Here is a 56511-nt window from a genome sequence, read left to right on the forward strand (position 1 = left end):
CCGGCGGTGTCTTCCACATGGCCACCGATTGGCAACCTTATGCGGAACATATGTTAGAGGTTATGAACGGGGTCGCAGGCTACCGTAATCTTTCCAGCGATAATGATTACGTGCCGCGTCCGGATTCGCGCCCACTGACGAAATTTGAATTACGCGGCCAGCGCCTGGGACATGGCGTTTGGGACTTGATGTTTGAGAGGAAAGAATAATGGCTAAGAACCGCAGTCGTCGTTTACGTAAAAAGTTGCACATTGAAGAATTTCAGGAGCTGGGTTTCTCCGTAGCCTGGCGCTTCGCCGAAGGCACGTCGGTGGAAGACATCGACAGCACGCTGGATACCTTCATCGATGAAGTGATCGAGCCGAACGGCCTGGCGTTTGACGGCAGCGGCTACCTGCAGTGGGAAGGTCTGATCTGCCTGCAGAAGATCGGCCACTGCACCGACGAGCATCGCGAGCTGGTGAAAAACTGGCTGGAAGCGCGCAAACTGAGCGACGTTAAGGTTAGCGATCTGTTCGATATCTGGTGGGATTGATCGCGCTTGCCCGATGAGCGCGGCTTCGCGCCGCGCCGTTTTATTGATCTAAGGTGCCTTAACGGCGCCTTTGTTTTGCCCGGAGTGTGACCGAGGTGGTAACAACATTGGATAACGCGTTGCTGGAGGAGATCCTGCAACAGGTGCGCCCGCTGATTGGCCAGGGGAAAGTGGCCGACTACATCCCTGCGTTGGCGGAAGTGCCCGCCGATCGGCTGGCGATCGCCGTCTGCACGGTGGACGGCGAACTGTTCCAGGCCGGCGACGCCGCGGAGCGCTTCTCCATTCAGTCGATCTCCAAGGTGCTGAGCCTGACGCTGGCTCTGACGCGCTATCAGGAGCCTGAGATCTGGCGGCGCGTCGGCAAAGAGCCTTCCGGCCTGCCGTTCAACTCGCTGCTGCAGCTGGAGATGGAACAGGGCAAACCGCGCAATCCGTTTATCAACCCCGGCGCGCTGGTGGTGTGCGACATGCTGCAAACCCGGCTCAGCGCCCCCAAACAGCGGATGCTGGAGGTGGTGCGCCAGCTGGCCGGCGAAGACGACCTGGCCTATGACCTGCGGGTGGCGCGCTCCGAGTTCGAACACTCCGATCGCAATGCGGCCATCGCCTATCTGATGAAGTCGTTCGGCAACTTCGAAAACGACGTGATCACCGTCCTGCAAACCTATTTCCACTACTGTGCGCTGCGCATGAGCTGCGTGGAGCTGGCGCGCAGCTTCGTCTATCTGGCCAATCGCGGCCGCGATCTCAGCGGAGAGGCGGTGATCAGCCCGCTGCAGGCCCGGCAGATCAATGCTCTGATGATGACCAGCGGCATGTATGACGGCGCCGGCGAATTCGCCTATCGGGTGGGGATGCCGGGCAAGTCCGGCGTGGGCGGCGGCATCGTAGCCATCGTACCGGATGAGTTGTCGATCGTCGTCTGGTCGCCGGAGCTGGATGCTTCCGGCAACTCGCTGGCGGGAACTGCGGCGCTGGAACTGTTGTCTCAACGTATCGGTCGTTCGATTTTTTAATCCCAATCTGGATGGGAGTCAGGAGAAGCTATGTTGAAGAAAACCGGGTTAGCCTTACTGCTGCTGGCGGCGACTGCCGCGCAGGCCCACGCCGAGTACCAATGCAGCGTTAAACCCCAGGATGATGTGATCATCAGCCCGCAGAGCGTGCAGGTGAAAGGCGCCAGCGGCGACCTGCAAATTTCGCCGGATGGCGACGTGATCCGCAACGGCCAGGCGCTGAGCCTGAATGACAGCCAGCGGCAGAAAGCCTTCAGCTACCAGAGCGCGCTGCGCAAGCAGCTGCCGTGGATCGACGACGGCGCGCAGCAGCACCTGGAGAAAGCCCGTTCGGCGCTGGATAAGGTGATCGTCAAAGAGCTGGGCAGCAACAGCAACGTGCGCAACCGGCTGACCACCCTGAACGGCCAGCTGAAGCAGCAGATGAACCGCATCATCGAACACCGCAGCGACGGCCTGACCTTCCACCACAAGGCGATTGACCAGGTGGAACAGGACGGCCGCAACATCGTGCAGCAAAGCATGGGCGGGGTGCTGCAGGACAGCCTGAACGAGATGGGCGTCAAACAGGCCGCCAACAGCGGCGGCAACCCGCTACAGGCGATCATGGGCAACCTGGGCGGCTTGCAGAAGGCGATCCAGAACGAATGGAACAACCAGGAGCAGGACTTCCAGAACTTCGGCCGCGACGTTTGCAACCGCGTCACCGCACTGGAAACCCAGCGCAAGGATCTGCTGAAGGCGTTGAAGTAAGTTAAGAATTTCCTCGGGAGAACGTTTTTTGACCTTCTGAAGCTTATCTGACAGACTGGTCAAACTACGTACAGATTTAGGGATGTTTACGGAGGACGCTATGAGCCATACACGTTACGAAACCGATGTTGTCGCCTGGGCAAATGAACAGGCAGCTCTTTTGCGCTCCGGAAAATTGTCTGAGATCGATATTGAAAAGATCGCCGAGGAGATTGAGGACGTGGGGAAGAGCGAGCAAAGGGAACTTGCTAGCCGGATGACGGTGCTGATTGCACATTTGCTTAAATGGAAATATCAGCCGGCCAGGCGCGGAACCAGTTGGGAGAGAACGATTAAAGCGCAGCGCAAAGAGGTGCTTTACAGCTTGAAAGAGTCTCCCAGCCTAAAAGGCAAACTGGGCGATGCTGATTGGCTGGATGTCGTCTGGTCGAAGGCCGTTGCGCTCGCCACGGCCGAAACCGGGCTGGATGTGTATCCGGAAAACGGCATCTGGGAAACTCAGCAGATTCTGTCTCAGACGTTTTACCCGGATTAACGCCAATAAAAAAGCGCTGATTATTCAGCGCTTTTTTTTACTCGTCGTCCGCCAGGAACAGTTCCAGCAGCGAGTTGAGGAACAGTTTGCCCTTCTCGGTGATCTGCCAGTGCTCCGCGGTTTCTTCCAGATAGCCTTTGGCCAGCGCTTCGTCCAGCTGCGGGCGAATGACGCTTTCCGCCAGCCCGGTGTAGTTGGCGAAGTCGGCGCGCGGCGCGGCTTCCAGCAGGCGGAAGCGGTTCATGAAGAATTCGAACGGCCGATCCGCCGCCGCCACCTCATGCTGCTTGTCCATGTAATCGCCGCGCATAAAGCCGCGCGGGTGCTTGGTCTTGGCGGTGCGCAGGATGCGCCCGTCGCTGAAGGTCACCTTGCCGTGCGCGCCGCAGCCGATCCCCAGATAGTCGCCGAAGCGCCAGTAGTTGAGGTTGTGCTGGCATTGGTAGCCCGGCTTGGCGTAGGCCGAGGTTTCATACTGCTGATAGCCGGCGGCGCTCAGCAGCTGGTGGCCGCGTTCGAAGATGTCCCACAGCGCGTCGTCGTCCGGCAAAACCGGCGGGCGCGAGCTGAACAGGGTGTTCGGCTCGATGGTCAGCTGATACCACGACAGGTGAGGCGGATTGAGGGCGATAGCCTGGCGCAGATCGTCCAGCGCCTCTTCCAGCGACTGATCCGGCAGGCCGTGCATCAGATCGAGGTTGAAGCTGCGCAGGCCGAGGCCGGTCGCCAGCGTCGCCGCGCGCTTGGCCTCTTCCGGGCCGTGGATGCGCCCTAAGCGGGTCAGCTTCTCGGCGCTGAAGCTTTGCACCCCGATGGAGATGCGGTTGACGCCGGCGCACTGGTAGCCGCTGAAGCGATCGGCCTCCACGGTGCCGGGGTTGGCCTCCATGGTGATTTCGGCGCCGTCGGCGACGCGAATGCGCGCCCGCACGCCGTCCAGCAAGGCTTGCATCGCCTCGGCGCTCAGCAGGCTGGGGGTGCCGCCGCCGATGAAGATGGTGCTTATCTCCCGGCCGCCGGCCAGCGGCAGGTCGGCATCCAGATCCGCCAACAGATGATCGACATACTCCTGATGCGGCACGTCACCCTTCAGCGCATGGGAGTTGAAGTCGCAGTACGGGCATTTCTGCACGCACCACGGGATGTGGATGTAGAGACTCAGCGGGGGCAGCTTAAGCATTGCGCATGGCTTCCAACATCAGCTTCAGCGCCTTGCCACGGTGCGAAATCGCTCGCTTCTCGTCGCGGCTCAGCTCGGCGGCGGTGCGGCCCAGCTCCGGCACGTAGAAGACAGGATCGTAACCGAAACCGCCTTCGCCGGCGGCCTGCTCGGTGATTTCGCCGGCCCAGCTGCCGTGGAACACCAGCGGCGTCGGATCTTGCGCATGGCGCAGATAGACCAGCACGCAGTGGAATTGCGCGCCGCGCCGGCCTGGCGCCACGTCTTTCAGCGCCGCCAGCAGCTTGTCGAGGTTCTGCCGATCGTCGGCGTCTTCACCGGCGTAGCGCGCGGAGTAGATGCCCGGCGCGCCTCCCAGCGCGTCTACCGCCAGGCCGGAGTCGTCGGCGATCGCCGGCAGGCCGGTGACCTGTGCCGCATGGCGCGCTTTCAGGATGGCGTTTTCGATAAACGTCAGCCCGGTCTCTTCGGTGGATTCCACGCCCAGATCGGTTTGCGCGACCACGTCCAGGCCGAAATCGGCCAACAGGTCGGCGAGTTCGCGCACTTTGCCCGGGTTACCGGTGGCAAGAACGACTTTTTGCATAATGACTACCTTGAAAATTATTCGATGAGCGCCGCGACCACGGCGGGGATCTGTTGCGGATTCACGATGCGTAACTGTTTATGCCGCCCCAGTTCGCCTTTCTCGATGGTGACGCTGCTTTTCGCCACTTTGAACTGCTTGGCGATAAACTTGATCAAATGGGCGTTGGCTTGGCCGTCGACCGGCGGGGCGGTGATGGCGACTTTCAGTTCGTCGCCATGCAAGCCGATAATTTGGTCGCGGCTGGCTTTCGGCTGAATATATAGCCTGATCGCCAGCCCGTCCAGCACCGGAGTGACTGCACTCACAGCAGGAACCAGATCTCGCCGAACAGATCCATGCCCAGGTAATTGATCAGATAGAGGATCAGGATCACCACCATGGCGGAAAAGTCGATGCCGCCCATCGCCGGGATGATGCGACGGATCGGCGCCATCAAGGGTTCGGTGAGCTGGTACATTACATAGTCGATCGGGCTGCGGCCCTGACTGATCCAGCTCATCAGCGCACGAATGATCATCACCCAGAAGATCAGGTAGCCGGCAGACTTCACCAGCGAGATCAGGCCGAACAGCAGGTTATAGGGGCTGAGCGACATCGCGCCGCCCTGGATCAGCAGCAGCAGTGGGTACTTGATGGTCATCAGCAGGAACGCCAGCAGCAGCGAAGCGCTGTCGATGGGCCCCAGCGACGGGATGATGCGGCGCAGCGGGCCGACCACCGGCTGGGTGATCTTCACCACAAACTGCGAGAACGGGTTGTAAAAATCGGTGCGTGTCCATTGCATCCAAATGCGCAGCAACAGCACCATCACGTACAGATCAATAACGGTCTTGACCAGGAAAGTCAGCGTTAGCATGAAGTGGTCCTTCTCCTTAACTCATGGTTATTTAAAATAATTTTTCCATCTCTTGCGCGCGGGAAACGGCGGCCTGCATCGCTTGCGCCACGGTTTCCGGCAGCTGGCGTTCGTTGAACACCCGCAGCGCTTCGGCGGTGGTGCCACCTTTGGAGGTCACCTGCTCGCGCAGCGTGCCCAGCGGCGTATCCGGGTTGGCTTCCACCAGCGCGGCGGCGCCGGAAGCGGCCTGCTGCACCAGATCGCGCGCGGTCTGGCTGTCGAAGCCCATACGTTCGGCCTCTTGTTGCATCGCCTCCATAAACAGGAAGAAATAGGCCGGGGCGCTGCCCGCGGCGGCGATCACGCCGTTGATGCCATTTTCGTCATCGACCCAGCAAACTTTACCGACCGACGCCATTAAATCGCCGGTGTAGTCGCGATCCTGCTGGCTGACCTGCGCCGGCGCGTACAACCCGCTCATGCCCTTGCCGACCAACGACGGGGTGTTGGGCATGATGCGCACGATGTCCAGCTTGTCGCCGAGCAGCTGATAGAAACGGCTGACCTGAATACCGGCGGCGATCGACAGCACCAGTTTGCCGCTGAAATCGACCTGCTCGCGCAGCGGTTGGCAAACGTCGGCCATCATCTGCGGTTTGACCGCCAGCACCACTACTTCGGCCGCGCGCGCGCAGGCGACGTTGTCGCCGCTGCTGACGATGCCATAGTCCGCCGCCAGCGCATCGCGGTTTTTCGCCGAAGGGGCGCAGACGCTGATGGATTTGGCAGGATAGCCGCCCGCCACCAGGCCGGCGATGATTGCACGCGCCATGTTGCCGGCGCCGATAAAGGTAATCTTGCGATGTTGCATCAAATCCCTCGTCTGTTTGTCAGGCCTGCGAGTAGTCGCGGGCGCCAAAAATTGCGGTGCCGATGCGCACCAGGGTGCTGCCTGCGGCAATCGCTGCCGCCATATCGTCCGTCATGCCCATAGATAGCGTATCGGCCTGCGGATAACGTTGACGCAGGGCGAGAAAGGCATCGTTCATCCGGTTGAATACCGCCAGCTGCCGCTGATAATCCGCTTCCGGTGCCGGGATGGCCATCAGGCCGCGCAGCGTCAGGTTCGGCAGCGCGGCGATCGCTTCGGCCAGCGCTGGCAGTTCGCTTAACGCGATGCCGGATTTGCTCTGCTCGTCGCTGATGTTGATTTGAATCAGCACGTTGAGCGGCGGCAGGTCGGCCGGGCGCTGATCGCTCAGGCGCTGGGCGATGCGCAGCCGATCTACGGTATGGCACCAAGCGAAGTGTTCCGCCACCAGCCGACTCTTATTGGATTGCAGCGGGCCGATAAAGTGCCACACCAGCTCGCCGCCCTGCGGCGACTCGGCGAAATGCCGGATCTTGTCTACCCCTTCCTGCACGTAGTTCTCGCCGAAGGCGCGCTGGCCGGCGGCGATGGCTTCTTCGATCGCCGCCACAGGTTTGGTTTTGCTGACTGCAAGCAGGGCAACTTCTTCTGGCGCCCGCGCGCAGTTTTGCGCGGCGGCCGCGATGCGGTTTCTGACATCCTGCAGGTTCTGTTGGATAGTGCTCATTATTGACCCGGGAGAGTGATATGGATATCGATGAATTCGTGACCCTTAGTGTAAAGCATAATGCTTCCGATCTGCACCTTTGTGCCGGCCATCCGCCGATGTTGCGCATCGACGGTGAACTGCAGCCGCTGGCGGCGGCGCCAACGCTGACGGCGCAAGGCGTGCAGGCCCTCTGCGACGGATTGCTGAATGCGCAGCAGCGCGAGAGCCTGCGGCGGCTGGGGCAGGTCGATCTGGCGTTGCACCGGCCGGGCGGGGAGCGGCTGCGGGCCAACGTTTTTCAGCAATGCGCGGGGATGTCTCTCGCATTGCGGCGCATCGCCGGGCAGGCGCCCTCGCTTGCCGAGCTGGCGGCGCCGGCCATCGTCCCGGCGCTGCTGCGGCGCGACGACGGGCTTCTTCTGGTCACCGGTGCCACCGGCAGCGGCAAGTCCACCACGTTGGCGGCGATGATCGACGAGATCAACCGGCACCAGCCGCGGCACATTTTGACGCTGGAGGATCCGATCGAATTCCTGCACCGCAGCCGGCGTTCGCTGATCCAGCAGCGGGAGATCGGCCGCGACAGCCACAGCTTCGATGCGGCGTTGCGCGCCGCGCTGCGCGAAGATCCGGATGTGATCCTGCTGGGCGAACTGCGCGATATCGCCACCATCCGGCTGGCGCTCACTGCGGCGGAGACCGGCCATCTGGTGCTGGCGACGTTGCACACCCGCAGCGCGCCGCAGGCGGTGGAACGGCTGGTGGACGTGTTTCCGGCGGAAGAGAAACCCTATGTGCGCGCCCAGCTGGCCGGCAGCCTGCAGGCGGTGATCGCGCAAAAGCTGATGAGGCGGCCCGGCGGCGGGCGAGTGGCGATCTTTGAGGTGCTGACGGCGACGGCGGCGGTCAGCAACCTGATCCGCGAAGGGAAAACCCATCAGTTGGCGAGCGTGTTGCAAACCGGCGCGCAGTCCGGCATGCAAACCTTTGAGCAAGGTTTGCAGCAGCGGATCGACGCCGGCGTGTTGGGGGAGAGTGCGGGGGAGGGAACGGAGGGTTAACCCAGCTGCCGTTCGAACCAGCTTTCGAGGATCACCACCGCAGAGGCGGAATCCACGCTGCCTTTGTCGAGCGCGCGGAAGCCGCCGCGATCGAACAGGTTGGCGCGCGCTTCCACGGTGCTCAGGCGCTCGTCATGCAGATCGATCTGGATGCCGAAGCGGCCGTGCAGGCGGTTGGCGAACTTGCGCGCCTGGGCGGTCACGGGTTGTTCGGTGCCGTCCATGTTCAGCGGCAGGCCGACCACCACCAGATCCGGCTGCCACTCCTTCAGCAGCTTTTCGATTTTCAGCCAGTCCGGCGAGCCGTCCTGCGCTTTGAAGGCCGGCAGGGCGCGGGCGCTGCCGGTCAACTCCTGGCCGACGGCCGCGCCGATGCTTTTGGTGCCGAAATCGAAGGCGATAATGGTGCGGTTGCTCATCAGGCGTGTCCTGCGTGGTTGGCGATGCTGCGAATGTCGATACCCAGAAGGTTCCCCGCCTCGCGCCAACGGCTGGCGATCGGCGTGCGGAACAGAATGTCGGTGTTGGCCTCGATGGTCAGCCAGGCGTTCTCCAACACCTCCTGCTCCAGCTGGCCCTTTTCCCAACCTGCATAACCCAGCGCCACCAGCACGTCGTCCGGTTGTTCCGGGGTGCCGAGCGTTTCCAGCACGTCTTTCGAGGTGGTGATCATGGTGTTGGGGGAAATTTGAATGCTGGCACCGAAGCCGTGGCGCGGCGTATGCAGGATAAATCCGCGATCGTCCGCCAGCGGGCCGCCGGCGAACACCGGCTTGTCCAGGCTGATGGCCGGATCGCGCGCAGGCGGCATGATCTTCAGCTTGCTCAATACCGTGGCTACCGTGAACTGCTCCACCGGTTTATTGATCACCAAACCCATGGCGCCTTCTTCGTTGTGCTCGCAGACGTAAATCACCGAGCGCTTGAAGCGAGGATCCTGCAGGGTGGGCATGGCGATCAGAAAATGGTGCTGTAAATTCATGGCGTTAGTATAAGGTAATCAATGGGTGAGAAAATAAACAGCCGCCAGTATGCGGCTATACCCGCCGCCTTTCAAGCCGCGAAAAGGCGGCTTTGGCGGGCGCGATGCTGGATAGCGGGCGGCAGGCCGCCCGCATGCGCATTACTTCGCCGCCAGGCGCTTTTCAATCGCGTCCATCAGCATGCCGGTAATCGAGATCGGGAATGCCGCCTCAATTTCGCGCGCGCAGGTTGGGCTGGTCACGTTGATTTCGGTCAGGCGATCGCCGATCACGTCCAGGCCGACGAAGATCAGCCCTTTCTCTTTCAGCGTCGGGGCGACGGTGCGGGCGATTTTCCAGTCGCTCTCGCTCAGCGGGCGCGCTTCGCCACGGCCGCCGGCCGCTAGGTTGCCGCGGGTCTCGCCCTGCGCCGGAATGCGTGCCAGGCAGTAAGGCACCGGCTCGCCGTCGACGACCAGGATGCGTTTGTCGCCGTCCTTGATCGCCGGCAGGAAGTTCTGCGCCATGCAGAAACGGCTGCCGTGTTCGGTCAGGGTTTCGATGATCACCGACAGGTTGGGATCGTCCTGCTTCACGCGGAAGATAGACGCGCCGCCCATGCCGTCCAGCGGCTTCAGGATGATGTCGCCGTGCTGCTGGTGGAATTTGCGGATGTGCGCGGCGCTGCGGCTGACCAGCGTGTCCGGCGTCAGCTCAGGGAACCAGGCGGTGAACAGCTTCTCGTTGCAGTCGCGCAGGCTTTGCGGCTTGTTGACCACCAGCGTGCCTTTGACCTCGGCGCGCTCCAGAATGTAGGTCGCGTAGATGTATTCGGTATCGAACGGCGGATCCTTGCGCATCAGGATCACGTCCAGATCGTGCAGCGCCAGATCCTGCTCGCTGCCGAAGCTGAACCAGTTTTCCTTGTCTTCCTTCACGCTCAGCAGGCGGGTGCGGGCGCGCCCGTCACCGGCGTGCAGATAGAGATCGTTCATCTCCATGTAGTGCAATTCGTAACCGCGGCGCTGCGCTTCGAGCAGCATGGCGAAGCTGGTGTCTTTCTTGATGTTGATGGAATCGATAGGATCCATCACGATGCCGAGCTTAATCATCTTTTCTCCTTTAACCCAGGTCGCCGAAGCGGACCTGCAGAGCGGTAATGGCGGTGAGCGCTGTGGTTTCGGTACGCAGCACGCGTGGCCCCAACAGAATATCAGTAAATCCGTGGCCGGTGGTCATGGCGATTTCGTCGGCGGACAAACCGCCTTCCGGGCCGATCAGCAGGCGGACGCGGTCTACCGGCTGTGGCAGGGTGTTGATGCTGTGGCTGGCGCGCGGATGTAGGTTGAGCTTCAGGCTGCCGTCTTGTTCGGCGCACCAGGCTTCCAGCGACATCGCCTCGCGGATTTCGGGAATGCGGTTGCGGCCACACTGTTCGCAGGCGGCGATGGCGATCTTTTGCCATTGCTGGATTTTCTTCGCCAGACGCTCGCCGTCCAGTTTGACGCCGCAGCGCTCGGAAAACAGCGGGGTAATGACGTTGACGCCCAGCTCGATGGATTTCTGGATGGTGAACTCCATCTTCTCGCCGCGCGAGATCACCTGGCCCAGATGCAGGTTGAGCGGCGATTCGATGTCGTCCACGCGGCCGTCGCCGAGGCGCACCAGCACGCTCTTTTTGTCCACCTGGACTATCTCGGCGTCGAACACCTGGTTGCTGCCGTCGAACAGCTGCAGCGCCTGGCCGGCGTTCATGCGCAGCACGCGGCCGACGTGGTTGGCGGCGTCCTCGCTGAGGGCGATCTCCGCCCGATCGGTCAACGGCTGCGGATGGTAAATGCGGGGTATGCGCATGGGTAGTCTGATCCTGACGAAACGGCGCCGTGGGTTGGCGGCGCCATGAAAGATAAAGGCTATAGTAGGTTAGCTTTTCCGCTGCTGACAAGCCTGTTGAATATAGGGGTTGTGGTTGCCCTGCACCTTGGCGATACGTGCTTCACGCTGACATTCCCATTGGCTCACCGGATATTGCCGGTTCCACACCTCGAACAGCTGGGTTTGCTGGCGTGACAGTCGCAGCTGGTAGCGATCGCGCATGTAGAAGTAGGTGCGGGCGATGGCGCCGCGGGCGCGGGCGGGCGGCTCCGCCTGTTTATTCTTGAAGTCCACCTTCATCGGGCATTGCCCGTACTGGCCGGCGCCGCCGTTCCATTGGCTGTACATGAAGTTATTGCGGTCGCCGTTCACTTCGCCGATCGCCGGCTGCAGGTTGTGCAGATCGGTTTCTATCTGGCGATAGGTGGCGTCCTTGTTGCAGTTTTTGCGCCCGCCGTCCTGCCAGCACTGCAGCTGGTGGCCGAACTGCCAGGCCGGCACCACGTGTTCCCACTCGATGCGCTGCGCGCGCTGGGCGTTTTTACGCACCTGATAGCCGCAGCCGGCGAGATCCGGGATGCCCTTCTTGCCTTGCCAGTCGATGCGGCAGCCGCAGTAAAAGCTGCCCGGCGCATCCTGATTAATCTTGGCCGCCGCCGCCTTGGCCTGAGAAAAATTATTGATGCCGTGCGCCTGTACGGCGCCTGCGGCGAAAACCGCGATAAACAAAATTCTGCGAAGCATATTCCAAAACAGCTCAAAATTGGAAAAGCAGGCAGGGTAACGGAACTTGCCGGTAGTGGCAAATGGCGATATTTGCTTGTTTTAACGTATAAATCGTTTAACTAAAGGTTCTCGCTAGCGAGAAATTTCAGTTTTTCGCCGCACCGGCGGCAGCGGTATTCGCTTTCGCCGCGCAGCACGCGATTATGGCGGCGGATGGTGAGCTGATGCTGCCCGCAGCCGCAGCGATAGGGGAAGGTTTTGCTTTGCACCGAGGCGGTTTCGAAGCGGTGGGTGCGGCTGGCGGGGGTCTGCAGCACGCTTTCCATCATCCAGCGCCATTCGCGGCCGTGCGGCGCCACCCGGCCGAATTGGCGAAACACCAGCAGGTGCGCCAACTCGTGCGGCACCACTTCATCGATAAACGGCTGTTGGTTTTCCAGCAGCAGCACCGGATTCAGGCGGATTTCCCAGCTTTGCAGCCAGGCGGTGCCCGCGCTGGTGCCGCGTTGCTGATAGACGATGCTGGGTTCGGGGAACTCGACGGCAAAATGCTGGCGGGCCAGCTGCAGCTTTTCTCGCAGGCAGCGCATTACCGCTTGTTGCAGCGCGATGGGGATTCTCGGTTTGTTCATTGCGGCCTAGCTTAAGCAATGGCGCGGCGGCTGACAATACGCCCCGCGTAAATCGCATCCGGCGCTTTTTCGCCACATTGATAAGACGATCGCCGCCGATGGATTGTAATCAATGTGTTAACTGCGGGATAATAAAGCGTGCATGATGAGCCTGTACCCGCAGTTCTCACCGAGCAAGGTTGAAACGCTGCCTGTGGTAATCCCTTACGCAAAGAGCGGTTATTTTGCGATTTGGCGCAATAACTGACTGATTAAAAATACGTAAGGTGGAGGCAGTTTTTTGACAAGGCGCCGAGCCGTGCGCCGCAAGTGTGAATTTAACGCAGCTGATGTTGCAAGTGAGAGATCAATGTCGAATAAACCGTTCCACTATCAAGATCCGTTCCCGCTGAAGAAAGACGATACCGAATACTACCTGCTGAGCCGCGACCACGTTTCCGTGAGCGAATTTGAAGGCCAGGAAATTCTGAAAGTTGCCCCTGAAGCGTTAACCCTGCTTGCCCAGCATGCGTTCCACGACGCCTCGTTCATGCTGCGCCCGGCGCACCAGCAGCAGGTGGCCGATATCCTCAAAGATCCGGACGCCAGCGAAAACGACAAGTACGTTGCGCTGCAATTTCTGCGTAACTCAGAAATCGCCGCCAAGGGTATTTTACCGACCTGCCAGGACACCGGCACGGCGATCATCGTCGGCAAAAAGGGCCAGCGCGTCTGGACCGGCGGCGGCGATGAAGCCGCGCTGTCGCGCGGGGTGTACAACACCTACATCCAAGAGAATTTGCGCTATTCGCAGAACGCCGCGCTGGATATGTACAAAGAGGTCAACACCGGCAGCAACCTGCCGGCGCAGATCGATCTCTACAGCGTGGACGGTGAAGAGTATAAGTTCCTGTGCATCGCCAAGGGCGGCGGTTCCGCCAACAAAACCTATCTGTATCAGGAAACCAAGGCGCTGCTGTCGCCGGGCAAACTGAAAAATTACCTGGTCGACAAGATGCGCACGCTGGGCACCGCGGCTTGCCCGCCGTACCACGTGGCGTTCGTCATCGGCGGCACCTCGGCGGAAGCGACGCTGAAAACCGTCAAGCTGGCTTCGACCAAGTATTACGATGGTCTGCCGACCGAAGGCAACGAGCATGGCCAGGCGTTCCGCGATCTGGAACTTGAAGCGGAATTGCTGCAAGAAGCGCAGAACCTGGGTCTGGGCGCGCAGTTCGGCGGCAAATACTTCGCGCACGATATCCGAGTGGTGCGCCTGCCGCGCCACGGCGCGTCGTGCCCGGTCGGCATGGGCGTCTCCTGCTCCGCGGATCGCAACATCAAAGGCAAAATCAACCGCGACGGCATCTGGCTGGAAAAACTGGAGCACAATCCGGGGAAATTCATTCCTCAGGAGCTGCGCCAGGCCGGGGAGGGCGAGGCGATCAAGGTCGATCTCAACCGTCCGATGGCCGAGATCCTCAAACAGCTGTCGCAGTACCCGGTTTCCACCCGCCTGTCGCTGAGCGGCACCATCATCGTCGGCCGTGATATCGCGCACGCCAAGCTGAAAGAGCGCCTGGATCGCGGTGAAGGCCTGCCGCAGTACGTCAAGGATCACCCGATCTACTACGCCGGCCCGGCCAAAACGCCGGAGGGCTACGCGTCCGGTTCGCTGGGGCCAACCACCGCCGGGCGTATGGACTCCTACGTCGATCTGCTGCAATCCCACGGCGGCAGCATGATCATGCTGGCGAAAGGCAACCGCAGCCAGCAGGTAACGGATGCCTGCCACAAGCACGGCGGTTTCTATCTCGGCAGCATCGGCGGCCCGGCGGCGGTGCTGGCGCAGCAGAGCATCAAGAGCCTGGAGTGCGTGGAGTACCCTGAGCTGGGCATGGAAGCGATCTGGAAAATCGAGGTGGAAGATTTCCCGGCGTTTATCCTGGTGGATGACAAAGGCAATGACTTCTTCCAGAAGATCCAGGCCGGTCAGTGCTCAAGCTGCCTGAAATAAGCGCGGCCCCCTTCGCCGCCTGCGGGCGGTGAAGGGGATTGTGTAAAGTCCTGTAGCCTGCTGGACGGCGAGTTTTAACCTGTATACCCTACGCGGACAGCACTAAAATTCGACTAATGGAATATCGGCAACAGAAGGCTCGGCAAGCACATGAGTACGCAGGAAAGTCATATCAAGGAATTGCTGGTCTGGATTGAGGATAATCTGACCAATCCGCTGTCGTTGGATATCGTTTCCGCCAAGTCAGGCTATACGAAATGGTATCTGCAGCGCATGTTCAAGAAGCAGACCGGATTATCGTTAGCTTCGTATATCCGCGCTCGCCGCCTCTATCTCGCCGCCTTCGCCTTGCGTTTTACGCAGAAGAGCATCCTCGATATCTCGGTCGAATACCAATTCGATAACCAGCAGACGTTCTCGCGCTGTTTCAAGAAACACTTCGCCGAATCGCCCAGCGTCTATCGCCATGCCCGCAAGCAGGACTTCAGCAATCTGGTGCGTTCGCTGGCGGCCAGCCAGCCGGGCGATATTCAGGTCGAACGCGTCAGCATCGCCAGCGGGCAATACGCCTTTCACGGCAAGCAGTACGCTTATCACCTGGATATCGAGAAGCTGGACAAGTCACACCTGCCGCAGCGCAGCGCGCTGCGGGCGCAGTTCTATACCTTATTGGGCGAGCGCCCGATGCAAACCTATTCGTTTACCCAATTGGTGCCGGACGGCGAGCGGGTCAGGGTCGATTATACCCTGGGCGTGACGACGGAATACCCGCTGCGCGAAGGCGTGGTGCTGGAGCCGCTGCCGGAGATCCACGGCGAGTTTTGCCGTTTTCGCTATTCCGGCAAGCCGGTGGCGCTCAATGACCACATCATTCAAATCTACACGCAGGTGCTGCCCGAAATGGGGCTGGCCCGCGGTGACGGGCCGGACATTACGGTGTTCAGCTATTCGCTGAGCGGGAAAGAGGAGCTGCATCTGGAGTTGCAGCATCTGGTGCCGGTGGTGCCGCTGCATTGAGCCCGTCGGCGGCCGGCAGCCGGTTTTTTTGCTGCACGATCGCCGCCATCACCGCCAGGGCGATCTCCGCCGGGGTTTTGCTGCCCAGCGGCAGGCCGATCGGCGCATGGATGCGTTCCAGCTCCTGCGGGGTGAATTCGGCAATCTGCTGCAAACGCTGGCGCCGCCGCGCGCTGTTTCTGAGCGAGCCCATGGCGCCGATGTAAAACGCCGGGGTGTGGATCGCTTCCATCAGCGTCAGGTCGTCCATGCGCGGATCGTGGGTCAGCGCCACGACGGCGGTATTGGCGTGGCAACCCCCTTCCTCAATGAATTTGGCCGGAAACTGACGCAGCAACGTCACGCCCGGTTTCAGCTCGGCGGCAAAGTTATCCAGCGCCTCCGGGCGGTTCTCGCACACCAGCACCTCAAACCCCAGCGCCATGGCGAAATCGGCGCAGTACAGCGCCACGCTGGACAGCCCGGCGATCAGCAGGCGCGGCGCGGCCGCGATGTGCAGGGTGATCTGCTCAAGCCGGCGTTCGATCTGGGTGGCGCTGGTGAAGTGGCTCTGCTCGAGGCTGTGGCAGGCGTTGGGCAGCGTCAGGCGTTTGATCAACGCGTGATGCCCTTCCAGCGCGCCGGCGATGCGCCGCAGGTAAGCGATGCTGGCTTCACTCGCCGGCAGGTATTCGATCAGCACGTCCAGCACGCCGCCGCAGGGCAGCGCCACGTTGGGCGTCATGCCGCCTTCACCGTAGCGAATCACCTGGCTGGCCGCCTGATACTCCCCGGCGGCCACGCGGCGCAAAAAATCCTCCTCCACGCAGCCGCCCGACAGCGAGCCGCTGTAGCGGCCGTCGCGGGTCGCCGCCATCAGCGCGCCCGGCGAGCGCGGCGAAGAGCCGTAGGTGCTGAGCACGGTACATAACCAGACCGGCTGTTGCTGCAGCCAGCTTATCGCCTGGCTGACCACGGTGACGTCAAGATGTTGCATAGGTGAATTTACTCGCTGGCCGGGAGTTGCGATGGAAGATCAATATCCTGCACGACGCCGGGGTGCTCAAGCGGCAGCAGGTGCACTGCCGCGCCTTGCAGCAGTTCACGCGCGCCATTATCGCCGCGCAGTTGGCAAAGGGGTTTGCGCAATAGAGCGGAAAAGCCGACCGGATGACCGGGCTGTTGCGCATAGCAGGGGCGCACGATCGCGTGCTGCCGTAAGGCATCCGCCACCTGCCGGAAAACATCGGCGCCGACGAACGGCATATCGGCCAGGTGAATCAGCCAGCCCTGCCAGTGCGGCGTGGCCGCAACGCCCGCGGCGATCGAGTCGCCGAGGCCCGCGCTGGCGAGCAGGGTGACCGGCACCTGGTTGGCGGCGCAGGCGGCCAGCACCGGCAGATTATCCGGCCGGGTCACCACCTGGACCGGCAGGCCGGAGGCCAGCGCCTGGCGCAGGGTGTGTTCGAACAGCGATCGCCGCTCGCCCGCCGCATCGGCAAATCCGGCGTTCAATTTGTTGCCCCGGCCGCCGGCCTGAATAAAGCGCTCCCCGCGTCCGGCGGCGGTAATGACAATGCCCGTGGTCATGGTTGAAGTCCGCGTTTGCGCAAATTATTTATTAGCCTACAAACTACCTGTGTTTTGTAAATGTTTTTTTGTTGAAAACAGTCTGTTAATCATCACATAATTTTAGTTATAAGCATATGCTTATGACGTCTACGGCAAGGTCGTCAGCGTTTGCGCAACAACACCGCGAACAAAAACCAATTACAAGAAAGACGTGAAGGACTTATTTATGAGCAATTTCAACCCGTCGCGGCGCCGCTTTATCAAAGGCGCCGTGATTGCGGGGGTGTCCGTGTACCTCGCGCCCCTGTACAGCCGCGCCTACGCCGCGCTGTTCGAGCAAAAAATCCTCCAGTCACCCAACTGGGATCCGCAGACCAAACGCGTCCGTTTCCGTATCGATGGCCGCGCCAAGGTCATGGGGCAGAAGGTGTTCGCGCGCGACATCCGCGCGGTGGACATGCCGCACTGGCCGCAGAAACAGGCGCACGCCTTCATTCTTCGCGTCACTAAAGCCGACCGGCTGTTCGAGGGCGTCGATCTGTCGCTGCTGGGGGACGACCTGCAGCCGGATCGCCTGGTGACGGCGGAAGATCTGGCGCGCGACGGCCTGGCCTTCCCGGCGTTCTACGGCGACGACATGCTGCTGCCGAGCGGCAAAACCCCGGCCTATCTCGGCCAGGCGGTGGCGATACTGATCTATCACGACTTCGCCCGTTTCCGCTTCGCCAAGGACAAGCTGAAATTCCGTGAGGAAACCATCAAATACGGCGCGGTCACCGGCCCGCTGGAGCGCGATCCCTGGGGCAGCTTCCGCTATGTGCGGGTGGGGGGCGATCAGCCGTTCGACGACGATCGCTTCTCCAGCCTGAAGGACACGCCGATCTTCCCGGTGTCGATGAAAAAACACCTGCCGGTGTGGCCGGAAGGGCGCGAGGGCGGCAAGCTGGATCAGGAAGGCATGCGCTATGCGGGCCTGATCGCCGACGAGATGGCCAATCCGCCGGCCGATTGGCTGGTGATGTCGCGCCGCTACACCACGCAGTCGATCGACACCTCGGCGCTGGAGCCGGACAACGCCAACGGCTGGTTCGATGCCGAGACGCAAACGCTGCATCTGGTGGTGCCGACCCAGTCGCCGCAGGAAGTGGCCGACGAGATGCCGCGCATGCTGGCCAAGCGCAACCCGCCGGTGAAACAGCTTATCCTGCACCCGTGCTACACCGTGGGCTACGGCTCGAAAGATCACTACAACTTCCCGTATTACGGCGCGGTGGCGGCGATGTACGGCGACGGCCACCCGGTGCGCCTGGCCAACGACCGCTTCGAGCAGTTCCAGACGGCGCTGAAGCGCCACGCGTTCGACATGAATTACCGCATCGCGGTGAATAAGCAGACCGGCGTCATGCAGTCGTTCCTCGGCGACATGACCGCGGACGGCGGCGGCCGCAGCAACTTTACCCCTTCGGTGGTGATGGTCGGCGCGACCGCCGCGCAGTCGATTTACTACTTCCCGAAAAGCGATCTGTCGTCGGTCGGGCTGGCCTCACGCGCCATCGACGCCGGCTCGGCGCGCGGTTACGGCACGCTGCAGAGCATGGCCGCCACCGAGATGATGGTGGATGAGCTGGCCGCCGAGCTGAAGATCGACCCGATCGAGTTCCGCCTGCGCAACGTGCTGAAATCCGGCATGAAAAACACCCAGGGGGCGATCCCGGCCGGTGCGATCCGCGCCGATGAAGTGCTGGAGAAGGCGGCGAAGCATGAGATGTGGCTCAAGCGCGCTGAACGCAAGGCCGAGTTTGAGAGCCGCCATCCCGGCAAGCGCTATGGCGTTGGCTTCGGCTGCGTGCAGAAAGACTTCGGCACCGGGGCGGAAACCTCGTTCGCCCGGGTGGAGCTGAGCGAAGACGGCCGCATCACGCTGCATCACAGCGGCGCGGAGATGGGCACCGGCATGTCGACCTCGCAGTCGGTGCTGTGCGCGCAGTGGCTGGGCAAACCGGCCGACGAAGCGCATTTCTCGGTCACCGACTGGTCGGTGCTGCCGATGGTCACCAGCGGCGATCCCTACCTGATGTCGCAGGAGGAGCAGGACAAGCTGCAAACCAACCCTAACTGGACGCCGAGCTACTGTTCGCCGTCCAGCGCCAGCAACTCGGCCTATTACTTCTCGCACAGCACCCGCGAAGCGGCGCGCCTGATCTTCGATCACGGCCTGTGGCCGGCGGCGATGGCGCTGTGGCAGGCCGGCATCGGCGGCGGCCAGGCGGCGCCGCTGGTGGTGCGGCGTGAAGATGCGCGTTGGGTCGAAGGCGGCCTGACGGCGGCGGGCATGTCGGTGCTGAGCCTCGAGCTGCTGGCCAAGACGGCCTATCAGATGGGCGGCGTCACCGGCGCGGCGGTACACGTCTTCAACCGCTGGCAGTGGGCGGAGGCCGATTTCACGCTGAGCGGCAAAAGCGAACGCCTGCCGATCGACGGCATGGCGCTGCGCAATGCCGGCGGCGAATTCAAACCGCTGGCGCGTGAGCAGGTCTACTACCCGCCAACCCAGCGCAACAATGCGGCGGTGACCTACTACAGCGCCGTTGGCACGCTGGCGGAAGTGGCGGTGGATATCACCACCGGCCAGGTGGAATTGCTGAATCACCATTCGATCATGGAGTGCGGCAACCTGATCGTGCCGGAACTGGTTTCCGGCCAGCTGCAGGGCGGGCTGGCGATGGGGATCGGCCATGCGCTGCACGAATATTTACCGCTGTACGAAGACGGGCCGGGCAACGGCACCTGGAACTTCAACCGTTACCACCTGCCCCGCGCCAGCGATGTGGCGGTGTGGAAGCAGAGCGGCGACATCCTGCCGGCGCTGTCGGAAACCGATCCGCCGAAAGGCATGGCGGAGGTGGTGATGATCCCGATTGTGGCCGCGCTGGTCAACGCCATCGCCGACGCCACCGGCCACCGTTTCCGTGATTTGCCCGTTCGTGCAGAAAATATTCGTGAGGTATTACAATGAGCATTAAAACCCAGCCGATCTCCCTGACCATCAACCAGAAGCAATACGGCCCAATCGAGGTGCCGGAAGGCCTGATGATGATCGATTTCCTGCACGAATACCTTGACCTGACCGGCTCGCGCCTCGGCTGCGGGCAGGGCATTTGCCACGCCTGCGTGGCGATCGTCGATCACCCGAGCGGCACCAGTGAAGAGGTGCGCACCTGCATCACCGGCGCGCATTTCTTCAACGGCAAGAAAGTGCGTACCGTCGAAGGCCACGCCAAGGTGGACGAGCAGGGCGAGGTGGTTGAACTGTCGCCGATCCAGCAGGCGTTTCTGGAGCACTACAGCTTCCAGTGCGGCTATTGCACGCCGGGCTTCGTCAACGCCGCCACCATTTTCGTGGAAAAGCTCAAGCGTGAGCCTATCGTTCGTGAGCAGTTGGAAAGCGCCATCGAGCAGGCGCTGGACAGCCACATCTGCCGCTGCACCGGCTATGTGCGTTACTACGAAGCGGTGCGCGACGTGGTGCTGAAAACGCCGGGCCTGCTGAAGGAGACGGCGCAATGAAAAAACGTCTCGCAGTATTGATTGTGCTGGTGGCGATCGTGGTGATTGCGCTGCTGTGGTGGCGGGAAAACCGCCGTTACGACGGCCCGGTGCAGCAGGTGACCGCCGGCGCCGAACAGATCGCCCGCGGCCGCTATCTGGCGCTGGCCGCCGACTGCGCCGCCTGTCATACCGCCAGCGGCGGGGCGCCGCTGGCCGGCGGCTATCCGCTGGAAACGCCGTTCGGCACGATTTACGGCAGCAATCTGACGCCGTCGGCCGACCACGGCATCGGGCGCTGGACCAGGGACGACTTCTTCCTGGCGCTGACGCAGGGCGTGGCGCCGGGCGGGCGACACCTGTACCCGGCGATGCCTTACACCTCGTACAAGGGCATGTCACGTCAGGACGCCGACGACATCTACGCTTACCTGATGACGCGCCCGGCGGTGGACGTGGCCATTCCGGCCAACGAGATGCCGTTCCCGTTCAACCAGCGCATGGCGCTGATCGGCTGGAACCTGCTGTTCCGCAGCCAGGATCCGCTGCCGGCCAGTTCGCAGGGCAGCTCGCCGCAATGGCAGCGCGGCCGCTATCTGGCCGACGTGCTGGGCCACTGTGGCGAATGCCACACGCCGCGCGGCGCGCTGGGGCAGATGGATCTCGCCAAGCCGATGCAGGGCGGCGATCTCGGCCGCTTCATGGCGCCGGACATTACGCCGCACGGCCTGGCGCAGCGCGGCTGGACGCCGCAGGACATCAGCCGCTTCCTCAGCACCGGCCTCGCGCCGCAGGGTTCCGCCTTCAGCGAGATGCACATGGTGGTGGATCTCAGCACCCGGCATTTAACGCCGGAAGACCATCAGGCGCTGGCGCTGTATCTGATGGGCGAGCAGCCGCCGGCGGCGGTGCCGGTGAAAATGGGCCAGGGCAGTGATGCCGGGCGCATGGCCTATCTGGATCAGTGCGCCGGCTGCCACGCCCGCGAAGGCGAGGGCAAACCGCACGTCGCACCGGCGATGCGCGATAACGCCACGCTGCGCCAGGTGGACGGCAAGAACCTGATCGTGTCGGTGCTGGACGGCCTGCCGGCTCAGCAGTTCCCGAACGGCGAAAGCATGCAGAGCATGCCGGGCTTCGGCGAACGGCTGAGCGATGCCGACGTGGCGGAGCTGGTGAATTATCTGCGCGTGACCTGGGGCGGCTTGCCGGCGGACATCACCGCCGAACAGGTGAAAGCGTTGCGCAAGTAAGCGGCGTTCAGGCGAAAAAAATGGCCCGCATCAGCGGGCCATTTTACCGCGCGGTCACGGGGTTCAACGGCTGGTGACGCCGTCGACGCGTTGGCTGCGCTGTTTGATGGCGTAACCGACGGCCAGGATCGCCACCCACACCGGGATAAGCAGCACCGAGATTTGAATGCCCGGCGTCAGGTACATGATCACCAGGATGCCGGCCATGAACAGCAGGCACAGGTAGTTGCTGAACGGGTACCAGAAGGCTTTGAACTTCGGCACCACGCCTTCGCGATTTTTAGCGGCGCGGAACTTCAGGTGCGCCAGACTGATCATCGCCCAGTTGATCACCAGCGCCGATACCACCAACGCCATCAACAGTTCGAAGGCGCGGCCCGGGATCAGGTAGTTAATCAGCACGCACAGCGCGGTGGCGAGGGCGGAAATGCCGATGGCCACCACCGGCACACCGCGGCCGTCGACCTTCAACAGGCTTTTCGGGCCGTTGCCCTGCTGCGCCAGGCCGTACAGCATGCGGCTGTTACAGTAGACGCAGCTGTTGTACACCGACAGCGCGGCGGTAAGCACCACGATGTTCAGCACGGTAGCCACCAGGTTGCTGTTCAGCGCGTGGAAGATCAGCACGAACGGGCTGCCGCCTTCGACCACTTTGCCCCAAGGGTACAGCGACAGCAGAATGGCCAGCGAACCGATATAGAAGATCAGGATGCGGTAGATCACCTGATTGGTGGCTTTCGGAATGCTCTTTTGCGGGTCGTCGGCTTCGGCGGCGGTGATGCCGACCAGCTCTAGGCCGCCGAAGGAGAACATGATCACCGCCATCGCCATCACCAGGCCCATGACGCCGTTCGGGAAGAACCCGCCCTGCGCCCACAGATTGGTGACGGTGGCCTCCGGGCCGCCCATGCCGCTGAACAGCAGGTAGGCGCCGAACACGATCATGCCGATAATCGCCACCACCTTGATGATGGCGAACCAGAACTCCATCTCGCCGTAAACTTTGACGTTGGCCAGGTTGATGGCGTTGATCGCCAGAAAGAATACCGCGGCGGAAACCCAGGTGGGGATCTCCGGCCACCAGTACTGCACGTAGATGCCGACCGCGGTCAGTTCCGCCATCGCCACCAGGACATACAGCACCCAGTAGTTCCAGCCGGAGGCGAAGCCGGCGAAGTTGCCCCAGTATTTGTAGGCGAAGTGGCTGAAGGAACCGGCAACCGGCTCTTCCACCACCATCTCCCCCAGCTGGCGCATGATCAGAAACGCGATGAAGCCGCCGATGGCGTAGCCGAGAAGCACTGACGGGCCGGCCATTTTTATTGTTTGAGCGATACCGAGAAATAACCCGGTGCCGATTGCGCCACCTAAGGCGATGAGCTGAATATGGCGGTTTTTCAGGCCGCGTTTCAGCTGGTCACCATGCTGTTGACCATCCATCAATCAAACCCTCTGTCGTTGTGAATGCCCACATGCCTGTAAAGCAGTGGTTACGATGTGTGTTTTGTTTTATTTACGGCGTTATAGCTATTAATTCCACGGCGCCGCTACCGTTTGGCAGAGAATAATGTTATGTGCGTCGGTTTGCACCTGCTTTGTCGTGTGAGTGATTAAGATTGCAGCAGTTTAGGAAACAAAATGCGGGTTGTGTGACGGCAGGGGGGATTCAGTGCATGAAATAAGCAACAAATCACATAATGCGCAAAAATAACGTAGATCCGAGCGGCGGCGCGCGTTCAAATAATGAACGAATCACCGTGGCGCTGCTCGCCAAATAGCCATTCATTAAAGCGTCATAACCATGCAATAAAACTTGGGCAAAAAGTTTGCACTCTTCCTTGCGTAAGGTTTGGTAAAAGTTAAATCCCCAACCCGGCGCGTAAATGGTAATACCATCACGGCGTTACCGGTTTGCAGCGGGGTTTTCAGCGGGGTGTTAAAATGTGCGGGTAACCTGATTTCGATCAAGGCCCGTATGGACAGGAGGTGAATACTTTGTTACTTTACCGTCACGTTTTTGAAATTGGTATTACCAATTGACTCCGCGCCATTCGCAGAGAAGAATTCACTCATGGCCTACAGCAAAATCCGCCAACCCAAGTTGTCAGATGTTATCGAGCAACAGCTCGAATATCTGATCCTCGAGGGGACACTGCGCCCAGGGGAAAAACTGCCTCCGGAGCGCGAGCTGGCGAAACAATTTGATGTCTCCCGTCCTTCTCTGAGAGAGGCCATTCAGCGCCTGGAAGCGAAAGGGCTGCTCCTGCGTCGTCAGGGCGGCGGCACCTTCGTGCAAACTAATCTGTGGCAGAGCTTCAGCGATCCGCTGGCCGAGCTGCTGGCCGACCATCCCGAATCACAGTTCGATCTGCTGGAAACCCGTCACGCGCTGGAAGGCATTGCCGCCTATTACGCGGCGCTGCGCGGCACCGATGAAGATCTGGCGCGCATCCGCGACTGCCACATCGTGATTCAACAGGCTCAAGACAGCGGCGATCTCGATGCCGAAGCCGATGCGGTCATGCAGTATCAAATCGCCGTGACCGAAGCTGCCCACAACGTTGTGTTACTTCACCTGCTACGCTGCATGGGGCCGATGCTGGAACAGAACGTGCGTCAGAACTTTGAATTGCTCTACTCGCGCCGTGAGATGTTGGCAAAAGTGAGCAGCCACCGCGCCGGAATTTTTGAGGCGATTGTGGCACGCGAGCCGGAAAAGGCCCGTGAAGCCTCGCATCGCCACTTGGCGTTTATCGAGGAAATCTTGCTGGATCTCAGCCGGGAGCATACTCGGCGCGAGAGATCGCTACGGCGTCTCCAGCAACGCAAGGATTAAGAGCTGTCCTCTTCAGGGTACACCAGCCTGCGGGGGTTAAGTTCGAGGTACTTAGTTAAGTACTTAAGCGGCAACTAAACTGATGGGCCTGTCTTCGTGTGTTTTTGCACAGAGCACAGGAAGACAGGCTCCAAACAAACCATTAGACAGATAAGGAATACCACCATGTCAGAACGTTTAAACAATGACGTGGATCCGATCGAAACCCGCGACTGGCTGCAGGCGATCGAATCGGTCATCCGTGAAGAGGGTGTTGAGCGAGCTCAGTTTCTGATTGATCAGGTATTGGGAGAAGCCCGCAAAGGCGGCGTTAACGTTGCGGCCGGTGCTGCAGCGCACAACTACGTCAACACCATCGCGGTAGAAGACGAACCGGCCTACCCAGGCAACCTGGATCTGGAACGCCGCATTCGCTCAGCGATCCGTTGGAACGCGATCATGACCGTTCTTCGCGCATCCAAAAAAGACCTGGAGCTGGGCGGCCACATGGCTTCCTTCCAGTCTTCCGCGACCTTCTATGAAGTCTGCTTTAACCACTTCTTCCGCGCACGCAACGAGAAAGACGGCGGCGACCTGGTGTACTTCCAGGGCCACATCTCTCCGGGCGTTTACGCGCGTGCCTTCCTTGAAGGCCGCCTGACCGAAGAACAAATGAACAACTTCCGTCAGGAAGTGCACGGCAAAGGCCTGTCCTCTTACCCGCATCCTAAGCTGATGCCGGAATTCTGGCAGTTCCCGACCGTTTCCATGGGCCTGGGCCCAATCAGCGCCATCTATCAGGCGAAGTTCCTGAAATACCTGGAACACCGCGGCCTGAAAGACACCTCTGAGCAGACCGTTTACGCCTTCCTGGGCGACGGCGAGATGGATGAGCCGGAATCCAAAGGCGCCATCACCATCGCGACCCGCGAGAAGCTGGACAACCTGGTGTTCGTCATCAACTGCAACCTGCAGCGCCTGGACGGCCCGGTCACCGGCAACGGCAAGATCATCAACGAACTGGAAGGCATCTTCTCCGGCGCAGGCTGGCAGGTGCTGAAAGTGATCTGGGGCGGCCGTTGGGACGAACTGCTGCGTAAAGACACCAGCGGTAAACTGGTTCAGCTGATGAACGAGACCCTGGACGGCGACTACCAGACCTTCAAATCCAAAGACGGCGCTTACGTGCGCGAGCACTTCTTCGGCCGTTACCCGGAAACCGCGGCGCTGGTCAAAGACATGACCGACGACGAAATCTGGGCGCTGAACCGTGGTGGTCACGATCCGAAGAAAATCTTCGCTGCACTGAAAAAAGCGCAGGACACCAAAGGCAAACCGACCGTTATCCTGGCCCACACCATCAAAGGTTACGGCATGGGTGAAACCGCGGAAGGTAAAAACATCGCTCACCAGGTGAAGAAAATGAACATGGAAGGGGTTCACCACTTCCGCGATCGTTTCAACGTGCCGGTTGCCGATGCCGACATCGAAAAACTGCCGTACATCACCTTCGAGAAAGATTCCGAAGAGTACAAATACCTGCACGAACGTCGCCAGGCGCTGAAAGGCTACGTGCCGACGCGTCTGCCGGAGTTCACCCAGAAGCTGGAAATGCCGGCGCTGGAAGATTTCAGCTCGCTGCTGGAAGAGCAGAACAAAGAGATCTCCACCACTATCGCCTTCGTGCGTGCCCTGAACGTGATGCTGAAGAACAAGTCGATCAAAGATCGCCTGGTGCCAATCATCGCCGACGAAGCGCGTACCTTCGGTATGGAAGGTCTGTTCCGTCAGATCGGTATCTACAGCCCGAACGGCCAGCAGTACACCCCGCAGGACCGTGAACAGGTTGCTTACTACAAAGAAGACGAGAAAGGCCAAATCCTGCAGGAAGGCATCAACGAACTGGGCGCAGCCTCTTCCTGGCTGGCCGCAGCGACTTCCTACAGCACCAACGATCTGCCGATGATTCCGTTCTACATCTACTACTCGATGTTCGGTTTCCAACGTATCGGCGACCTGTGCTGGGCAGCGGGCGACCAACAGGCGCGCGGCTTCCTGATCGGCGGGACCTCGGGCCGTACTACCCTGAACGGCGAAGGTCTGCAGCACGAAGATGGCCACAGCCACATTCAGTCTCTGACCATCCCTAACTGCATCTCTTACGATCCGGCTTACGCGTACGAAGTGGCGGTGATCATGCACGACGGTCTGGTGCGCATGTATGGCGACAACCCGGAAAACGTGTACTACTACCTGACCACGCTGAACGAAAACTACCACATGCCTGCGATGCCGCAGGGTGCGGAAGAAGGTATCCGCAAGGGTATCTACAAGCTGGAAACGCTGGAAGGCAGCAAAGGCAAGGTACAGCTGCTGGGCTCCGGCGCCATCCTGCGCCACGTGCGCGAAGCTGCGCAGATCCTGGCGAAGGACTACGGCGTGGGTTCCGACACCTACAGCGTGACCTCGTTCACCGAACTGGCGCGCGACGGCCAGGACTGCGAGCGCTGGAACATGCTGCACCCAACCGAAACGCCACGCGTGCCTTACATCGCTCAGGTGATGAGCGACGCGCCGGCGGTAGCTTCTACCGACTATATGAAACTGTTCGCCGAACAGGTTCGTACTTATGTGCCGGCCAGCGACTATCGCGTACTGGGCACCGACGGCTTCGGTCGTTCGGACAGCCGCGAAAACCTGCGTCACCACTTCGAAGTCGATGCATCCTACGTGGTGGTTGCTGCTCTGGGTGAACTGGCTAAACGCGGTGAGATCGAAGCTTCTGTGGTTGCCGATGCAATCAAGAAATTCGACATCAACCCGGAAAAAGTTAACCCGCGTCTGGCCTAAGAGGTACTGAATAATGTCTATCGAAATCAACGTACCGGACATCGGTGCAGATGAAGTCGAAATCACCGAGATTCTGGTGAAGGTCGGCGATAAAGTTGAAGCGGAACAATCGCTGATCACCGTGGAAGGCGACAAGGCTTCCATGGAAGTGCCATCCCCGCAGGCGGGCGTGGTGAAAGAGATCAAAGTGGCGGTCGGCGATAAAACCGAAACCGGCAAACTGATCATGATCTTCGAAGCGGCAGGCGCAGCGGAAGCTGCACCGGCGGCGAAAGCGGAAGAAAAACCGGCAGCAGCAGCAGCTGCCCCGGCCGCCGCTGCGGCCAAAGACGTTGCCGTGCCGGACATCGGCGCCGACGAAGTCGAAGTGACCGAGATCCTGGTGAAAGTGGGCGACAAGGTGGAAGCCGAGCAGTCCCTGATCACCGTGGAAGGCGACAAGGCTTCCATGGAAGTCCCTGCGCCGTTCGCGGGCACCGTGAAAGAGATCAAGATCGCGACCGGCGACAAAGTGAAAACCGGCTCCCTGATCATGGTGTTCGAAGTGGCCGGCGCCGCTTCCGCTGCGGCCCCGGCTGCGGTTGAAGCTCCTGCCGCCGCTGCAGCGCCTGCGGCCTCTGCGGCCAAAGACGTCGCCGTGCCGGATATCGGCGGCGACGAAGTCGAAGTGACCGAAGTGATGGTTAAGGTGGGCGACAAGGTTGCCGCCGAGCAGTCTCTGATCACCGTGGAAGGCGACAAGGCCTCCATGGAAGTGCCTGCACCGTTCGCGGGTACCGTGAAAGAGATCAAGATCGCGACCGGCGACAAAGTGAAAACCGGCTCCCTGATCATGGTGTTCGAAGTGGAAGGCGCTGCGCCTGCCGCTGCCGCTGCCGCCGCGCCTGCCGCTAAAGCGGAAGCTGCGCCGGCGCCGGCCGCCGCTAAAGCCGCTGCTCCGGCTGCGAAAGCTGACGACAAAGGCGAGTTCGCCGAGAACGCGGCATACGTGCACGCGACCCCGGTTATTCGTCGTCTGGCGCGTGAATTCGGCGTTAACCTGGCGAAAGTGAAAGGCACCGGTCGTAAAGGCCGCATCCTGCGCGAAGACGTTCAGGCTTACGTGAAAGACGCGGTGAAACGCGCTGAAGCGGCCCCGGCCGCTGCCGGCGGCGGTCTGCCAGGCATGCTGCCATGGCCGAAAGTGGACTTCAGCAAGTTCGGCGAGATCGAAGAAGTCGAAATGGGCCGCATCCAGAAGATCTCTGGCGCGAACCTGAGCCGCAACTGGGTGATGATCCCGCACGTGACTCACTTCGACAAAACCGACATCACCGATCTGGAAGCGTTCCGCAAACAGCAGAACGAAGAAGCGGCCAAGCGCAAGCTGGACGTGAAGTTCACGCCTGTCGTGTTCATCATGAAAGCCGTTGCTGCCGCTCTGGAGCAGATGCCGCGCTTCAACAGCTCGCTGTCCGAAGACGGTCAGAAGCTGACGCTGAAGAAATACATCAACATCGGCGTGGCGGTAGATACCCCGAACGGCCTGGTGGTTCCGGTGTTCAAGGACGTGAACAAGAAGAGCATCACCGAGCTGTCTCGCGAACTGATGACCATCTCCAAGAAAGCGCGCGACGGCAAGCTGACCGCGGGCGAGATGCAGGGCGGCTGCTTCACCATCTCCAGCCTGGGCGGCATCGGGACGACCCACTTCGCGCCGATCGTCAACGCGCCGGAAGTGGCTATCCTGGGCGTCTCCAAGTCTGCGATGGAGCCGGTCTGGAACGGTAAAGAGTTCATGCCGCGCCTGATGATGCCGATGTCGCTGTCCTTCGACCACCGCGTTATCGACGGTGCCGATGGTGCGCGCTTCATCACCATCATCAACAACATGTTGTCCGACATTCGCCGTCTGGTGATGTAATGCAAAAGGGGCGCAGCATGCTGCGCCCCTGACGATTCTGTAGCAGTTTTGTCGGATTTTGCATAACTCGACAAAATTGTTGAGACACGGGTCACTCGAACACGCTTTGCAGATTATTAACAATTCTGTAAACTGCTCGCGGTGTAAGCGTCCCGGTGGATGAAGGGCGTTATGAGATCGATTAGCAATAAAAATGACGTCTGACCCGCCGGACAATCAATTAAGAGGTCATGATGAGTACTGAAATTAAAACTCAGGTCGTGGTACTTGGGGCGGGCCCGGCAGGTTACTCTGCAGCCTTTCGTTGCGCTGACTTAGGTCTTGAAACCGTTCTGGTTGAACGTTATTCCACTCTGGGCGGGGTTTGCCTGAACGTGGGATGTATCCCTTCCAAAGCACTGCTGCACGTTGCCAAAGTGATCGAAGAAGCCAAAGCGCTGGCCGAACACGGCATCGTTTTCGGCGAGCCGAAAACCGACATCGACAAAGTGCGCGTCTGGAAAGAAAAAGTCATCACTCAGCTGACCGGCGGTCTGGCTGGCATGGCGAAAGGCCGTAAAGTGAAAGTGGTCAACGGCCTGGGCAAGTTCACCGGCGCTAACACCCTGGTTGTTGAAGGCGAAAACGGCCCAACCACCATCAACTTCGACAACGCCATCATCGCTGCAGGTTCTCGCCCGATCCAACTGCCATTCATTCCTCATGAAGATCCACGCGTGTGGGATTCCACCGATGCGCTGGAGCTGAAAACCGTCCCAGAGCGTCTGCTGGTTATGGGCGGCGGCATCATCGGCCTGGAAATGGGCACCGTATACCATGCGCTGGGTTCACAGATCGACGTCGTTGAGATGTTCGATCAGGTTATCCCGGCGGCAGATAAAGACGTGGTGAAAGTCTTCACCAAACGTATCAGCAAGCAGTTCAACCTGATGCTGGAAACCAAAGTGACCGCGGTAGAAGCCAAAGAAGACGGCATCTACGTCACGATGGAAGGTAAAAAAGCGCCGGCAGAACCACAGCGTTACGACGCGGTGCTGGTGGCGATCGGCCGCGTGCCGAACGGCAAACTGCTGGATGCCGGCAAAGCCGGTGTTGAAGTTGACGAGCGTGGCTTCATCAACGTCGACAAACAGCTGCGCACCAACGTGCCGCACATCTTCGCTATCGGCGACATCGTCGGTCAGCCGATGCTGGCGCACAAAGGCGTGCACGAAGGCCACGTTGCCGCAGAAGTTATCGCCGGCATGAAGCACTACTTCGATCCGAAAGTGATCCCATCCATCGCTTACACCGAGCCGGAAGTGGCATGGGTGGGTCTGACCGAGAAAGAAGCGAAAGAGAAAGGCATCAGCTACGAAACCTCCACCTTCCCGTGGGCGGCTTCCGGCCGTGCGATCGCTTCCGACTGTGCAGACGGCATGACCAAACTGATCTTCGACAAAGAAACTCACCGCATCATCGGTGGCGCGATTGTCGGCACCAACGGCGGCGAGCTGCTGGGTGAAATCGGTCTGGCTATCGAGATGGGCTGCGACGCGGAAGACATCGCGCTGACCATCCACGCTCACCCGACCCTGCACGAATCCGTGGGCCTGGCGGCGGAGATCTACGAAGGCAGCATCACCGACCTGCCTAACCCGAAAGCCAAGAAGAAGTAATTCTGCTGGTTTGACCGGTTAACAAGCGGCTCCTGACAAGGAGCCGTTTTTTTTGCTCAAACTCAGAAAGCGGTATTTTTGTGGCCGCTGCGCCAAATTCCGATCCTCCTGCTTATATCCATTCTAATTATATGGATATAATGCCCTGCTAGTCCGGCAGCCGATTACGCTGCGCTCAACGATTCAGCAAAGATTTAATGTTGCTTTTATGTGAACGAATTAACAACCGTTTCAAATCCTGATATGCTGGCTGAGCGGAACCGGGCACTGTACCTTACAGTCCAGGACATCGACAGCAGTGCCCCGTCAGGATAGATGGCATCAATATCGCCGTGCGCTCTACCCATCAGTCTTTCATGCTGTAACGCTGTTTGACCGTGTCTGTTTGCCCCAATCACCGTTTCGGGGCCTTTACGGGCCGATCGCCTAGCCACAGAGTGAAACCCCAAGGGTATAAACCCGGTTTGCATATACGCCAGGCACAATAAATGACAATGAGAGCGAGGAGAACGTCGTGCTAGAAGAATACCGTAAGCACGTAGCCGAGCGTGCTGCTGAGGGCATCGCCCCTAAGCCGCTAGACGCCACCCAAATGGCCGCGCTGGTCGAACTACTGAAGAATCCGCCAAAAGGCGAAGAAGAATTCCTGTTAGACCTGCTGATTAACCGTGTTCCACCGGGCGTCGACGAAGCCGCCTACGTCAAAGCAGGTTTCCTGGCGGCCATCGCCAAAGGTGAAGCGACATCCCCCCTGGTTACCCCCGAGAAAGCCATTGAACTGTTAGGCACCATGCAGGGCGGCTATAACATTCACCCGCTGATCGAAGCGCTGGATAACGAAACGCTGGCGCCTATCGCCGCGAAAGCGCTGTCCCACACGCTGCTGATGTTCGACAACTTCTACGACGTGGAAGAGAAGGCCAAGGCCGGTAACCCGCACGCCAAGCAGATCATGCAGTCCTGGGCCGACGCCGAATGGTACCTGTCGCGCCCTGAGCTGGCGGAAAAGATCACCGTCACCGTGTTCAAAGTCACCGGCGAAACCAACACCGATGACCTTTCTCCGGCGCCGGACGCCTGGTCGCGCCCGGATATCCCGCTGCACGCGCTGGCGATGCTGAAAAACGAACGTGAAGGCATCGTGCCGGATCAGCCGGGCAGCGTCGGCCCGATCAAACAGATCGAGCTGCTGAACAAAAAAGGCTTCCCGCTGGCCTACGTCGGCGACGTGGTCGGCACCGGTTCTTCCCGTAAATCCGCCACCAACTCCGTGCTGTGGTTTATGGGCGACGACATCCCGCACGTGCCGAACAAGCGCGGCGGCGGCGTGGTGCTGGGCGGCAAGATTGCGCCTATCTTCTTCAACACCATGGAAGATGCCGGCGCCTTGCCGATCGAAGTGGACGTGTCCGAGCTGAACATGGGCGACGTGATCGACGTTTACCCATACAAAGGTGAAGTGCGCAACCACGAAACCGGCGCGCTGATCGCCAACTTCGAGCTGAAAACCGACGTGCTGCTGGATGAAGTGCGCGCCGGCGGCCGTATCCCGCTGATCATCGGCCGCGGCCTGACCACCAAGGCGCGCGAAGCGCTGGGTCTGCCGCACAGCGATGTGTTCCGTATCGCCAAGCCGGTCGCCGCCAGCAGCAAAGGCTTCTCGCTGGCGCAGAAAATGGTCGGCCGCGCCTGCGGCGTCGCCGGCATTCGCCCTGGCGAATACTGCGAACCGAAGATGACCTCCGTCGGTTCTCAGGACACCACCGGCCCGATGACCCGCGATGAGCTGAAAGACCTGGCCTGCCTCGGCTTCTCCGCCGATCTGGTCATGCAGTCATTCTGCCACACCGCCGCGTACCCGAAACCGGTCGACGTGACCACGCACCACACGCTGCCTGACTTCATCATGAACCGCGGCGGCGTCTCGCTGCGTCCGGGCGACGGCGTGATCCACTCCTGGCTGAACCGCATGCTGCTGCCTGACACCGTCGGCACCGGCGGCGATTCCCACACCCGCTTCCCGATCGGCATCTCCTTCCCGGCCGGTTCCGGCCTGGTGGCGTTTGCCGCCGCGACCGGCGTAATGCCGCTGGATATGCCTGAGTCGGTGCTGGTGCGCTTCAAAGGCAAAATGCAGCCGGGTATCACCCTGCGCGATCTGGTGCACGCCATCCCTTACTACGCGATCCAGCAAGGCTTGCTGACCGTCGAGAAGAAGGGCAAGAAAAACATCTTCTCCGGCCGCATCCTGGAGATCGAAGGCCTGCCGGATCTGAAGGTCGAGCAGGCGTTTGAGCTGACCGATGCGTCCGCCGAACGTTCCGCCGCCGGTTGTACCATCAAGCTGGACAAGGCGCCGATCGAAGAGTACCTGAACTCCAACATCGTGCTGCTGAAGTGGATGATCTCCGAAGGCTACGGTGACCGCCGTACGCTGGAGCGCCGTATTCAGGGCATGGAAAAATGGCTGGCGGATCCGCAACTGCTGGAAGGCGATGCGGATGCGGAATACGCGGCGGTGATCGACATCGATCTGAACGAGATCAAAGAGCCGATCCTGTGCGCGCCGAACGATCCTGACGATGCGCGCCTGCTGTCCGACGTGGCCAACAGCAAAATCGATGAAGTGTTCATCGGGTCTTGCATGACCAACATCGGCCACTTCCGCGCGGCCGGCAAGCTGCTGGATCAGCACAAGGGCCAGCTGCCAACCCGTCTGTGGGTGGCGCCGCCAACCAAGATGGACGCGGCTCAGCTGACCGAAGAAGGCTACTACAGCGTCTTCGGCAAAAGCGGCGCGCGTATCGAGATCCCGGGCTGCTCGCTGTGCATGGGCAACCAGGCGCGCGTGGCGGACGGTGCGACGGTGGTCTCCACCTCGACCCGTAACTTCCCGAACCGTCTGGGTACCGGCGCCAACGTCTATCTGGCGTCTGCCGAACTGGCTGCGGTTGCGTCCCTGCTGGGCCGCCTGCCGACGCCGGACGAGTACCAGACCTATATGGCGCAGGTCGACAAGACGGCGGCGGATACCTACCGCTACCTGAACTTTGACCAGCTGGGGCAGTACACCGAAAAAGCCGACGGCGTGATCTTCCAAACCGCCGTGTAAGCCGCTATATTGCGCAACTGTTTAACGGGAGGCCTTGGCCTCCCGTTTTATTTTGCTCAGTTGCCAACTTTGCGAGCGCTCACTGAGTTAGTCCGCCATTTATGTTTACACTAAGAAAAAGGGCTCAGGAGGGCATGCTATGGATTACGAATTTCTGCGTGACGTCACCGGTCAGGTGATCGTCAGATTTTCGATGGGGCATGAAGCGATTGGCCACTGGATCAACGAAGAAGTCAAAGGCGATTTCAACCTGCTGGACCGGATTGAAGCCGGTGCGGCCGAGGTCAAAGGCAGTGAACGTCAATGGCAGCTGGAAGGCCATGAATATACGCTGCTGATGGATGGTGAAGAAGTGATGATCCGCGCCAATCAGCTGGAGTTCGAGGGCGATGAAATGGAAGAGGGGATGAATTACTACGACGAAGAAAGCCTCTCATTCTGCGGCGTTGAGGACTTCCTGCTGGTGTTGAAGGCCTATCGTTCTTTCATGCTGAAATACTAAGCATCAGGGCGCGGCGTGCCGCGCCCTTTCCATCACAGATGCGGAATATTGCGGCCGTAATAGATTTCCTGCATCTCTTTCCATAACAGATCGGTGATCTGCTTGCGTTCGGCGGCGCTCAGCGCCTCCGGTTCCGCGTTGAACAGGTAGTGCTTCAGATCGAAATCTTTCAGCAACATCTTGGTATGGAAGATATTTTCCTGGTAAACGTTCACGTCCATCATGTGATACAGCGCCTTGATGTCTTCCGACATAAAGTTCTGGATCGAATTGATCTCATGATCGATGTAATGTTTCACGCCGTTCACGTCGCGGGTAAAACCGCGCACGCGATAGTCCATGGTGACGATGTCGGATTCCAGCTGGTGAATTAAGTAGTTCAGCGCCTTGAGGGGCGAAATGACGCCGCAGGTCGAAACCTCGATATCGGCGCGAAAGGTGCATAGCCCGCCTTCCGGATGGCTTTCCGGGTAGGTGTGTACGCAGATATGGCTCTTGTCCAGGTGCGCAACGACCGTGTTCGGCAGCGGGCCGGGATGCTCCGACGTATCGACGTCTTTCGGATCGATCGGCTCTTCGCTGACCAGGATGGTGACGCTGGCGCCCTGCGGCTCGTAGTCCTGACGCGCGATGTTCAGAATATTGGCGCCGATGATCGAGCAGGTTTCGCTCAGGATCTCGGTCAGCCGGTTGGCGTTATATTGTTCGTCAATGTAGGCGATATAGCCGTCGCGGTCGTCCGCGGTCTTGGCGTAACAAATATCGTAAATACAAAAACTCAGGCTCTTGGTCAGGTTGTTGAAGCCGTGCAGTTTTAGCTTATGCAATTTGGGCCACCTCCTTTATCTTCTCGCTTAACGTGTTACGTTCAGGGCATTGAGCAAATATTGCGGCAGGGCAAAACTGCCGACGTGAATTGCCGGGTTGTAATAACGACAGTGTAGGCCGCTTTGGTTAAAGCGCTGTTGCAGAGTAGGCAGATCGCGCTGGCGCAGCGCCGGGTTCTGGCTCGCCCAGGCAAAGGTCATGATGCCGCCGTAATAGGTCGGGATCGCCGCCTGATAGAAGCTGACGTCGGTAAAGTAGCGGCTCAGTTTGGCGTGGCTGTTGACCGCCTCGTCCTGTTGCAGGAAGCAGACGCCGTTCTGCGCGACGAAAATGCCGCCCTCATTCAGGCAGCGGGCGCAGCCTTCATAAAACGCCGAAGTGAACAGGCTTTCGCCGGGGCCGATCGGATCGGTGCAGTCGGAGATGATCACATCGAAGGTTTCGTCGGTTTGGTTCACGAAGTTGACGCCGTCGTCGATCACCAGCTTGAAGCGCGGATCGTCATAGGCGCCGGCGCTGTGGTTGGGCAGGTACTGGCGGCAGAACTCGACGACACCGGCGTCGATCTCGACCATGGTGATCTGCTCCACGCCAGGGTGCCGGCTGACTTCGCGCAGCATGCCGCCGTCGCCGCCGCCGATGATCAGCACTTTCTTCGCCGCGCCGTGCGCCAGCAGCGGCACGTGGGTCAGCATTTCGTGATAGATGAACTCGTCACGCTCGGTGGTTTGCACCACGCCGTCGAGCGCCATCACGCGCCCCAGCACCGGGTTCTCGAAGATCACCAGATCCTGGTGATCGGTCTTCTCGCGGTACAGCACCTTCTCTACCGAGAAATACTGGCCGAAGCCCGTATGCAGCGTTTCGTACCAAATTTCTTTCTGGGTCATGTGCGGGAAACTCCGTAATAACAGCCATGAAAAATCGGCGCAACATCATAGCTAACTCTGCCTGGCGATGCACGGTTGAATTTCAGACAGAGAGAGCGTTAGGCGGGCGGGAAAGGGGAAGGAATTAGTTGGCGTAGGCCAGCAGGCTCAAAGAATCGCGCGCCAGCGATTTGCACTTCTTGGGCGTTGGAATGGCGATGCCGCTAAGATCGCGATAGCTGTCTTCGCCCAGCGCCTTCATATTGAAGCTGTTGTAGTTGCTCAAATCCCAACGGTTTTGTTGCGCGAAATAGACGATGGCGCGTTTGATTTGCGCGTTTGGCAAATCGTTGTAGCCGCAATCATTTTTCAAATAAATAAATACCGCCGTCAGATCGGCCAGATCTTCCGCCTCGGATTCATTCAGCGCCAGACTGGCGTTGGAGAAGCCCAGCATCGCCAGCAACAGCATCGATAACGTTGTTTTTTTCATCATGAAATAGGCCTGTTTGTCGTTTGCTGACGTTACCACACTTGCCTGTAAAGGCACCAAATTTTATTGCTGCCGGGCCGGCGTTGCGTTTGCCAGCCATATTCTCTTGATTGTGAGGCATAGCTTAAAATACCGCCAGGAAAGGCTTGACCTTCCGCCAGGGGGAAGGTTTAGGCTGGCGGCATTGAGTTATGTCACTGAGAAAAGGGAGTCAGCGATGTTACGCCGTGATTTTATTAAATTAACCGCCGCACTGGGCGCTGCGAGCACATTGCCGTTATGGAGCCGGGCCGCCTGGGCGGCCGATCGGCCGGCCCTGCCGGTGCCGCCGTTGTTGACGCCGGACGCGCAGGGAAAAATTGCGCTGGCGCTGCAGGCGGGGGAAACCCGCTGGTTGCCCGGCGCCGCCACCAAAACCTGGGGATTCAACGGCGCGCTGCTCGGGCCGGCGGTGCAGCTGCAGCGTGGCCAGCCGGTGACGGTCGATATCAAAAACGGCCTGGCGGAGGCCAGCACCGTCCACTGGCACGGCCTGGAAATTCCCGGCGACGTCGATGGCGGCCCGCAGGCATTGATCCATCCCGGCGCGACGCGCACGGTGAATTTCACCGTCGATCAACCGGCGGCCACCTGCTGGTTCCACCCGCATACCCACGGTAAAACCGGCAGCCAGGTGATGATGGGGCTGGCGGGGCTGGTGCTGCTGGAAGATGAGGAGAGCGCCAAACTGCCGCTGCCGAAAACCTGGGGGCAGGATGATATTCCGGTGATCCTGCAAGATAAGCGGTTGGGCAAAGACGCACAAATCGAATACCGCCTGGACGTGATGAGCGCGGCGGTGGGCTGGTTTGGCGATCGCATGTTCACCAACGGCGCGCAGTATCCGCAACATTTGGCGCCGCGCGGCTGGCTGCGTCTGCGCTTCCTCAACGGCTGCAACGCCCGCTCGCTGAATCTGGCGGCCAGTGACAACCGTCCGCTGTATGTCATCGCCAGCGACGGCGGTTTCCTGGCGGAGCCGGTGAAACTGACCGAGCTGCCGATGCTGATGGGCGAACGTTTTGAAGTGCTGGTGGATGCCTCCGACGGGAAAGCGTTCGACATCGTGACGCTGCCGGTGAAGCAGATGGGTATGACGCTGGCGCCGTTCGATCAACCGCTGCCGGTGTTGCACATTCAGCCGTCGCTGGCGCAGGGCATCAAAACCATGCCGGACAGCCTGGTGAAGCTGCCGACATTACCCGCTACCACCGGTATCCAGGAGCGTTGGCTGCAGCTGATGATGGATCCGCAGCTGGATATGCTCGGCATGCAGGCGCTGATGGATCGTTATGGTCACCAGGCGATGGCCGGCATGAGCATGAATCATGGCGCGATGGGCGATGGAGACATGAAAGGCATGGACCACGGCAACATGAAAGGCATGGAAAAGGGCGGCATGCAGGGCATGGACCATGGCAACATGAAGGGCATGGATCATGGCAGTATGGCCGGGATGGATCACGGCGGCGCGCAGGGTAAAGCCAAACCGTTCGACTTCAGCCACGGCAACATGATCAACGGCAAGGCCTTCGACATGACCAAGCCGATGTTCGCCGCCAAACGGGGCCAGTATGAGAAGTGGACCATTTCCGGCGAGGGCGACATGATGTTGCACCCGTTCCATATTCACGGCACCCAGTTCCGTATCCTGTCGGAAAATGGCAAACCGCCGGCGGCGCATCGCAGCGGCTGGAAGGACACGGTGCGCGTCGAAGGGTGGCGCAGCGAAGTGCTGGTGCGCTTCGACCATCCGGCCAGCAGCGAACATGCGTACATGGCCCACTGCCACCTGCTGGAGCACGAAGATACCGGCATGATGATGGGTTTCACCGTCGGCGAATGATCGCGGCCCGTCGCTCAGGTGGCGGCGCGCTCGCGTCGCCACCGGCGAAAGGCTATGCTAAACTCTGCGCCTTTCTTCCGGCAACTGACCTGAATACTATGAAACACACTGTAGACGTAATGATTTCCGAGCAGGAAGTTAAGACCCGTATCGCCGAACTTGGCCGCCAGATCACCGAACATTACCGCGACAGCGGCAGCGACATGGTGCTGGTCGGGCTGCTGCGCGGCTCCTTCATGTTCATGGCCGATCTCTGCCGCGCGATCGACGTGCCGCACGAAGTCGACTTTATGACCGCCTCCAGCTACGGCAGCGGCATGTCCACTACTCGCGACGTGAAGATCCTCAAGGATCTGGACGAAGACATTCGCGGCAAAGACGTGCTGATCGTGGAAGACATCATCGATTCCGGCAACACGCTGAACAAAGTGCGCGAGATTTTGGCGCTGCGCGGGCCGAAATCGCTGGCGATTTGCACCTTGCTGGACAAGCCTGAGCGCCGTGAAGTGCAGGTGCCGGTCGAATATGTCGGCTTCTCGATCCCGGATGAGTTCGTGGTGGGGTATGGCATCGACTACGCTCAGCGCTACCGTCACCTGCCGTACGTCGGCAAAGTGGTGCTGCTGGACGAGTAATTAATGTGGGGCGCGGCCAGCCGCGCCCGCGGCGGGGTTATATGCCTTTATCCTGCTTCAGTTTGGCTATCGCTTTGCGGTAGCCCATCTCCAGGCTCTCGCGGCTGGTCGCCAGCACTTCCATATCGCGCAGGCGGCCGTCCTGAATGCCGTACACCCAACCGTGGATCATCACCTTCTGGCCGCGCTTCCACGCGGACTGCATGATGGTGGAGTGGCCCAGGTTGTATACCTGCTCAATGACGTTGATCTCGCACAGCATGTCGAAACGCTGCTCCGGCGGCAGCTCGCCCAGCAGCGAGCTGTGCTTGTACCACAGATCGCGAATGTGCAGCAGCCAGTTGTCGATCAACCCCAGCTCCGGGTTTTCCACCGCCGCCTGCACGCCGCCGCAGCCCAGGTGGCCGCAAATGATGATGTGTTCGACTTCCAGCACATCTACCGCATACTGCACCACCGACAGGCAGTTAAGATCGGTGTGGATAACGAGGTTCGCCACGTTGCGATGGACGAACAGTTCACCCGGCTCGAGGCCGGTCAGGCGTTCTGCGGGAACGCGGCTGTCAGAGCAACCAATCCATAAGAAGCGGGGCTTTTGCGCCTGGGCTAAACGTTCAAAAAATTCCGGGTCTTCCTGGCTGATGTTGGCCGACCAGGCCTGGTTGTTGGCGATAAGCTCTTCGATTTCTTTCATGGAGGTGATTGACCCGTAACGGACAGATTGCGTTGGGGTAATATAGGGTAAGCGTCACAATTTGGAAATCGGAACAGTGGTGCAGCCTCATTTTCCGCACGGATTCGACTCAGTGGAAACGTCGCCGATGCTAGGATTATCGTTAGTGTTTCAAGCCTCGCAAACAGGGGCGCGGCGGCATACTCATCGTCATAAGGTACTATTTTACATATGAATTATGCACTGGAATTAGCGCAGCTGACCAAGACTTACGCCGGTGGCGTCAAGGCGCTGCGCGGTATCGACCTGAGCGTCGAAGCGGGGGATTTTTATGCCCTGCTGGGGCCAAACGGCGCCGGAAAATCCACCACCATCGGCATCATCAGCTCGCTGGTGAACAAAACGGCCGGCAGCGTGCGGGTGTTCGGTTACGACATCGATAAAGACATCGTCAACGCCAAGCGCCAGCTCGGCCTGGTGCCGCAAGAGTTCAACTTCAACCCGTTCGAGACCGTGTTGCAGATCGTGGTGAACCAGGCGGGTTACTACGGCGTCACGCGGCGTGAAGCGATGGCGCGCGCCGAAAAATACCTCAATCAGCTGGATCTGTGGGGCAAGCGCAACGAGCGCGCCCGCATGCTGTCCGGCGGCATGAAGCGCCGCCTGATGATCGCCCGCGCGTTGATGCATCAGCCGAAGCTGCTGATCCTCGATGAGCCGACCGCCGGGGTGGATATCGAGCTGCGTCGCTCGATGTGGGGCTTCCTGAAAGAGCTGAACGCCCAGGGCACCACCATCATCCTCACCACCCACTATCTGGAAGAGGCGGAGATGCTGTGCCGCAACATCGGCATCATCCAGAACGGAGAACTGGTGGAAAACACCTCGATGAAGGGGCTGCTGGCCAAGCTGAAGTCGGAAACCTTCATCCTCGATTTGGCGGCGAAGAGCCCGTTGCCGAAGCTGGACGGTTACCACAGCCGCCTGACGGATACCTCGACGCTGGAAGTGGAAGTGATGCGCGAGCAGGGGCTGAACGGCCTGTTCACCCAACTGAGCGCGCAGGGCGTGCAGGTGCTGAGCATGCGCAACAAGGCGAACCGCCTGGAAGAACTGTTTGTCACCCTGGTTAACGGCAATGGAGAAAAAGCATGACGCGTTTGTATTGGGTGGCCTTGCAGAGCATCTGGGCCAAAGAGGTGAACCGGTTCGCGCGCATCTGGATCCAGACCCTGGTGCCGCCGGTGATCACCATGACGCTGTACTTCATCATCTTCGGCAATCTGATCGGCTCGCGCATCGGCGATATGCACGGCTTCAGCTACATGCAGTTCATCGTGCCCGGCCTTATCATGATGGCGGTGATCACCAACTCCTATGCCAACGTCGCCTCGTCGTTCTTCAGCGCCAAATTCCAGCGCAACATTGAGGAGCTGCTGGTGGCGCCGGTGCCGACCCACGTGGTGATCGCCGGCTATGTCGGCGGCGGCGTGGCGCGCGGCATCTGCGTCGGCGTGCTGGTGACCATCATCTCGCTGTTCTTTGTGCCGCTGCAGGTACACGCTTGGTGGGTGATTGCGCTGACGCTGCTGCTGACGGCGATCCTGTTCTCGCTGGCGGGGCTGATCAATGCGGTGTTCGCCACCACCTTCGACGATATCAGCCTGATCCCGACCTTCGTGCTGACGCCGCTGACCTACCTGGGCGGGGTGTTCTACTCGCTGTCGCTGCTGCCGCCATTCTGGCAGGCGGTGTCCAAGCTGAACCCCATCGTCTATATGATCAGCGGTTTCCGCTACGGTTTCCTCGGCATCAACGACGTGCCGCTGGCGTTCACCATGGCGGTGCTGCTGGCGTTTATCGCGGTGTTTTACCTGCTTTCCTGGTACCTGATCGAGCGCGGCCGCGGCCTGCGCAGCTGATGGTATCGCGCCCCCGCTTTTCCGGCGGGGGCGCTTTTCTTGATTTGGCGCAGGCGGCGCGTAAATCAATAGAATTGCTCAAATAACCGCTAGTTCCCCGTTGTTCAAATCGTGCTATGCTGGCGCTCCACATTTCCTTCACTTTAGTCATTACGCACTCGTAAGTAGAACATCATCATGCGGCCTCAATACACGTTAGCGGCTGGTTTCCTCGGCATTCTGATGTCGTTGGTTTCCCCTGTGAGCCTGGCGAATCTGCTGTCGGAAGACGGCGCGGTTAAATCTGAATACATGGAAGCGCAGCGCGATAGCGAAGTCTATGCGTTGGTGGGCGAGCATGTGATCCCGGTGGGAGAAGTGAAGCGCGGGCAGCTGATCCAGGTGTTCCCGGCGGATGCGGAATACTACGAATTCAAATTCGGGCACGGCACCGGCTTTATCGATAAAGATGACGTGCGCGAACTGAAGAAGTCGCGCAAGGTACAAGACGATCTGGGCGAGCTGAATAAACCGCTGACCAACCAGAATCTGATCACCCAAAAAACGATCGACGTTTATACCGCGGCGGACAAGGACAGCGAGGTCTTGGGCACGCTGGAAGGCAACCTGCGCTATCCGATCATCGGCAAGCTGAAGGATCGCCTGAACAACACCTGGTACGAGGTCAACATCGGCGAGCGGCTGGGGTTTGTCAATGAGCTGGACTGCGAGATAGATAGCGGCATACCGGTGCTGACCTATCATCACCTGCTGAAAAACGAAGAGAACAAGCGCTTCCGCCACACCTCGACCACCACCTCAGACGTGGCGTTCAGCAACCAGATGACCTACCTGAAGCAGGCGGGCTACGACACCATTTCGCTGTATCAGCTGGAAGCCTACCTGAAGAACCAGATCAACCTGCCGGGCAAGGCGATCGTGCTGACCTTCGACGACGGGCTGAAATCGGTTTATCGCTACGCTTACCCGGTGCTGAAGGATTACGGTTTCCGCGCCACGGCGTTCATCATCTCTTCGCGCATCAAACGCCACCCGCAGAAATGGAACCCGGACTCGCTGCAGTTTATGAGCGTCTCGGAGCTGAAGCAGATTCAGGATGTGTTCGACGTGCAGTCGCACACTCACTTCCTGCACCGCACCGACGGCAATCGCCAGCCGATTTTGCTGAGCCGTTCGCTGCACAATATCGAGTTCGATTTTGAGCGCTCGCGCCGCGCGCTGTCGCAGTTCAACCCGCACGTACTGTATCTGTCCTACCCGTTCGGCGGCTATAACCAGCGGGCGATCCAGGCGGCGCAGGACGCCGGTTTCCATCTGGCGGTGACCACGGTGCAGGGCAAGGTGAAGCCGGGGGATAACCCCTATACGCTGAAGCGGCTGTATATTCTGCGCACCGACTCGATCCAGACCATGGCGGATCGGATAGCCAACAAGCCGGGCACGGTGGTGGTGCAGTAAGGAAGAACGGGCGCGTAAGGCGCCCGTTTTAGTATCAGGCGACCTGAACCGGCACGGCTTTCGCCTTGCGCTGCAGGTTGTTGTCACCTTCGAAATAGGCGACTTTCGGGTGGTGTTGGCGGGCGTCGGCGTCGGTCATTTGCACATAGGAGCAGATGATCAGTTTGTCGCCCACGCAGGCGCAGCGCGCGGCGGCACCGTTAACCGAAATGATGCGCGAACCGCGCTCGGCGGCGATGGCGTAGGTGGAGAAGCGCTGGCCGTTATCCACGTTGTAAATATCGATCGCTTCATATTCCAGAATGCCGGCGGCCTCCAGGAAATCCTGGTCGATGGCGCAGGACCCTTCATAGTGCAAGTCAGCCTGAGTGACTTTGACGCGATGCAGCTTGCCTTGCAGCATAGTACGTATCATAGCTTTACCTAACTGAATATCGGCCTTCACAGGCGCTGGGGTTGAACATCTCTCCTGCATCCCTGCAATCTCTATCGTCACCGATTGCTCCGCCATTGTCTACCAATGGTCAGTGGCCAAGGGTGACGACAGTATAAAAAACGGCTTACAGCGTCAGGTCGACCTGCTGGTTGTCGATAAGACGCGCCTTGCCCAGCCAGGCGGCCATCAGCACCACCGCCCGTTGGCTGTCCACCGTCAGCGGCTGCAGGCTGTCGGCGTCGCGAATAAACAGTTCATCCGGCGTAAAGCCGGCGGCGCGCAGCTGCTCGGCGGTCTGTTCCAGCAGCGTTTCGATATGGCGTTCGCCATTGGCCAACTGCTGCGCCAGCCCATTCATGATTTTGCTCAGCTGCGGGGCTACCTTGCGCTCTTCGGCGGTCAGGTAGCCGTTGCGCGAGCTGAGGGCCAGGCCGTCTTTGGCGCGCACGGTCGGCACGCCGACGATGTCGATGTCGTAACCCATGTCCGCCACCATTTTGCGGATCAGCGCCAGCTGTTGGTAATCTTTCTCGCCGAAGCAGGCCAAGTCAGGTTGCACCAGGTTAAACAGCTTGCTGACGATGGTGGAAACGCCGCGGAAGTGGCCCGGCCGGCTTGCGCCTTCCAGGATGGTGGCGATGCCCGGCACGTCGACGTAGGTCTGCTGCTCCAGCCCCTGCGGATAGACCGCGGCCGGGGCCGGCGCGAACACCAGATCGACGCCGCGGCGGGTCAGCTTCTCGCTGTCTTCCTGCAGCGTGCGCGGGTAGCGCGCCAGATCGTCCGGCCGATCGAACTGCATCGGGTTGACGAAGATGCTCACCACCACCACGTCGGCGCGGGCGCGCGCTTCATCGACCAGCGTCATATGGCCGTCGTGCAGGTTGCCCATGGTCGGCACCAGCGCGATGCGTTTGCCTTCCTGGCGCCAGCGGCGGATCTGCTGACGCAGCATCGGCAGGGTTTCGATAATAATCATTGGGTGACTCCTGGAACCATCGCTTAGTTAAAAGAGTGTTCAGCCGCCGGGTAGAGGCCTTGTTCCACTTCCTGAATGTAGTGCTGCACCGCCGTGCGGATATCGCCGCTCTGCGCCAGGAAGTTCTTGGCGAACTTCGGCGTATGGCCGCCGGTGATGCCGAAGGCGTCGTGCATCACCAGGATCTGGCCGTCGGTGCCGTTGCCGGCGCCGATGCCGATGACCGGAATGGACAGCGCTTCGGTGATCTGGCGCGCCAGCTCGGTCGGCACACATTCCAACACCAGCAGCTGAATGCCGGCCAGCTCCAGGTTCTGCGCGTCCTGCAGCAGCTGTTTGGCGGCCAGTTCGTCGCGCCCTTGCACCTTATAGCCGCCGAACACGTTGACCGACTGCGGCGTCAGGCCCAGATGGCCGCACACCGGCACCGCGCGCTCGGCAAGCATTTTCACCGTGTCGCACAGCCAGCTGCCGCCTTCCAGTTTCACCATGTTGGCGCCGGCGCGCATCAGCTCGGCGGCGTTGGCGAAGGTCTGTTCCGGGGTGGCGTAACTCATGAACGGCAGATCGGCCAGCAGCAGGCAGGCCGGCGCGCCGCGGCGCACGGCGCGCGTGTGGTAGGCTATGTCGGCGACGGTGACCGGCAGCGTGGAGTCGTGGCCCTGCAGCGTCATGCCCAGCGAATCGCCCACCAACAGGACTTTGATGCCTTGCTCTTCAAACAGTTTGGCAAAGCTGGCATCGTAGGCGGTAAGGGTAGCAAACTTGCGTTGCTCCTGTTTCCACTGGCGCAAGTGGGTCACGGTGGTGGGTTTCATCACAACGTCTCCTGAAACGGGCCGTGCGGCTTGCGCAGGCCCAGGCTGCAAAAAAGTGCAGCCATTCTACTGTAACCCGATCGGGGTGGGTAGCGCGGATCGCCATGCTTAAGCGGTTCTTAAGAACCTTGTGGTGCAATGGCGCAATGACTGAAAAGGGATACTCATGCGAATTCTGCTGATCGAAGATGACAAACTGATCGGGGACGGCATCAAGGCCGGGCTGACCAAACTCGGCTTCAATCTGGACTGGTTCACCGACGGCGCCGTCGGCAAAAATGCGCTGGACAGCGCGCCGTACGACGCGGTGATCCTCGATCTCAGCCTGCCGGGCCTCGATGGCCTGGATCTGCTGCGCCAGTGGCGCCAGGCCGGGCAGGACGTGCCGGTGCTGATCCTCACCGCCCGCGATGCGCTGGAGCAGCGGGTCAGCGGTCTGCAAAGCGGCGCCGACGATTATCTGTGCAAGCCGTTCGCGCTGGCCGAAGTGGCGGCGCGCCTGCAGGCGCTGATCCGCCGTCGCCACGGCCAACTGATGCCGCAGCTGACGCACGGCAACGTGGTGTTTGACAGCGCCACCCGCAGCGTGAGCTGCAACGGCGAGCCGGTGACGCTGACGCCGCGCGAGTTGGCGGTGCTGGAGCTGTTTCTGCACAACAAGGGGCGGGTGCTGGCGCGGCCGTTGATTCAGGAGAAGCTGTACAACTGGGACGACGAGGTGAGCAGCAACGCGGTGGAGGTGCATATTCACCACCTGCGGCGCAAGCTGGGCAACGGCTTCATCCGCACCATTCACGGCGTGGGTTACACGCTGGGGGATGCGCCGTGAAGCGTCTCAGCCTGCGGCTGCGTCTGATCCTGATCTTCAGTCTGTTGGCGCTGATGACCTGGTGCACCGCCAGCGTGGTAGCCTGGGTGATGTCGCGCAACACCATCAATGAAGTGTTCGACACCCAGCAGATGCTGTTCGCCAAACGGCTGGCGACCGCCAACCTCGGCGATCTGCTGGCCGATGAAAGCGCGCGCAGCCTGCCGAAAACCAAGAAGCTGGTGCATCACGGCAAGCGTGGCGATCAGGACGACGACGCGCTGGCGTTCGCCATCTTCGATCGCCAAGGCAAGATGCTGCTCAACGACGGCGAGAACGGCGCCGATTTCCTGTTTGACGGGGAGCGTGAAGGTTTTACCGACGGCGAGCGCAAAGGTGATGACGACAGCTGGCGCCTGCTGTGGCTGACCAGCCCAGATGGGCGCTATCGCATCGTGGTCGGCCAGGAGTGGGATTACCGGCGCGATATGGCGCTGGGCATGGTGACCGGCCAGCTGGTGCCCTGGCTGGCGACGCTGCCGGTGCTGATGCTGCTGATCGCGCTGATGGTCGGGCGCGAGCTGCGGCCGCTGCGCGCGGTGGCGGCCGGTTTGCGCCGGCGCGCGCCCGATGACGCGACGCCGTTGGACGCGCGCCAGGTGCCGACCGAGGTGCGTCCGCTGGTGGATGCGCTCAATGCGCTGTTCGCTCGCATCAACGCGTTGCTGGTGCGGGAGCGGCGTTTCACCTCCGATGCCGCGCACGAGTTGCGCAGCCCGCTGGCGGCGCTGCGGGTGCAGACCGAAGTGGTTCAACTGGCGGGGGACGATGCGCCGATGCGCGAGCACGCGCTGGACAATCTTACGGTCGGCATCGATCGCGCCACCCGGCTGGTGGATCAGCTGCTGACGCTGTCGCGGCTGGACTCGCTGTCGGATCTGGCCGAACTGGCGCCGATCGACTGGAACGAACTGGTGACGATGACCCTGGCGGAGCAGGATCGGCAGGCCCATGCGGCGGGCGTGACGCTGCGCTATGAACATCAGGGAACGCCGCCGCCGCGTCAGGGGGAAACCTTGCTGCTGTCGCTGCTATTGCGCAACTTGCTGGACAACGCGGTGCGCTATACCCCGCAGGGCGGCGTCGTCACCGTGACGCTGAACGAACGCTCGCTGACGGTGGAGGACGACGGTCCGGGGGTCACCACGGAGCATCTGGCGCGGCTGGGAGAACGCTTCTATCGCCCGCCGGGGCAGGAGCAAACCGGCAGCGGGCTGGGCCTCTCGATCGTGCAGCGTATCGCCGGATTGCATGGTTTACAGATCGGCTTTGCCAATCGCCCGGCGGGCGGGTTCGTTGCGCGGCTGACGTTGTAGGCGGGTCAGGACTTGAGTTTTGGCTGATGCCACAGCGCCATGCCGTTTTCCGGCACGCGCTTGAGGCAGCTGGCGAGCGGCTCGCCATCGGGGAAAATCAGATCGGGAGCGATTTCCGCCAGCGGGTAGAGCATGAATTCGCGCTCTTTCAGGCCGTAATGCGGCACCGTCAGGCGCTCGGTATGGATTACCTTGTCGCCGTACAGCATGATGTCCAGATCGAGCGTGCGCGGCCCCCAGCGTTCATCCTTGCGCACGCGCCCCTGATTGCGTTCTATCGCCTGGGTATGGTCGAGCAGCTGTTCGGGCGGCAACAGGGTATCCAGCGCCACCACCGCGTTGAGAAAGTCCGGCTGGTTTTGCGGCCCCAGCGGCTTGGTGCGGTAAAACGAAGAACAGGTGACCAGCCGGGTGCGCGGGAGATGCTCCAGCGCCTCCAGTGCGGCTTTAACCTGTTGCAGCGGCTGCGCCAGGTTGCTGCCCAGCGCGATATAAACGCGGATCATTATGCCCCTTCTTTACGCGGTGCCCGGCGGCGAGGGCGGCGTTGACGCGCGCGGCGCGGCGCCGGATCGTCCCCCAGGGTGCTCAGCATGGCTTTCTGCCGCGCCGGCGTGGCGTCCTGGAACTCGCCCCACCACTCGGCCAGACGCAGCATTTCCTGATTGTCTTCCACTTCCGCACGCAGCGCCAGCAGATCATAGGCGGCGCGGAATTTCGGGTGTTCCATCAGCTTGTGCGCGCGTTTGCCCTGGCGGCGGGACAGGCGCAACTGCAGCTGCCAGATATCGCGTACCAGCGTGGTAATGCGTTTCGGGATGGCCAGCGAGCGGCACTGCTCGTCGAGTACGTCGTTCATCGCCAGCGCGAAGGCGTCGTAGTAGGCCAGGCCGCTTTCCTGCGCCAGCTTCTGCGCGTGCTCCAGCAGCGGGTACCACAGCATGGCGGCAAACAGGAACGCCGGGTTGACGCGCATGTCGTTCTGCAGGCGGTGATCGGTGTTCTTCAACACCTGCACCAGAATGCGCTCCATCGGCGTATCGTGGTTCGGCGTGAAGTTGCGGGCGATCAGCGGGAACAGCGGTTGGAACAGCTGGTATTCGCACAGCTTCAGGTAGGTCTGGAAACCGTAACCGGCCTGCAGCAGCTTGAGGGATTCTTCGAACAGGCGCGCCGGCGGGATCTCATGCAGCAGCGAGGCCAGGCGCGGGATCGGCTCGGCGGTCTCTTCGCTGATGCGCATATCCAGCTTGGCGGCGAAGCGCACCGCGCGCAGCATGCGCACCGGATCTTCGCGGTAGCGGGTTTCCGGATCGCCGATCAGGCGAATCACGCCCTGTTTCAGATCGTTCAGGCCGCCGACGTAATCGCGCAGGGTGAAATCCGCCACGCCGTAGTACAGGCTGTTGATGGTGAAGTCACGGCGCTGGGCGTCTTCCTCGATAGAACCGAAGATGTTGTCGCGCAGCAGCATGCCGTTTTGCGCCTGCTGAGACGAGTTCTTGTCGGATTCCGGGTTCTGTTCGTGGTGGCCGCGGAAGGTGGCCACTTCGATGATTTCCGGCCCGAACATCACGTGCGCCAGGCGAAAGCGCCGGCCGACCAGGCGGCAGTTGCGGAACAGCTTGCGCACTTGCTCCGGCGTGGCGTTGGTGGTGATGTCGAAGTCTTTCGGCTTTTTGCCGAGCAACAGATCGCGCACGCCGCCGCCGACCAGATAGGCTTCGTAGCCGGACTTGTTCAGGCGGTAAAGCACTTTCAGCGCATTTTCGCTAATGTCTTTGCGGGAAATCGAGTGCTGTTCGCGCGGGATCACGGTCATCGAGTCGTTGCTCTCGGCGAGGGGGAAAGGCGGACGCTTGCGTGGCGTTGAGCGGCGGGCAGGGGCGTTGTTGCCGTTGTCGGCGGCGCGCGGCTGCGGCGCAGGGCGGCTTGGCGCCGCGGTACGCTCTTCGCGGACTACGTTTTTATCGCCGGCCGCCGCGTCGTCGCGGGGCAGCTTGTCATCGCGGGTCAGTACCTTACGACAGAAGTTGGCTACTCGGGTAAAAATGGTACACCTCGATAGTGACTGATAAAAATGGAGCTAACAAAAAATAGCGGCTAATCATAGCTCACCATGGCTCCTTTGAGAATGCCGGCGTGTTTTCATCCAGAGGGATAGCCTCCTGACGCGGCACGTTTTCCAACCGCCAATGTGCGACCGCCCAGCTCAATAATAATGGCAGGTCAAGATCTTGCCAGCTTTCCGGCAGCGGTTGGCGCAGAAATTTCAGCGCGGCGATCAGCACCGGGCGCGGATCGCCGGCGGGCAACGCCGGCGCATGGTTTTGCTTCGACAGCTTGATGCCGTTGGCGCCCAGCGCCAGCGGCAGATGCACATAGGCGGGCACCGGCGCCTGCAGCTGGCGGTAGAGGGCAATTTGGCGCACCGTCGGTTCGATCAGATCGGCGCCGCGCACAATCTCGGTCACGCCCTGAAAATGGTCGTCGATCACCACCGCCAGGTTGTAGGCGAACAGCCCGTCGCGACGGCGAATGATAAAGTCTTCCCCCGCCAGCGCCGGATCGGCGTGCAATTCTCCCTGCAGGCGATCGTGGAACCCGTAAACGGGCGCGGTCTGGCGCAAGCGGATGGCGGCGCCCTGCGGGCCGAGCTGCAAATCGCGGCAGTGGCCGTCGTACAATCCGCCGATCTGCTGGATGCGGCTGCGGGTGCAGGTGCAGTAATAGCTGAGCCCCTGACGCTGCAACAGATCCAGCGCGGCGCGATAGGCGTCGTGACGTTGGGATTGATAGATGACCTGGCCGTCCCAGTGGAGACCATAATGTTCCAGCGCGGACAGGATGCGAGCGGCGGCGCCGGGGACTTCGCGCGGCGGGTCGATATCTTCGATGCGAACCAGCCACTGCCCGCGTTGGGCGCGAGCCTGAAGGTAGCTTCCCAGAGCGGCAATCAGCGAACCGAAATGCAGATCCCCGGAAGGCGATGGGGCAAAGCGCCCCACATAATGACTTTCTTGCATATCAGAGGGGAGTGGTTCCCTTTTCTCTGTGCGGCGCACGCGGGTGCGCACGCCGCAGCGGTAACATACTCGTTATGCTTGAAACTGCATCTGTGTTAGCTGCGCCTGCTTACCCGAATCACTTACTTGAGTAAGCTCATCGGGATGCGCATTCTTGCCGCCTTGATGCAGCTCCAATCATTTAGAGTAGCGGTATTAGCCGGCCATCTGCTTTTCGCGGATCTCAGCCAGCGTCTTGCAGTCGATGCACAGATCGGCGGTCGGACGCGCTTCGAGGCGACGAATGCCGATCTCCACGCCGCAAGATTCGCAGTAGCCGAAATCATCGTCTTCCACTTTCTTCAGCGTTTTCTCGATCTTTTTGATCAGTTTGCGTTCACGGTCACGGTTACGCAGTTCAAGGCTGAACTCTTCTTCCTGAGTAGCACGGTCGGCCGGATCAGGGAAGTTGGCTGCCTCTTCTTGCATATGCGATACAGTACGGTCCACTTCGTCCCTGAGCTGGTTGCGCCACGCTTCAAGAATGCGCTTGAAATGCGACAACTGGGCGTCGTTCATGTACTCTTCGCCCGGCTTCTCTTGGTACGGCTCCACCCCAGCGATGGCGAGAATGCTCAAGGACGAGGTTTTACGGTTTTGCCCTTCTTGCATGTTGCTTCTCCTACATACACACGCACTATCGAATCCCCAATGCGGGGGAAAAACAGGCCGCTATAAATAACAGAAGGAAGGTAGGTTGGCAATTATTCCTGTCGCCCGCTTGACAATCGTGTGAAGGAGGGCGTATTTGGCGATCGTGCTGGCCGGTTGTCTATTTATAGGGACCCGACCGCGCTAATCGATAAAAAACGGCAGCTTATCGCAGAGATAAATACCGTCAGGTGATAACTTTGCCCCGTAGCAAACCACTTCCACTCCCAACTGCCGGACCTGTGCCAACAGCGCCGCATAGCGCTCATCTATATGATGTGCCGGTGCGACCTGCTCAATACCGCTGTGTAACACGGCAAAGAACAACACCGCCCGTTGCCCGCTTTCAACCACGCTGAGCAACTCACGCAGGTGCTTTTGCCCTCTGAGCGTTACCGCATCAGGAAAGTAACCACGTTGTTGTTGCAGTAATGTGACTGACTTAACTTCAATATAGCAGTTAACCCGATTTTCTGCCTGTAATAACAAATCGATACGGCTGTTTTCACCGCCGTATTTCACTTCGCCGCTGATTTTACTGTAACCGGATAATTCATTGATTAAATTGTGTTCGATCGCCTCGCGCACCAGCGCGTTGGCACGCAGGGTGTTGACGCAGATCCAGTGCCCCTGTTGGGTATGGGTCAGTTCCCAGCTGTGGGCGTATTTGCGCTTGGGGTTATCCGAGGTGGAGTACCAAACGGTGTCGCCGGGCGTGGCGCAGCCGGTCATGGCGCCGGTATTGGCGCAGTGCAGCGTAAAGGTTTCCCCTTCCGGGGTGATCACGTCCGCCAGAAAGCGTTTGTAACGTTTTATCAGCGTGGCGGAACGCAGCGGTGGAGAGAAAATCATGCGGATGCCTGCGTGGCCAGCGGCCACTGTTCGAGGTGTTGGTAACGGGTGCGCCCGTTTTCGAACACCGACTCATACAAGGAAAAGGCGTCGGCGCTGAACGCCCAGCCCGGCGTCGCCGGCGGGATCGCCACCGGCTGGGTGGCGGCGCGCAGCAGCGTGATGTGCGGATGGAACGGCAACGCGCTTTGATGGCAGCCGCTGCGGGCGGCCTGCGAACGCAGCAGTTCGGCCAGCTGCAATAGCCCGCGCGGCGCGCGGCGGGTGCCGAGCCAGACCACGCCGGGGCGCGGCCAATGGCCGAGATCGTCGAGCCGCATGCTGAAGCCGGGTTGCACGATGCGGCCGGCCAGTTTGCGCAGCGCCAGCTCTTTCTGCGCGGTGACTTCGCCGAGAAACGCCAGCGTCAGGTGCAAATTAGCCGCCGCCACCGGCCGGCCGGCCTCCGGCGCAAACGCCTCGGCGCGCCAGCGGATCACCTGCTGTTGCAGGGCATCAGGCAAGGACAGGGCGAAAAACAGGCGGCGCGAATTGGACATGGGGGCTCGGTAAATAATGACAAATCCGTCAGGAACAGATTTGAATGCGGCTTGCAGCGGCCTCGCGCGAAGCGGGACGCCTGGACGAGCTCCGTACTATAGCTAACGATGCCGCAGTTTGAAAGGCTACGGGGGCAAAGCTAATGCTACACTGTACGCCGTTTAACGTTAACCACCACGGAGAGTTCAGTGTCTTCATTGCCCGTCAGCGCGGTGCTTGATGAGTTGCTGGCTGCGTTGCAGTCCGCTCCTCAGGTACTGTTGCACGCCCCGACCGGCGCCGGTAAATCCACCTGGTTGCCGCTGCAGATCCTGGCTAAGGCCGGGTTGCCGGGGCGCATTATCATGCTGGAGCCGCGGCGGCTGGCGGCGAAAAACGTCGCTTATCGCCTGGCGCAGCAACTGGGGGAGGAGCCCGGCCAGACCGTGGGCTACCGCATGCGCGCCGAAAGTAAAAGCGGGCCGCAAACCCGGCTGGAAGTGGTGACGGAAGGCATTCTCACCCGCATGCTGCAGCAGGACGCCGAGCTGCAGGGCGTGTCGCTGGTGATCCTCGATGAGTTCCACGAACGCAGCCTGCAGGCCGATTTGGCGCTGGCGCTGCTGCTCGACGTGCAGCAAGGGCTGCGTGACGATCTGAAACTGCTGATCATGTCGGCCACCCTGGACAACGCGCGCCTGTCGCAGCTGCTGCCGGCAGCGCCGGTGGTGGTGTCCGAGGGGCGCAGCTTCCCGGTTGAACGTTTATATCAGCCGTTGGCCAGCCATCAGCGGCTGGAAGATGGCGTAGCGGCGGCGGTGAAGCGCCTGCTGGCCGAACAGCCGGGGTCTTTGCTGCTGTTCCTGCCGGGCGTGGCGGAGATCAATCGGGTGCTGGAGCGATTGACCGGCGAGGTGGCAAGCGATACCGATCTTTGCCCGCTGTATGGCGCGCTGCCTCTGGCGCAGCAGCAAAAAGCGATTCAGCCGGCGGCGGTTGGCCGCCGCAAGGTGGTGCTGGCGACCAACATCGCCGAAACCAGCCTGACGATCGAGGGCATTCGGCTGGTGGTGGACAGCGGCCTGGAACGCGTGGCGCGTTACGACGTGCGCAACGGTTTGACGCGGCTGGCGACGCAGCGCATCAGTCAGGCCTCGATGGTGCAGCGCGCCGGGCGCGCCGGGCGTCTGGAGCCGGGCATTTGCTGGCATCTGTTCGCCAAAGAACAGGCGGAGCGCGCGGCGGAACACGCCGAACCGGACATTTTACAGAGCGATCTCACCGGCTTTTGGCTCGAGTTGCTGCAGTGGGGTTGCCACGACCCGGCGCAGCTGACCTGGCTGGATGCGCCTCCTGCCGCCGCATTGGCGGCGGCCAGGGCGCTGTTGCATCGGCTGGGGGCCACGGATGACGGTGGCAAACTTACCGCACCGGGGCGCCAGATGGCCGCGCTGGGATGCGAGCCGCGGCTGGCGGCGATGCTGACCGCCGGCGCGGCGCTGAGTGCCGACGGCCTGGCGACGGCGGCGTTGCTGGCGGCATTGCTGGAAGAACCGCCGCGCGGCGGGCAGATGGATATCGGCTACTGGCTGAGCCGCCCGCAACCGAACTGGCGGCAGCGTGCCGCGCAGTTGGCCAAACGCCTGCCGCAACGTGCGGGGCAAGTCGACGTCGATCTGGCGCCGCGGCTGTTGGCGCCGGCGTTTACCGATCGCATCGCCCAGCGGCGAGGCCAGGACGGCCGCTACCTGTTGGCCAACGGCATGGGGGCGGCGATGAATCAGGATGAGGCGCTGTCGCGCGCGCCCTGGCTCATCGTCCCCAGCCTGTTGCAGGGCCACAACAGCCCCGATGCGCGCATCCTGTTGGCGCTGCCGGTGGACATCGACGCGCTGGCGGCGCAGCTGCCGGCGATCGTCACGCAGCGCACGGCGGTGGAGTGGGATGACGAGAAGGGCACGCTGCGCGCCTGGAAGCGCCAGCAGATCGGCCGTCTGACGCTGCGCGCCCAGCCGCTGGCCAAACCGGCGGACGAAGAGCTGCAGCAGGCGCTGCTCGATTGGGTGCGTGCGCAGGGGCTGGCGGTGCTCAACTGGGAGGGCGCCGCCGAACAATTGCGGGTGCGCCTGCAGTGCGCGCAAGCCTGGCTGCCGGAGGCGGCATGGCCGGCGATGGATGAAGAGCCGCTGCTGGCGGCGCTGGAGCAGTGGCTGTTGCCGTCGCTGAACGGCGTGCGCGATCTGCGCGGCTTGAAGCAGGTCAACATCGCCGAGGCGCTGTCCCGCCTGCTGGACTGGCAGCAAAAGCAGCGGCTGGATAATGCGCTACCCACTCATTACACTGTGCCGACCGGCAGCCGCCTGCCGATCCGTTATGAGGCCGGCAAACCGCCGGCGCTGGCGGTGCGTTTGCAGGAGGTGTTCGGCGAGCAGCGCAGCCCGATGTTGGCGGAGGGTCGCATCCCGGTGGTGCTTGAGTTACTCTCACCGGCGCACCGGCCGTTGCAAATCACCGGCGATCTGGCGGCCTTCTGGCAAGGCGCCTACCGCGAGGTGCAAAAAGAGATGAAGGGCCGCTACCCGAAACACGTTTGGCCGGACGATCCGGCCACGGCGGTACCGACGCGCCGAACGAAGAAATATCAGTAGGTCGCGATCATTCAAGGTTTGGAATTCAGATGTTTCTTCTGGTCAGCGCTGCGGCGTAGGCACAGATTAAGCGACTAATCATGGCCGGCAGTGTCGGCAAGCTCGGAGAACAACAGCCATGGCTGGGGATGACCGCGAGCCCATCGGGCGCAAAGGAAAACAACCAAAAAATACCGCGTCGCGCAAGCCGCCGCGCCGTCGCCGAGACGACGATTATGACGATTACGAAGAAGACGAGTATGACGATGATGAGTATGAAGAGGAGGAGGAACGCATGCCGCGTAAGGTAAAAGCGACTCCGCCGCGTAAAAAACGCCGCTGGCTCGGCCTGATTATCAAACTGATCCTGGTGATCGCCGTCCTGTTGGCGATCTACGGCGTCTATCTGGATTCCCAGATCCGCAGCCGCATCGACGGCAAAGTCTGGCAGCTGCCGGCGGCAGTGTACGGCCGCATGGTCAACCTGGAACCGGGCATGCCGTACAGCAAGAAGGAAATGGTCAACCTGCTGGAAGGCATGCAGTATCGCCAGGTCAGCCGCATGACGCGTCCGGGCGAGTTTACCGTGCAGGCTAACAGCATCGAGATGCTGCGCCGCCCGTTCGATTTCCCGGATGGTAAAGAAGGGCAGATCCGCGCCCGTCTCGATTTCCAGAACAACCGTCTGGCGAAGATCGAAAACCTGGACAGCGGCCGCAGCTTCGGCTTCTTCCGCCTCGATCCGCGCCTGATCACCATGCTGCAGTCGCCAAACGGTGAACAGCGTCTGTTCGTGCCGCGCGCCGGTTTCCCGGATCTGTTGGTGGATACGCTGATCGCCACGGAAGACCGCCACTTCTATGAGCATGACGGCATCAGCCCGTACTCCATCGGCCGCGCGGTGCTGGCCAACCTGACCGCCGGCCGTGCGGTGCAGGGCGGCAGTACCCTGACGCAGCAGCTGGTGAAGAACCTGTTCCTGACCAACGAACGTTCGCTGTGGCGTAAGGCCAACGAAGCCTACATGGCGCTGCTGGTCGATTACCGTTACAGCAAGGATCGCATTTTGGAGCTGTATCTGAACGAGGTGTACCTCGGCCAGAGCGGCAGCGACCAGATCCGCGGTTTC

At 60.7% G+C, this 56511-nt stretch carries 54 protein-coding genes (2 of these 54 running past the window's edge); 26 read left to right on the forward strand and 28 right to left on the reverse strand.

Annotation, left to right across the window (positions count from 1 at the left end; all coding sequences use genetic code 11):
• From trmB to ACJ8MK_RS20860, 5 genes are all read left to right on the forward strand, one after another.
• Nucleotides 1–209 carry the final stretch of a tRNA (guanosine(46)-N7)-methyltransferase TrmB gene (gene trmB / locus ACJ8MK_RS20840; RefSeq protein WP_033654659.1) on the forward strand. It extends 511 nt beyond the left edge of the window, so the window shows 209 of its 720 coding nt (coding positions 512–720); its start codon lies beyond the left edge, outside the window; its stop codon occupies nucleotides 207–209.
• Nucleotides 209–535 (forward strand): YggL family protein, encoded by a 327-nt coding sequence (locus ACJ8MK_RS20845; protein WP_025304256.1) that lies wholly within the window; start codon nucleotides 209–211, stop codon nucleotides 533–535. The genes trmB and ACJ8MK_RS20845 overlap by 1 nt, the downstream gene beginning before the upstream one ends.
• Before the next feature lie 95 nt (nucleotides 536–630).
• The gene (glsB, locus tag ACJ8MK_RS20850; RefSeq protein WP_039567907.1) at nucleotides 631–1554 is read left to right on the forward strand and encodes a glutaminase B; all 924 of its coding nucleotides are present in this window, start codon (nucleotides 631–633) and stop codon (nucleotides 1552–1554) included.
• 30 nt (nucleotides 1555–1584) lie between these two features.
• Nucleotides 1585–2307: a DUF2884 domain-containing protein gene (locus ACJ8MK_RS20855; protein ID WP_033635949.1), complete on the forward strand. Its 723-nt coding sequence runs from the start codon at nucleotides 1585–1587 to the stop codon at nucleotides 2305–2307.
• A 100-nt stretch (nucleotides 2308–2407) separates the two neighbouring features.
• Nucleotides 2408–2842 carry a DUF29 domain-containing protein gene (locus tag ACJ8MK_RS20860; RefSeq protein ID WP_019456096.1) on the forward strand — a complete coding sequence of 145 codons (435 nt, stop codon included), beginning with the start codon at nucleotides 2408–2410 and terminating at the stop codon, nucleotides 2840–2842.
• Nucleotides 2843–2879: 37 nt separating this feature from the next.
• On the opposite strand, the gene hemW is transcribed toward ACJ8MK_RS20860, so the two are convergent.
• The 6 genes from hemW to ACJ8MK_RS20890 are packed head-to-tail and all read right to left on the reverse strand — an operon-like array spanning nucleotide 2880 to nucleotide 7047.
• Complete coding sequence (gene hemW, locus ACJ8MK_RS20865) at nucleotides 2880–4022, reverse strand: radical SAM family heme chaperone HemW (protein ID WP_308414407.1); 1143 nt, start codon at nucleotides 4020–4022, stop codon at nucleotides 2880–2882.
• On the reverse strand, nucleotides 4015–4608 hold the full coding sequence (locus ACJ8MK_RS20870; RefSeq protein WP_442518032.1) for an XTP/dITP diphosphatase: 594 nt from the start codon (nucleotides 4606–4608) through the stop codon (nucleotides 4015–4017). Before ACJ8MK_RS20870 ends, hemW begins: the two co-directional genes overlap by 8 nt.
• A gap of 17 nt (nucleotides 4609–4625) precedes the next feature.
• Nucleotides 4626–4916, reverse strand: a complete 291-nt coding sequence (gene yggU, locus ACJ8MK_RS20875; protein ID WP_033649585.1) for a DUF167 family protein YggU — start codon at nucleotides 4914–4916, stop codon at nucleotides 4626–4628.
• Nucleotides 4913–5467, reverse strand: coding sequence for a YggT family protein (locus ACJ8MK_RS20880; protein WP_033635944.1), 555 nt, complete (start codon nucleotides 5465–5467; stop codon nucleotides 4913–4915). Before ACJ8MK_RS20880 ends, yggU begins: the two co-directional genes overlap by 4 nt.
• 31 nt (nucleotides 5468–5498) lie before the next feature.
• On the reverse strand, nucleotides 5499–6320 hold the full coding sequence (proC, locus tag ACJ8MK_RS20885) for a pyrroline-5-carboxylate reductase (protein WP_041036672.1): 822 nt from the start codon (nucleotides 6318–6320) through the stop codon (nucleotides 5499–5501).
• 19 nt (nucleotides 6321–6339) lie between these two features.
• A complete protein-coding gene (locus ACJ8MK_RS20890; protein ID WP_308414405.1) occupies nucleotides 6340–7047 on the reverse strand; it encodes a YggS family pyridoxal phosphate-dependent enzyme in 708 nt (235 codons plus the stop codon).
• Nucleotides 7048–7067: 20 nt separating this feature from the next.
• On the opposite strand from ACJ8MK_RS20890, the gene ACJ8MK_RS20895 reads away from it, so the two are divergent.
• Nucleotides 7068–8090: a type IV pilus twitching motility protein PilT gene (locus ACJ8MK_RS20895; protein ID WP_442518033.1), complete on the forward strand. Its 1023-nt coding sequence runs from the start codon at nucleotides 7068–7070 to the stop codon at nucleotides 8088–8090.
• Here the strand turns inward: ACJ8MK_RS20895 and ruvX are convergent.
• The 6 genes from ruvX to ACJ8MK_RS20925 form a co-directional block, all read right to left on the reverse strand.
• On the reverse strand, nucleotides 8087–8509 hold the full coding sequence (gene ruvX, locus ACJ8MK_RS20900; RefSeq protein WP_015379046.1) for a Holliday junction resolvase RuvX: 423 nt from the start codon (nucleotides 8507–8509) through the stop codon (nucleotides 8087–8089). The genes ACJ8MK_RS20895 and ruvX overlap by 4 nt on opposite strands.
• Nucleotides 8509–9072, reverse strand: coding sequence for a YqgE/AlgH family protein (locus ACJ8MK_RS20905; protein WP_033635940.1), 564 nt, complete (start codon nucleotides 9070–9072; stop codon nucleotides 8509–8511). Before ACJ8MK_RS20905 ends, ruvX begins: the two co-directional genes overlap by 1 nt.
• 141 nt (nucleotides 9073–9213) lie before the next feature.
• Complete coding sequence (gene gshB / locus ACJ8MK_RS20910; RefSeq protein WP_033635939.1) at nucleotides 9214–10164, reverse strand: glutathione synthase; 951 nt, start codon at nucleotides 10162–10164, stop codon at nucleotides 9214–9216.
• A 10-nt stretch (nucleotides 10165–10174) separates the two neighbouring features.
• Nucleotides 10175–10906: a 16S rRNA (uracil(1498)-N(3))-methyltransferase gene (gene rsmE, locus ACJ8MK_RS20915; protein WP_342176249.1), complete on the reverse strand. Its 732-nt coding sequence runs from the start codon at nucleotides 10904–10906 to the stop codon at nucleotides 10175–10177.
• A gap of 69 nt (nucleotides 10907–10975) precedes the next feature.
• Nucleotides 10976–11671, reverse strand: coding sequence for a deoxyribonuclease I (gene endA, locus ACJ8MK_RS20920; protein ID WP_033649591.1), 696 nt, complete (start codon nucleotides 11669–11671; stop codon nucleotides 10976–10978).
• 101 nt (nucleotides 11672–11772) lie between these two features.
• A complete protein-coding gene (locus tag ACJ8MK_RS20925) occupies nucleotides 11773–12285 on the reverse strand; it encodes a SprT family zinc-dependent metalloprotease (protein WP_033654666.1) in 513 nt (170 codons plus the stop codon).
• Between the two features lie 349 nt (nucleotides 12286–12634).
• Between ACJ8MK_RS20925 and fumA the strand changes: the two genes are divergently transcribed.
• On the forward strand, nucleotides 12635–14281 hold the full coding sequence (fumA, locus tag ACJ8MK_RS20930; RefSeq protein ID WP_033649593.1) for a class I fumarate hydratase FumA: 1647 nt from the start codon (nucleotides 12635–12637) through the stop codon (nucleotides 14279–14281).
• Nucleotides 14282–14431: 150 nt separating this feature from the next.
• The gene (locus tag ACJ8MK_RS20935) at nucleotides 14432–15298 is read left to right on the forward strand and encodes a helix-turn-helix domain-containing protein (protein ID WP_039567215.1); all 867 of its coding nucleotides are present in this window, start codon (nucleotides 14432–14434) and stop codon (nucleotides 15296–15298) included.
• Here ACJ8MK_RS20935 and ACJ8MK_RS20940 read toward each other — a convergent pair.
• A complete protein-coding gene (locus tag ACJ8MK_RS20940) occupies nucleotides 15222–16274 on the reverse strand; it encodes an XdhC family protein (protein WP_442518034.1) in 1053 nt (350 codons plus the stop codon). The genes ACJ8MK_RS20935 and ACJ8MK_RS20940 overlap by 77 nt on opposite strands.
• A gap of 8 nt (nucleotides 16275–16282) precedes the next feature.
• Entirely contained in the window at nucleotides 16283–16867 is a 585-nt protein-coding gene (locus tag ACJ8MK_RS20945; protein ID WP_060439203.1) for a nucleotidyltransferase family protein, read from the reverse strand.
• 208 nt (nucleotides 16868–17075) lie between these two features.
• Here ACJ8MK_RS20945 and ACJ8MK_RS20950 point away from each other — a divergent pair, with 208 nt between their 5' ends.
• The 3 genes from ACJ8MK_RS20950 to ACJ8MK_RS20960 are packed head-to-tail and all read left to right on the forward strand — an operon-like array spanning nucleotide 17076 to nucleotide 21648.
• A complete protein-coding gene (locus tag ACJ8MK_RS20950; RefSeq protein ID WP_442518035.1) occupies nucleotides 17076–19865 on the forward strand; it encodes a xanthine dehydrogenase family protein molybdopterin-binding subunit in 2790 nt (929 codons plus the stop codon).
• Entirely contained in the window at nucleotides 19862–20416 is a 555-nt protein-coding gene (locus ACJ8MK_RS20955) for a (2Fe-2S)-binding protein (protein ID WP_060439202.1), read from the forward strand. Before ACJ8MK_RS20950 ends, ACJ8MK_RS20955 begins: the two co-directional genes overlap by 4 nt.
• Complete coding sequence (locus tag ACJ8MK_RS20960) at nucleotides 20413–21648, forward strand: c-type cytochrome (RefSeq protein ID WP_442518036.1); 1236 nt, start codon at nucleotides 20413–20415, stop codon at nucleotides 21646–21648. Before ACJ8MK_RS20955 ends, ACJ8MK_RS20960 begins: the two co-directional genes overlap by 4 nt.
• Before the next feature lie 63 nt (nucleotides 21649–21711).
• Here the strand turns inward: ACJ8MK_RS20960 and ACJ8MK_RS20965 are convergent, their stop codons facing one another.
• The gene (locus ACJ8MK_RS20965) at nucleotides 21712–23088 is read right to left on the reverse strand and encodes an amino acid permease (RefSeq protein WP_033635929.1); all 1377 of its coding nucleotides are present in this window, start codon (nucleotides 23086–23088) and stop codon (nucleotides 21712–21714) included.
• Nucleotides 23089–23719: 631 nt separating this feature from the next.
• On the opposite strand from ACJ8MK_RS20965, the gene pdhR reads away from it, so the two are divergent.
• From pdhR to yacL, 6 genes are all read left to right on the forward strand, one after another.
• Nucleotides 23720–24484 (forward strand): pyruvate dehydrogenase complex transcriptional repressor PdhR, encoded by a 765-nt coding sequence (gene pdhR, locus ACJ8MK_RS20970; RefSeq protein WP_004937490.1) that lies wholly within the window; start codon nucleotides 23720–23722, stop codon nucleotides 24482–24484.
• Nucleotides 24485–24649: 165 nt separating this feature from the next.
• Entirely contained in the window at nucleotides 24650–27313 is a 2664-nt protein-coding gene (gene aceE, locus ACJ8MK_RS20975; RefSeq protein ID WP_039567225.1) for a pyruvate dehydrogenase (acetyl-transferring), homodimeric type, read from the forward strand.
• 13 nt (nucleotides 27314–27326) lie between these two features.
• The gene (gene aceF / locus ACJ8MK_RS20980; RefSeq protein ID WP_060706827.1) at nucleotides 27327–29216 is read left to right on the forward strand and encodes a pyruvate dehydrogenase complex dihydrolipoyllysine-residue acetyltransferase; all 1890 of its coding nucleotides are present in this window, start codon (nucleotides 27327–27329) and stop codon (nucleotides 29214–29216) included.
• Nucleotides 29217–29449: 233 nt separating this feature from the next.
• On the forward strand, nucleotides 29450–30874 hold the full coding sequence (gene lpdA, locus ACJ8MK_RS20985) for a dihydrolipoyl dehydrogenase (protein ID WP_004937500.1): 1425 nt from the start codon (nucleotides 29450–29452) through the stop codon (nucleotides 30872–30874).
• A 514-nt stretch (nucleotides 30875–31388) separates the two neighbouring features.
• On the forward strand, nucleotides 31389–33986 hold the full coding sequence (acnB, locus tag ACJ8MK_RS20990) for a bifunctional aconitate hydratase 2/2-methylisocitrate dehydratase (RefSeq protein WP_033635927.1): 2598 nt from the start codon (nucleotides 31389–31391) through the stop codon (nucleotides 33984–33986).
• Between the two features lie 139 nt (nucleotides 33987–34125).
• Entirely contained in the window at nucleotides 34126–34488 is a 363-nt protein-coding gene (gene yacL / locus ACJ8MK_RS20995; protein ID WP_004937507.1) for a protein YacL, read from the forward strand.
• A 32-nt stretch (nucleotides 34489–34520) separates the two neighbouring features.
• Here the strand turns inward: yacL and speD are convergent, their stop codons facing one another.
• From speD to ACJ8MK_RS21010, 3 genes are all read right to left on the reverse strand, one after another.
• A complete protein-coding gene (gene speD, locus ACJ8MK_RS21000; RefSeq protein WP_004937510.1) occupies nucleotides 34521–35315 on the reverse strand; it encodes an adenosylmethionine decarboxylase in 795 nt (264 codons plus the stop codon).
• Between the two features lie 27 nt (nucleotides 35316–35342).
• Complete coding sequence (speE, locus tag ACJ8MK_RS21005; RefSeq protein WP_041036651.1) at nucleotides 35343–36206, reverse strand: polyamine aminopropyltransferase; 864 nt, start codon at nucleotides 36204–36206, stop codon at nucleotides 35343–35345.
• Nucleotides 36207–36330: 124 nt separating this feature from the next.
• Nucleotides 36331–36678: a YacC family pilotin-like protein gene (locus ACJ8MK_RS21010; RefSeq protein WP_004937515.1), complete on the reverse strand. Its 348-nt coding sequence runs from the start codon at nucleotides 36676–36678 to the stop codon at nucleotides 36331–36333.
• 217 nt (nucleotides 36679–36895) lie between these two features.
• Between ACJ8MK_RS21010 and cueO the strand changes: the two genes are divergently transcribed.
• On the forward strand, nucleotides 36896–38563 hold the full coding sequence (gene cueO, locus ACJ8MK_RS21015) for a multicopper oxidase CueO (protein ID WP_442518037.1): 1668 nt from the start codon (nucleotides 36896–36898) through the stop codon (nucleotides 38561–38563).
• Between the two features lie 98 nt (nucleotides 38564–38661).
• Nucleotides 38662–39198, forward strand: coding sequence for a hypoxanthine phosphoribosyltransferase (hpt, locus tag ACJ8MK_RS21020; RefSeq protein ID WP_048234659.1), 537 nt, complete (start codon nucleotides 38662–38664; stop codon nucleotides 39196–39198).
• A gap of 37 nt (nucleotides 39199–39235) precedes the next feature.
• Here the strand turns inward: hpt and can are convergent, their stop codons facing one another.
• Entirely contained in the window at nucleotides 39236–39892 is a 657-nt protein-coding gene (gene can / locus ACJ8MK_RS21025; RefSeq protein WP_033635923.1) for a carbonate dehydratase, read from the reverse strand.
• Nucleotides 39893–40102: 210 nt separating this feature from the next.
• Here can and ACJ8MK_RS21030 point away from each other — a divergent pair, with 210 nt between their 5' ends.
• The 3 genes from ACJ8MK_RS21030 (at nucleotide 40103) to ACJ8MK_RS21040 (ending at nucleotide 43251) form a co-directional block, all read left to right on the forward strand.
• Nucleotides 40103–41026: an ABC transporter ATP-binding protein gene (locus ACJ8MK_RS21030; protein WP_033635922.1), complete on the forward strand. Its 924-nt coding sequence runs from the start codon at nucleotides 40103–40105 to the stop codon at nucleotides 41024–41026.
• A complete protein-coding gene (locus tag ACJ8MK_RS21035) occupies nucleotides 41023–41793 on the forward strand; it encodes an ABC transporter permease (protein ID WP_033635921.1) in 771 nt (256 codons plus the stop codon). Before ACJ8MK_RS21030 ends, ACJ8MK_RS21035 begins: the two co-directional genes overlap by 4 nt.
• A 177-nt stretch (nucleotides 41794–41970) precedes the next feature.
• A complete protein-coding gene (locus ACJ8MK_RS21040; RefSeq protein ID WP_033635920.1) occupies nucleotides 41971–43251 on the forward strand; it encodes a polysaccharide deacetylase family protein in 1281 nt (426 codons plus the stop codon).
• 34 nt (nucleotides 43252–43285) lie between these two features.
• Here ACJ8MK_RS21040 and panD read toward each other — a convergent pair whose 3' ends face one another.
• The 3 genes from panD to panB form a co-directional block, all read right to left on the reverse strand.
• The gene (gene panD, locus ACJ8MK_RS21045) at nucleotides 43286–43666 is read right to left on the reverse strand and encodes an aspartate 1-decarboxylase (protein WP_004937544.1); all 381 of its coding nucleotides are present in this window, start codon (nucleotides 43664–43666) and stop codon (nucleotides 43286–43288) included.
• 145 nt (nucleotides 43667–43811) lie between these two features.
• A complete protein-coding gene (gene panC, locus ACJ8MK_RS21050; protein WP_060423014.1) occupies nucleotides 43812–44666 on the reverse strand; it encodes a pantoate--beta-alanine ligase in 855 nt (284 codons plus the stop codon).
• A gap of 23 nt (nucleotides 44667–44689) precedes the next feature.
• A complete protein-coding gene (panB, locus tag ACJ8MK_RS21055) occupies nucleotides 44690–45484 on the reverse strand; it encodes a 3-methyl-2-oxobutanoate hydroxymethyltransferase (RefSeq protein WP_033649604.1) in 795 nt (264 codons plus the stop codon).
• A gap of 166 nt (nucleotides 45485–45650) precedes the next feature.
• Between panB and qseB the strand changes: the two genes are divergently transcribed.
• Nucleotides 45651–46313: a quorum sensing response regulator transcription factor QseB gene (gene qseB, locus ACJ8MK_RS21060; RefSeq protein WP_004937550.1), complete on the forward strand. Its 663-nt coding sequence runs from the start codon at nucleotides 45651–45653 to the stop codon at nucleotides 46311–46313.
• On the forward strand, nucleotides 46310–47668 hold the full coding sequence (gene qseC, locus ACJ8MK_RS21065; RefSeq protein ID WP_121535390.1) for a quorum sensing histidine kinase QseC: 1359 nt from the start codon (nucleotides 46310–46312) through the stop codon (nucleotides 47666–47668). The genes qseB and qseC overlap by 4 nt, the downstream gene beginning before the upstream one ends.
• Before the next feature lie 5 nt (nucleotides 47669–47673).
• On the opposite strand, the gene folK is transcribed toward qseC, so the two are convergent.
• From folK to thpR, 6 genes are all read right to left on the reverse strand, one after another.
• On the reverse strand, nucleotides 47674–48174 hold the full coding sequence (gene folK, locus ACJ8MK_RS21070) for a 2-amino-4-hydroxy-6-hydroxymethyldihydropteridine diphosphokinase (RefSeq protein ID WP_060436638.1): 501 nt from the start codon (nucleotides 48172–48174) through the stop codon (nucleotides 47674–47676).
• Nucleotides 48174–49721: a polynucleotide adenylyltransferase PcnB gene (gene pcnB, locus ACJ8MK_RS21075; RefSeq protein ID WP_075205964.1), complete on the reverse strand. Its 1548-nt coding sequence runs from the start codon at nucleotides 49719–49721 to the stop codon at nucleotides 48174–48176. Before pcnB ends, folK begins: the two co-directional genes overlap by 1 nt.
• A gap of 61 nt (nucleotides 49722–49782) precedes the next feature.
• The gene (gene gluQRS / locus ACJ8MK_RS21080; protein ID WP_047729869.1) at nucleotides 49783–50694 is read right to left on the reverse strand and encodes a tRNA glutamyl-Q(34) synthetase GluQRS; all 912 of its coding nucleotides are present in this window, start codon (nucleotides 50692–50694) and stop codon (nucleotides 49783–49785) included.
• A 195-nt stretch (nucleotides 50695–50889) separates the two neighbouring features.
• Nucleotides 50890–51345 carry an RNA polymerase-binding protein DksA gene (gene dksA, locus ACJ8MK_RS21085; RefSeq protein WP_004937569.1) on the reverse strand — a complete coding sequence of 152 codons (456 nt, stop codon included), beginning with the start codon at nucleotides 51343–51345 and terminating at the stop codon, nucleotides 50890–50892.
• Between the two features lie 183 nt (nucleotides 51346–51528).
• On the reverse strand, nucleotides 51529–52236 hold the full coding sequence (gene sfsA / locus ACJ8MK_RS21090) for a DNA/RNA nuclease SfsA (protein ID WP_004937572.1): 708 nt from the start codon (nucleotides 52234–52236) through the stop codon (nucleotides 51529–51531).
• Nucleotides 52233–52775, reverse strand: a complete 543-nt coding sequence (gene thpR, locus ACJ8MK_RS21095; RefSeq protein WP_033649609.1) for an RNA 2',3'-cyclic phosphodiesterase — start codon at nucleotides 52773–52775, stop codon at nucleotides 52233–52235. The genes sfsA and thpR overlap by 4 nt, the downstream gene beginning before the upstream one ends.
• Before the next feature lie 189 nt (nucleotides 52776–52964).
• Here thpR and hrpB point away from each other — a divergent pair, with 189 nt between their 5' ends.
• Both hrpB and mrcB read left to right on the forward strand, forming a co-directional pair.
• On the forward strand, nucleotides 52965–55403 hold the full coding sequence (hrpB, locus tag ACJ8MK_RS21100; protein WP_334282846.1) for an ATP-dependent helicase HrpB: 2439 nt from the start codon (nucleotides 52965–52967) through the stop codon (nucleotides 55401–55403).
• A gap of 118 nt (nucleotides 55404–55521) precedes the next feature.
• A protein-coding gene (gene mrcB / locus ACJ8MK_RS21105) for a bifunctional glycosyl transferase/transpeptidase (RefSeq protein WP_033654687.1) crosses the window boundary here: on the forward strand, nucleotides 55522–56511 show its beginning. 1503 nt of this gene lie beyond the right edge of the window; only the first 990 of its 2493 coding nucleotides appear in the window; it begins with the start codon at nucleotides 55522–55524; the stop codon falls past the right edge of the window.

The sequence above is a fragment of the Serratia sp. CY38905 genome (assembly GCF_052168875.1).
Taxonomy (GTDB): domain Bacteria; phylum Pseudomonadota; class Gammaproteobacteria; order Enterobacterales; family Enterobacteriaceae; genus Serratia; species Serratia sarumanii.

Bases quoted from the DNA above. Each gene is read 5' to 3' on its own strand.
- can (WP_033635923.1), bottom strand. From the start codon at position 39,892: ATGAAAGAAATCGAAGAGCTTATCGCCAACAACCAGGCCTGGTCGGCC.
- ACJ8MK_RS20855 (WP_033635949.1), top strand. From the start codon at position 1,585: ATGTTGAAGAAAACCGGGTTAGCCTTACTGCTGCTGGCGGCGACTGCC.
- panC (WP_060423014.1), bottom strand. From the start codon at position 44,666: ATGATTATTATCGAAACCCTGCCGATGCTGCGTCAGCAGATCCGCCGC.
- ACJ8MK_RS20925 (WP_033654666.1), bottom strand. From the start codon at position 12,285: ATGAACAAACCGAGAATCCCCATCGCGCTGCAACAAGCGGTAATGCGC.
- endA (WP_033649591.1), bottom strand. From the start codon at position 11,671: ATGCTTCGCAGAATTTTGTTTATCGCGGTTTTCGCCGCAGGCGCCGTA.
- ACJ8MK_RS20945 (WP_060439203.1), bottom strand. From the start codon at position 16,867: ATGACCACGGGCATTGTCATTACCGCCGCCGGACGCGGGGAGCGCTTT.
- yacL (WP_004937507.1), top strand. From the start codon at position 34,126: ATGGATTACGAATTTCTGCGTGACGTCACCGGTCAGGTGATCGTCAGA.
- ACJ8MK_RS20965 (WP_033635929.1), bottom strand. From the start codon at position 23,088: ATGGATGGTCAACAGCATGGTGACCAGCTGAAACGCGGCCTGAAAAAC.
- aceE (WP_039567225.1), top strand. From the start codon at position 24,650: ATGTCAGAACGTTTAAACAATGACGTGGATCCGATCGAAACCCGCGAC.
- ACJ8MK_RS20860 (WP_019456096.1), top strand. From the start codon at position 2,408: ATGAGCCATACACGTTACGAAACCGATGTTGTCGCCTGGGCAAATGAA.
- panD (WP_004937544.1), bottom strand. From the start codon at position 43,666: ATGATACGTACTATGCTGCAAGGCAAGCTGCATCGCGTCAAAGTCACT.
- ACJ8MK_RS20890 (WP_308414405.1), bottom strand. From the start codon at position 7,047: ATGAGCACTATCCAACAGAACCTGCAGGATGTCAGAAACCGCATCGCG.
- ACJ8MK_RS20960 (WP_442518036.1), top strand. From the start codon at position 20,413: ATGAAAAAACGTCTCGCAGTATTGATTGTGCTGGTGGCGATCGTGGTG.
- lpdA (WP_004937500.1), top strand. From the start codon at position 29,450: ATGAGTACTGAAATTAAAACTCAGGTCGTGGTACTTGGGGCGGGCCCG.
- proC (WP_041036672.1), bottom strand. From the start codon at position 6,320: ATGCAACATCGCAAGATTACCTTTATCGGCGCCGGCAACATGGCGCGT.
- ACJ8MK_RS21035 (WP_033635921.1), top strand. From the start codon at position 41,023: ATGACGCGTTTGTATTGGGTGGCCTTGCAGAGCATCTGGGCCAAAGAG.
- rsmE (WP_342176249.1), bottom strand. From the start codon at position 10,906: ATGCGCATACCCCGCATTTACCATCCGCAGCCGTTGACCGATCGGGCG.
- dksA (WP_004937569.1), bottom strand. From the start codon at position 51,345: ATGCAAGAAGGGCAAAACCGTAAAACCTCGTCCTTGAGCATTCTCGCC.
- ACJ8MK_RS20880 (WP_033635944.1), bottom strand. From the start codon at position 5,467: ATGCTAACGCTGACTTTCCTGGTCAAGACCGTTATTGATCTGTACGTG.
- gluQRS (WP_047729869.1), bottom strand. From the start codon at position 50,694: ATGCAAGAAAGTCATTATGTGGGGCGCTTTGCCCCATCGCCTTCCGGG.
- ACJ8MK_RS20950 (WP_442518035.1), top strand. From the start codon at position 17,076: ATGAGCAATTTCAACCCGTCGCGGCGCCGCTTTATCAAAGGCGCCGTG.
- ACJ8MK_RS21010 (WP_004937515.1), bottom strand. From the start codon at position 36,678: ATGAAAAAAACAACGTTATCGATGCTGTTGCTGGCGATGCTGGGCTTC.
- ruvX (WP_015379046.1), bottom strand. From the start codon at position 8,509: ATGAGCAACCGCACCATTATCGCCTTCGATTTCGGCACCAAAAGCATC.
- aceF (WP_060706827.1), top strand. From the start codon at position 27,327: ATGTCTATCGAAATCAACGTACCGGACATCGGTGCAGATGAAGTCGAA.
- sfsA (WP_004937572.1), bottom strand. From the start codon at position 52,236: ATGATTTTCTCTCCACCGCTGCGTTCCGCCACGCTGATAAAACGTTAC.
- qseB (WP_004937550.1), top strand. From the start codon at position 45,651: ATGCGAATTCTGCTGATCGAAGATGACAAACTGATCGGGGACGGCATC.
- ACJ8MK_RS20905 (WP_033635940.1), bottom strand. From the start codon at position 9,072: ATGAATTTACAGCACCATTTTCTGATCGCCATGCCCACCCTGCAGGAT.
- speE (WP_041036651.1), bottom strand. From the start codon at position 36,206: ATGACCCAGAAAGAAATTTGGTACGAAACGCTGCATACGGGCTTCGGC.
- ACJ8MK_RS20940 (WP_442518034.1), bottom strand. From the start codon at position 16,274: ATGCAACATCTTGACGTCACCGTGGTCAGCCAGGCGATAAGCTGGCTG.
- ACJ8MK_RS21030 (WP_033635922.1), top strand. From the start codon at position 40,103: ATGAATTATGCACTGGAATTAGCGCAGCTGACCAAGACTTACGCCGGT.
- cueO (WP_442518037.1), top strand. From the start codon at position 36,896: ATGTTACGCCGTGATTTTATTAAATTAACCGCCGCACTGGGCGCTGCG.
- pdhR (WP_004937490.1), top strand. From the start codon at position 23,720: ATGGCCTACAGCAAAATCCGCCAACCCAAGTTGTCAGATGTTATCGAG.
- ACJ8MK_RS20935 (WP_039567215.1), top strand. From the start codon at position 14,432: ATGAGTACGCAGGAAAGTCATATCAAGGAATTGCTGGTCTGGATTGAG.
- ACJ8MK_RS20895 (WP_442518033.1), top strand. From the start codon at position 7,068: ATGGATATCGATGAATTCGTGACCCTTAGTGTAAAGCATAATGCTTCC.
- folK (WP_060436638.1), bottom strand. From the start codon at position 48,174: ATGATCCGCGTTTATATCGCGCTGGGCAGCAACCTGGCGCAGCCGCTG.
- ACJ8MK_RS20870 (WP_442518032.1), bottom strand. From the start codon at position 4,608: ATGCAAAAAGTCGTTCTTGCCACCGGTAACCCGGGCAAAGTGCGCGAA.
- ACJ8MK_RS21040 (WP_033635920.1), top strand. From the start codon at position 41,971: ATGCGGCCTCAATACACGTTAGCGGCTGGTTTCCTCGGCATTCTGATG.
- hemW (WP_308414407.1), bottom strand. From the start codon at position 4,022: ATGCTTAAGCTGCCCCCGCTGAGTCTCTACATCCACATCCCGTGGTGC.
- ACJ8MK_RS20845 (WP_025304256.1), top strand. From the start codon at position 209: ATGGCTAAGAACCGCAGTCGTCGTTTACGTAAAAAGTTGCACATTGAA.
- fumA (WP_033649593.1), top strand. From the start codon at position 12,635: ATGTCGAATAAACCGTTCCACTATCAAGATCCGTTCCCGCTGAAGAAA.
- panB (WP_033649604.1), bottom strand. From the start codon at position 45,484: ATGAAACCCACCACCGTGACCCACTTGCGCCAGTGGAAACAGGAGCAA.
- hpt (WP_048234659.1), top strand. From the start codon at position 38,662: ATGAAACACACTGTAGACGTAATGATTTCCGAGCAGGAAGTTAAGACC.
- ACJ8MK_RS20955 (WP_060439202.1), top strand. From the start codon at position 19,862: ATGAGCATTAAAACCCAGCCGATCTCCCTGACCATCAACCAGAAGCAA.
- gshB (WP_033635939.1), bottom strand. From the start codon at position 10,164: ATGATTAAGCTCGGCATCGTGATGGATCCTATCGATTCCATCAACATC.
- thpR (WP_033649609.1), bottom strand. From the start codon at position 52,775: ATGTCCAATTCGCGCCGCCTGTTTTTCGCCCTGTCCTTGCCTGATGCC.